Source organism: Rhodococcus sp. CH91, assembly GCF_022554085.1.
In the GTDB taxonomy this organism is placed as follows: Bacteria; Actinomycetota; Actinomycetes; order Mycobacteriales; family Mycobacteriaceae; genus Rhodococcus.
In genome coordinates, this window is sequence record NZ_JAKFYR010000018.1 from 1 (window position 1) to 42,301 (window position 42,301).

40 protein-coding genes, 2 pseudogenes and 1 riboswitch are annotated in these 42,301 nt (G+C 68.5%); of the genes and pseudogenes, 18 read left to right on the forward strand and 24 right to left on the reverse strand.

Annotated features, from left to right (window positions below; all coding sequences use genetic code 11):
• The 6 genes and pseudogenes from MOM01_RS22115 to htpG form a co-directional block, all read right to left on the reverse strand.
• Positions 1-373 (reverse strand): annotated as a pseudogene (locus tag MOM01_RS22115) (esterase family protein); the annotation flags it as partial.
• 696 nt (positions 374-1,069) lie between these two features.
• Entirely contained in the window at positions 1,070-2,125 is a 1,056-nt protein-coding gene (locus MOM01_RS22120; RefSeq protein WP_441347292.1) for an alpha/beta hydrolase, read from the reverse strand.
• 274 nt (positions 2,126-2,399) lie between these two features.
• Entirely contained in the window at positions 2,400-4,025 is a 1,626-nt protein-coding gene (gene groL, locus MOM01_RS22125; protein WP_241387598.1) for a chaperonin GroEL, read from the reverse strand.
• Between the two features lie 295 nt (positions 4,026-4,320).
• On the reverse strand, positions 4,321-4,845 hold the full coding sequence (locus MOM01_RS22130) for a DUF6764 family protein (RefSeq protein WP_241387599.1): 525 nt from the start codon (positions 4,843-4,845) through the stop codon (positions 4,321-4,323).
• A 162-nt stretch (positions 4,846-5,007) separates the two neighbouring features.
• Positions 5,008-5,784, reverse strand: a complete 777-nt coding sequence (locus tag MOM01_RS22135; protein WP_241387600.1) for an HAD-IIA family hydrolase — start codon at positions 5,782-5,784, stop codon at positions 5,008-5,010.
• Between the two features lie 44 nt (positions 5,785-5,828).
• On the reverse strand, positions 5,829-7,754 hold the full coding sequence (htpG, locus tag MOM01_RS22140; RefSeq protein WP_241387601.1) for a molecular chaperone HtpG: 1,926 nt from the start codon (positions 7,752-7,754) through the stop codon (positions 5,829-5,831).
• Between the two features lie 122 nt (positions 7,755-7,876).
• Between htpG and MOM01_RS22145 the strand changes: the two genes are divergently transcribed.
• Positions 7,877-9,127, forward strand: coding sequence for an NAD(P)/FAD-dependent oxidoreductase (locus tag MOM01_RS22145; protein WP_241387602.1), 1,251 nt, complete (start codon positions 7,877-7,879; stop codon positions 9,125-9,127).
• Positions 9,128-9,209: 82 nt separating this feature from the next.
• Here MOM01_RS22145 and MOM01_RS22150 read toward each other — a convergent pair.
• Positions 9,210-9,728 (reverse strand): annotated as a pseudogene (locus MOM01_RS22150) (PadR family transcriptional regulator); the annotation flags it as partial.
• A 107-nt stretch (positions 9,729-9,835) separates the two neighbouring features.
• On the opposite strand from MOM01_RS22150, the gene MOM01_RS22155 reads away from it, so the two are divergent.
• The gene (locus tag MOM01_RS22155; RefSeq protein ID WP_308197030.1) at positions 9,836-10,372 is read left to right on the forward strand and encodes a DUF1707 SHOCT-like domain-containing protein; all 537 of its coding nucleotides are present in this window, start codon (positions 9,836-9,838) and stop codon (positions 10,370-10,372) included.
• Here the strand turns inward: MOM01_RS22155 and MOM01_RS22160 are convergent.
• Positions 10,314-11,105, reverse strand: coding sequence for an SDR family oxidoreductase (locus MOM01_RS22160; protein WP_241387603.1), 792 nt, complete (start codon positions 11,103-11,105; stop codon positions 10,314-10,316). The two genes, MOM01_RS22155 and MOM01_RS22160, sit on opposite strands and share 59 nt — an antisense overlap.
• Before the next feature lie 46 nt (positions 11,106-11,151).
• Positions 11,152-11,655 carry a pyridoxamine 5'-phosphate oxidase family protein gene (locus MOM01_RS22165; protein WP_241387604.1) on the reverse strand — a complete coding sequence of 168 codons (504 nt, stop codon included), beginning with the start codon at positions 11,653-11,655 and terminating at the stop codon, positions 11,152-11,154.
• 286 nt (positions 11,656-11,941) lie between these two features.
• Here MOM01_RS22165 and MOM01_RS22170 point away from each other — a divergent pair, with 286 nt between their 5' ends.
• The 11 genes from MOM01_RS22170 to mnhG all read left to right on the forward strand — a co-directional run bounded on the left by MOM01_RS22170 (position 11,942) and on the right by mnhG (position 24,065).
• A complete protein-coding gene (locus tag MOM01_RS22170; protein WP_241387605.1) occupies positions 11,942-12,406 on the forward strand; it encodes an SRPBCC family protein in 465 nt (154 codons plus the stop codon).
• Positions 12,407-12,521: 115 nt separating this feature from the next.
• Positions 12,522-13,244 carry a phosphatidylserine decarboxylase gene (locus tag MOM01_RS22175; RefSeq protein WP_241387606.1) on the forward strand — a complete coding sequence of 241 codons (723 nt, stop codon included), beginning with the start codon at positions 12,522-12,524 and terminating at the stop codon, positions 13,242-13,244.
• Positions 13,241-14,158, forward strand: a complete 918-nt coding sequence (locus MOM01_RS22180; protein WP_241387607.1) for a CDP-alcohol phosphatidyltransferase family protein — start codon at positions 13,241-13,243, stop codon at positions 14,156-14,158. The genes MOM01_RS22175 and MOM01_RS22180 overlap by 4 nt, the downstream gene beginning before the upstream one ends.
• 87 nt (positions 14,159-14,245) lie before the next feature.
• Positions 14,246-16,450, forward strand: coding sequence for an AAA family ATPase (locus MOM01_RS22185; RefSeq protein WP_241387608.1), 2,205 nt, complete (start codon positions 14,246-14,248; stop codon positions 16,448-16,450).
• A 1-nt stretch (position 16,451) separates the two neighbouring features.
• Entirely contained in the window at positions 16,452-17,645 is a 1,194-nt protein-coding gene (locus tag MOM01_RS22190; RefSeq protein WP_241387609.1) for a hypothetical protein, read from the forward strand.
• A 200-nt stretch (positions 17,646-17,845) separates the two neighbouring features.
• Positions 17,846-20,683 (forward strand): Na+/H+ antiporter subunit A, encoded by a 2,838-nt coding sequence (locus MOM01_RS22195; RefSeq protein ID WP_241387610.1) that lies wholly within the window; start codon positions 17,846-17,848, stop codon positions 20,681-20,683.
• Positions 20,680-21,348, forward strand: a complete 669-nt coding sequence (locus tag MOM01_RS22200; RefSeq protein WP_241387611.1) for a Na(+)/H(+) antiporter subunit C — start codon at positions 20,680-20,682, stop codon at positions 21,346-21,348. The genes MOM01_RS22195 and MOM01_RS22200 overlap by 4 nt, the downstream gene beginning before the upstream one ends.
• The gene (locus MOM01_RS22205) at positions 21,345-22,934 is read left to right on the forward strand and encodes a Na+/H+ antiporter subunit D (RefSeq protein ID WP_241387612.1); all 1,590 of its coding nucleotides are present in this window, start codon (positions 21,345-21,347) and stop codon (positions 22,932-22,934) included. Before MOM01_RS22200 ends, MOM01_RS22205 begins: the two co-directional genes overlap by 4 nt.
• Positions 22,934-23,482 carry a Na+/H+ antiporter subunit E gene (locus tag MOM01_RS22210; protein WP_241387635.1) on the forward strand — a complete coding sequence of 183 codons (549 nt, stop codon included), beginning with the start codon at positions 22,934-22,936 and terminating at the stop codon, positions 23,480-23,482. Before MOM01_RS22205 ends, MOM01_RS22210 begins: the two co-directional genes overlap by 1 nt.
• Positions 23,479-23,739, forward strand: coding sequence for a monovalent cation/H+ antiporter complex subunit F (locus MOM01_RS22215; protein WP_241387613.1), 261 nt, complete (start codon positions 23,479-23,481; stop codon positions 23,737-23,739). The genes MOM01_RS22210 and MOM01_RS22215 overlap by 4 nt, the downstream gene beginning before the upstream one ends.
• Positions 23,736-24,065 (forward strand): monovalent cation/H(+) antiporter subunit G, encoded by a 330-nt coding sequence (gene mnhG, locus MOM01_RS22220; protein WP_241387614.1) that lies wholly within the window; start codon positions 23,736-23,738, stop codon positions 24,063-24,065. Before MOM01_RS22215 ends, mnhG begins: the two co-directional genes overlap by 4 nt.
• Before the next feature lie 31 nt (positions 24,066-24,096).
• Here mnhG and MOM01_RS22225 read toward each other — a convergent pair whose 3' ends face one another.
• The 4 genes from MOM01_RS22225 to MOM01_RS22240 form a co-directional block, all read right to left on the reverse strand.
• Positions 24,097-25,218 (reverse strand): glutamate--cysteine ligase, encoded by a 1,122-nt coding sequence (locus MOM01_RS22225; RefSeq protein ID WP_241387615.1) that lies wholly within the window; start codon positions 25,216-25,218, stop codon positions 24,097-24,099.
• A gap of 118 nt (positions 25,219-25,336) precedes the next feature.
• Positions 25,337-25,987 carry a superoxide dismutase family protein gene (locus MOM01_RS22230; protein WP_241387616.1) on the reverse strand — a complete coding sequence of 217 codons (651 nt, stop codon included), beginning with the start codon at positions 25,985-25,987 and terminating at the stop codon, positions 25,337-25,339.
• Between the two features lie 91 nt (positions 25,988-26,078).
• Positions 26,079-26,708 carry a LytR C-terminal domain-containing protein gene (locus MOM01_RS22235; protein ID WP_241387617.1) on the reverse strand — a complete coding sequence of 210 codons (630 nt, stop codon included), beginning with the start codon at positions 26,706-26,708 and terminating at the stop codon, positions 26,079-26,081.
• 78 nt (positions 26,709-26,786) lie between these two features.
• On the reverse strand, positions 26,787-27,137 hold the full coding sequence (locus MOM01_RS22240; protein WP_241387618.1) for a DUF3263 domain-containing protein: 351 nt from the start codon (positions 27,135-27,137) through the stop codon (positions 26,787-26,789).
• Positions 27,138-27,269: 132 nt separating this feature from the next.
• On the opposite strand from MOM01_RS22240, the gene MOM01_RS22245 reads away from it, so the two are divergent.
• Genes MOM01_RS22245 through MOM01_RS22255 form a run of 3 tightly spaced genes read left to right on the forward strand, consistent with a single transcriptional unit; the run spans position 27,270 to position 29,667 of the window.
• Positions 27,270-27,869 (forward strand): peptide deformylase, encoded by a 600-nt coding sequence (locus MOM01_RS22245; protein ID WP_241387619.1) that lies wholly within the window; start codon positions 27,270-27,272, stop codon positions 27,867-27,869.
• Between the two features lie 10 nt (positions 27,870-27,879).
• Complete coding sequence (locus MOM01_RS22250) at positions 27,880-28,845, forward strand: N-acetylglutamate synthase, CG3035 family (protein WP_241387620.1); 966 nt, start codon at positions 27,880-27,882, stop codon at positions 28,843-28,845.
• 18 nt (positions 28,846-28,863) lie between these two features.
• Positions 28,864-29,667, forward strand: coding sequence for an exodeoxyribonuclease III (locus MOM01_RS22255; protein WP_241387621.1), 804 nt, complete (start codon positions 28,864-28,866; stop codon positions 29,665-29,667).
• Between the two features lie 11 nt (positions 29,668-29,678).
• On the opposite strand, the gene MOM01_RS22260 is transcribed toward MOM01_RS22255, so the two are convergent.
• Complete coding sequence (locus tag MOM01_RS22260) at positions 29,679-30,092, reverse strand: GNAT family N-acetyltransferase (protein WP_241387622.1); 414 nt, start codon at positions 30,090-30,092, stop codon at positions 29,679-29,681.
• A 157-nt stretch (positions 30,093-30,249) separates the two neighbouring features.
• On the opposite strand from MOM01_RS22260, the gene thiD reads away from it, so the two are divergent.
• Positions 30,250-31,095 (forward strand): bifunctional hydroxymethylpyrimidine kinase/phosphomethylpyrimidine kinase, encoded by an 846-nt coding sequence (gene thiD, locus MOM01_RS22265; RefSeq protein WP_241387623.1) that lies wholly within the window; start codon positions 30,250-30,252, stop codon positions 31,093-31,095.
• A gap of 34 nt (positions 31,096-31,129) precedes the next feature.
• Here thiD and MOM01_RS22270 read toward each other — a convergent pair whose 3' ends face one another.
• The 7 genes from MOM01_RS22270 to thiO all read right to left on the reverse strand — a co-directional run bounded on the left by MOM01_RS22270 (position 31,130) and on the right by thiO (position 37,111).
• Positions 31,130-32,599, reverse strand: a complete 1,470-nt coding sequence (locus MOM01_RS22270; RefSeq protein ID WP_241387624.1) for a M20/M25/M40 family metallo-hydrolase — start codon at positions 32,597-32,599, stop codon at positions 31,130-31,132.
• Between the two features lie 69 nt (positions 32,600-32,668).
• Complete coding sequence (locus MOM01_RS22275) at positions 32,669-33,448, reverse strand: ABC transporter permease (protein ID WP_241387625.1); 780 nt, start codon at positions 33,446-33,448, stop codon at positions 32,669-32,671.
• The gene (locus tag MOM01_RS22280; RefSeq protein ID WP_241387626.1) at positions 33,448-34,374 is read right to left on the reverse strand and encodes an ABC transporter ATP-binding protein; all 927 of its coding nucleotides are present in this window, start codon (positions 34,372-34,374) and stop codon (positions 33,448-33,450) included. The genes MOM01_RS22275 and MOM01_RS22280 overlap by 1 nt, the downstream gene beginning before the upstream one ends.
• 66 nt (positions 34,375-34,440) lie before the next feature.
• A complete protein-coding gene (locus tag MOM01_RS22285; protein WP_241387627.1) occupies positions 34,441-34,974 on the reverse strand; it encodes a hypothetical protein in 534 nt (177 codons plus the stop codon).
• Positions 34,975-35,056: 82 nt separating this feature from the next.
• Positions 35,057-35,833, reverse strand: a complete 777-nt coding sequence (locus MOM01_RS22290) for a thiazole synthase (protein WP_241387636.1) — start codon at positions 35,831-35,833, stop codon at positions 35,057-35,059.
• Between the two features lies 1 nt (position 35,834).
• Positions 35,835-36,050, reverse strand: a complete 216-nt coding sequence (gene thiS, locus MOM01_RS22295; protein WP_241387628.1) for a sulfur carrier protein ThiS — start codon at positions 36,048-36,050, stop codon at positions 35,835-35,837.
• Positions 36,047-37,111, reverse strand: coding sequence for a glycine oxidase ThiO (thiO, locus tag MOM01_RS22300; RefSeq protein WP_241387629.1), 1,065 nt, complete (start codon positions 37,109-37,111; stop codon positions 36,047-36,049). Before thiO ends, thiS begins: the two co-directional genes overlap by 4 nt.
• A riboswitch (TPP riboswitch) is annotated at positions 37,108-37,220 on the reverse strand. Its footprint overlaps the gene before it by 4 nt.
• Before the next feature lie 26 nt (positions 37,221-37,246).
• Between thiO and thiE the strand changes: the two genes are divergently transcribed.
• The gene (thiE, locus tag MOM01_RS22305; protein ID WP_241387630.1) at positions 37,247-37,936 is read left to right on the forward strand and encodes a thiamine phosphate synthase; all 690 of its coding nucleotides are present in this window, start codon (positions 37,247-37,249) and stop codon (positions 37,934-37,936) included.
• A 4-nt stretch (positions 37,937-37,940) separates the two neighbouring features.
• On the opposite strand, the gene MOM01_RS22310 is transcribed toward thiE, so the two are convergent.
• The 3 genes from MOM01_RS22310 to pta form a co-directional block, all read right to left on the reverse strand.
• Positions 37,941-38,798 carry an NUDIX hydrolase gene (locus MOM01_RS22310; protein ID WP_241387631.1) on the reverse strand — a complete coding sequence of 286 codons (858 nt, stop codon included), beginning with the start codon at positions 38,796-38,798 and terminating at the stop codon, positions 37,941-37,943.
• Between the two features lie 107 nt (positions 38,799-38,905).
• Positions 38,906-40,111 (reverse strand): acetate kinase, encoded by a 1,206-nt coding sequence (locus MOM01_RS22315; protein ID WP_241387632.1) that lies wholly within the window; start codon positions 40,109-40,111, stop codon positions 38,906-38,908.
• Entirely contained in the window at positions 40,108-42,192 is a 2,085-nt protein-coding gene (gene pta / locus MOM01_RS22320; RefSeq protein WP_241387633.1) for a phosphate acetyltransferase, read from the reverse strand. The genes MOM01_RS22315 and pta overlap by 4 nt, the downstream gene beginning before the upstream one ends.
• Positions 42,193-42,301 lie beyond the last annotated feature (109 nt).

Below are 42,301 nucleotides of genomic sequence, written 5' to 3' on the forward strand. Positions count from 1 at the left end.
GGCCCAGTGCGGGATCGTCGCGCACCCAGTCGGTGTAGTAGCTGAACGACCCGTCGAGCGGAGTGACCACGTTGACGTTCTTGTCCGCGAAGAAACCGTCGACATCCGTCTGGACATCCCAGGTGGCCGTCCCCTTGCTGCCGCCGGCACCGTTGAGGAGGTACAGCGTGGGCCGAGGTTCGCTCGGATCGGCAGGGGTGCGCACACGCAGTCGCACCACACGATCCATCGCCGCCGAATAGACATGGGCGACGACCGTGCGGTCGCTCTCGACCTCGAGGTGGGATAGACGCGAGGCGGGCTGCGCAGGAGAGACGGGCTCCGCAGACGTTCCCGCCGGCGCACCGAGTGCGACTCCCGCGGTTACCGTCAAGGCGACGAGCGTCCGCCGAATCCCAGCCGAGACCATCCTGCCCCTACCTCCTCCACTCGTGCGACCGGAGATTCCGGTTCGCCGCATCCGAAAACCGGGAATCCGGACAACCGGGACCATGTATACAGCACGAGTGCGCGCGAGGGCTACGGACGGACGGATCCTGTCGCGCAACTCCGGGCGGCGGGAGCCCCGAGGCCCCAGCCGCCCGTCGCCCGGACGCCTACAGCGAGCCGGTCAGCAATTCCGGAAGGATCACCAGGACCAACTGGACGAGTTGACCGATTACTTCGAGACCGTTCGAGATACTGCCCATCGTTCCTCCAGGTTTCCGCCGGAGACGTCATGCCTCCGGATCTCGGGTACAGCGGGACGGGATAGCGCAGAACAGCGTCGCGAGAACAGCGGGGTCAGCTGAGGAACGACGCGCTCTGGGAGAGCAGCGAGAAGATGAACGCGACGAGTTCGGTGATCGTGGTGCTACCCATGAATCCTCCTTGTGTGTGCGACCTATGACACTGCAGCACAGTCACTTTCGTATCGAGTGTGCCGTAACTCACATTACGTTGGAGGCGGTCGGCCCGTCAATACCCTTCGGACGAAGGATTTCCACGTAATCGGTTGTCAGAGAATATTTTTCATGCCATATATGCGCGTTCCGCCGGGACGGAACACGCTCGCAACAGGTTTCGGCCCCTACGCCCCGATGGCCTCCGCCAGCATCGGCCACGAGTTGTGGAGGTCGTCCTCCCAATAGCCCCACGAATGGGTGCCTGCGGCACGGAACTCGACATGCGCCGGAATATCGAGCTCGTCGAGGCGGGAGGCCAGACGGCGGGTGCAATTGTCGACCGCGGCCTCGATGACACCCCCCACCACGACCTGGTTCAGCAGCAAGGCGGGATTGCCGCCGACCGACCGGGCTCCCAGATGGTCGTGTTCGCCCGGCAGCCCGGTGCCGGACGAGACGTACAGGGCGTGTCCGCGCAACTTCTCGGCGTTCACGTACGGGTCGTTCTCGACCCACGCCGGGGCTCCCGAAGGGCCCCACATGTTCTCGACGTCCGCCTTGCTGCGACTCTCGACCACCGTCCGTACGTAGAGCCGCCCGAGCTCCGTACTGGTCTCGGCGCACCCGCTGTACGCACCGATCGCCTTGTAGAGGGAAGGGCGTGCAATCGCCAGGCTCAGCACCGACGTTCCGGACATCGACAGTCCCGCGATCGCGTTGACACCCGTGGTGCCGAACTCCTCGTCGATGATCGGCGGCAGTTCTCGCGTGAGGAAGGTCGTCCACTTGTTCCGGCCCAGTGCGGGATCGTCGCGCACCCAGTCGGTGTAGTAGGTGAACGCCCCGTCGAGCGGAGTCACCACGTTGACGTCCTTGTCGGCGAAGAAGCCGTCGACATCCGTCTGCGCATCCCAATTGGCGGTCCCGTTGCCGCCGCCGGCTCCGTTGAGGAGGTACAGCGTGGGCCGAGGTTCGCTCGGATCGGCAGGGGTGCGCACACGCAGTCGCACCACACGATCCATCGCCGCCGAATAGACATGGGCGACGACCGTGCGGTCGCTCTCGACCTCGAGGTGGGACAGACGCGCGGCGGGCTGCGCAGACGCTCCGCTCGGCGCACCGAGTGAGACTGCCACGGTCACCGTCAGCGCGACGAGCANCAGACGCGCGGCGGGCTGCGCAGACGCTCCGCTCGGCGCACCGAGTGAGACTGCCACGGTCACCGTCAGCGCGACGAGCATGTGCCGAACCCCAGCCGAGACCATCCCGCCCTACCTCCTGCGTTCACGCGACCGGAGATTCCGGTTCATCGGATCCGAAAACAGGGAAATCGGACAACGGACCCATATATACCGCACGAGGGTGCGCAAAGGCTACGAACGGATCGATCCGTCGCAGTAGGGCGCCCATCGCCGCCGGACCGATGGCCGGTCCTCCGCAGAGGCGACAGTGACGACAGACGACGAGGCCCGACCCCACCTGGTGGGATCGGGCCTCGTGTGGCTCAGGGGCGGATCAGAAGTCCATGCCGCCCATGCCGCCGGTCGGGTCGCCCACGGGAGCGGCGGCCTTCTCCGGCTTGTCGGCGACGACAGCCTCGGTCGTGAGGAACAGAGCCGCGATCGACGCAGCGTTCTGCAGCGCCGAGCGGGTGACCTTGACCGGGTCGTTGATGCCCGCAGCGAGCAGGTCCTCGTAGTCGCCGGTCGCAGCGTTGAGGCCGTGTCCGGCCTCGAGGTTGCGGACCTTCTCGGCGACGACGCCGGGCTCGAGGCCGGCATTGAAGGCGATCTGCTTCAGCGGAGCCTCGAGGGCGACCTTGACGATGTTGGCGCCCGTGGCCTCGTCACCCTCGAGCTTCAGGTCGTCGAGGACCGGAGCGGCCTGCAGCAGAGCCACGCCACCACCGGCGACGATGCCCTCCTCGACGGCAGCCTTCGCGTTGCGGACGGCGTCCTCGATGCGGTGCTTGCGCTCCTTGAGCTCGACCTCGGTCGCGGCACCGGCCTTGATGACGGCGACGCCGCCGGCCAGCTTCGCGAGGCGCTCCTGCAGCTTCTCACGGTCGTAGTCCGAATCCGACGCCTCGATCTCGGCGCGGATCTGGTTGACACGACCGGCGATGGCGTCGGGATCGCCCGCACCCTCGACGATGGTGGTCTCGTCCTTGGTGACGACGACCTTGCGTGCCTGGCCGAGCAGCTCGACGCCGGCGGTCTCGAGGGACAGGCCGACCTCTTCGCTGACGACCTCGCCGCCGGTGAGGATGGCGATGTCGGCGAGCTGGGCCTTGCGGCGGTCGCCGAAGCCCGGAGCCTTGACGGCGACCGACTTGAAGGTGCCGCGGATCTTGTTGAGGACCAGGGTGGACAGAGCCTCACCCTCGACGTCCTCGGCGATGATCAGCAGCGGCTTGCCCGACTGGATGACCTTCTCGAGCAGCGGCAGCAGGTCCTTGACCGTGGAGATCTTGGAGCTGACGAGCAGGATGTAGGGATCCTCGAGCACGGCCTCCTGACGCTCTGCGTCGGTGGCGAAGTAGAGGGAGATGTAGCCCTTGTCGAAGCGCATACCCTCGGTCAGCTCGAGCTGGAGGCCGAAGGTGTTCGACTCCTCGACGGTGATGACACCTTCCTTACCCACCTTGTCGATGGCCTCGGCGATGAGCTCACCGATCGCGGGATCGCCGGCGGAGATGCCCGCGGTGGCAGCGATCTGCTCCTTGGTCTCGACCTCCTTGGCGGTGTCGAGCAGCTTGGCGGTGACGGCCTCGACGGCCTTCTCGATGCCGCGCTTCAGGCCGAGGGGGTTGGCGCCGGCGGCAACGTTGCGCAGGCCTTCGCGGACGAGCGCCTGGGCGAGCACGGTAGCGGTGGTGGTGCCGTCACCCGCGACGTCGTCGGTCTTCTTGGCAACTTCCTTGACCAGCTCGGCGCCGATCTTCTCGTACGGATCCTCGAGCTCGATCTCCTTGGCGATGGACACACCATCGTTGGTGATCGTGGGGGCGCCCCACTTCTTCTCGAGAACGACGTTGCGACCCTTGGGGCCCAACGTCACCTTGACTGCGTCGGCGAGGCTGTTGAGGCCACGCTCGAGGCCGCGACGGGCCTCTTCGTCGAACGCGATGATCTTGGCCATTGCGAAGTGATCCTCCGGGTATGGGGGTGACACCAAGGGCGACCGCTCGTCGGGTCGACCTCATGTACGGGGAGCGACCGCTCGTCGGGTCGCTCCATGTACGCCTTCGGCCGGAATCAGTGCCCGCGACGGACGACCAGGGGTGTCGACGAACCCGGTCTCACCGTCCCGACCTGGCACTCACGTGTTGCGAGTGCTAAGTGCATTCTTAGCACTCGGGGGTGGCGAGTGCAAGATTACCGGCACCTGCCACCCCCGTCACGAAATCCGCGAATCGTGAGCTACGAGCTCGCGGTCAGCGCGGCGTCGAACCGACGCCCACCGCGCACCACTGCCCCGTCGCCGTGTTGACCGCGAACGACTGCGCACCGACACACGTGACGCCCGTGGTGTCCGCGGTCGCTCCCGAACCCCAGCCCGCGACCGAGAGCGTCGTCGCCGGACCCTGTGCCCACGAATGGCTCAGTCCTCCGCCGAGCGCGTACGCGAACGAACGGCCGCCGTCGCGTGCCGCACTGAGCGCGGTGCCGAAGCCCGTCGCATGCGATTCGGCGGCGCCGCCCGTCTGGGCGACCGACACGGCGGTGCCGCTGTCGGCCGCATGGGCGCGGGCGAAGGCACCCTCGGCCGTCGCACCACAGCTCGCGGTCTCCGACACGAGGATCTCGTTGGCAGAGGGAGGGGACACGCACGTCACCGGCGCGGCCGCGGCGGTGCCGGTACCGAGCACCGCGGCCGAGGCCACGCCGACGGCGACCAGCACACCGGCACGGAGCGAACGACGCGCGGTGAGAACGGAACGGAACGAACGAATGGACAAGAACGGCTCCTCTGCACTGGAGTGCCTCTCCGCGGAAGGCGGCGTCTGCGCGGACAGGGACGAGAGCCCCGTGTGGACAAGGGGCGAGTGCCCCGTGCGAACAGGGGGCGAGCGCCCCGGCGGTAGGGTACCGATCACTCGCGCCTCACGCGAGATCACGTGTCACAGGGTGTCGAGGAGCCCGGGAAGATCCGCGACGGAATCGACGACGTGATCGGGACGATCGACGGCCAGATCGAGTACCGACTGCCGGAACTTTCCGGTACGCACCAGAACTCCCGTCATCCCGAGCCGCTGACCGGGCACCACCTCACCCGCGAGGTCGTCTCCGACGACCACCATTCGGTCGGGTTCGATCCCCATCCGCTCCGAGGCGACGAGGAAACCGCGCAGGGAGGGCTTGCCCACCGTCACCACCGACCGGCCGCTCAGTTCCTCGAGCCCGGCGAGATAGACCCCCGTGTCGATGCGGAGCCCGTCCGCGGCCTGCCAGGACAGCGCCCGGTGCATCGCGATCACCGGCACGCCCTCGAGCATGAGTTCGGCGACGCGGCTCATCGCACGATGGGTGAAGGCGTCTCCCGCCCCTCCGAGGATCACGACCTCGGGATCGTCCTCGTCGAGGTCGATGCCCTCGAGATCCGCGGCGATGTCACCTTCGTCGAGGACCCAGCAGCGACGGCCCGGATAGGTCTGCCGGACGTGCTCGACGGTGAGGGACACCGCGGTGACGATCTCGTCCGGATCCACATCCATCCCGAGATCGTCCAGATTGCGGGCGATCTCCGCACAGGTCCGGGAGGTGGTGTTGGTGAGGAATGCGCGGCGGACGCCGTCGGCACGCAACCGTGCCAGCACGTCCGCCGCGCCCGGGACGGGGTGCCGGTCGGTGACGAGCACACCCTCGATATCGAACAACACCCCGTCCACATGGCTCATGGCTCGAGCCTATCCGCGCGGTCACTCGCCGCGAAACGCTCGGCCTACACGCTTCCCGCGAGACGCTCCGCGAGCAGACGGGTGAAGCGTGCCGGGTCCTCCACCTCGCCGCCCTCGGCGATCAACGCCATGCCGTAGAGCAGTTCGGCGACATCGGCGAGCGAGGCGTCGTCCGGCCGTTCGGTCCGGGCCGTGCGCAGACCGGAGACGAGAGGGTGGCCGGGGTTGAGCTCGAGAATCCTCTTGACCCGCGGCACCGGCTGACCCGACGCCTTGTACATGCGTTCGAGCGCGGGCGACATGCTGAAGGTGTCGCCCACGATGCAGGCCGGCGAAGCCGTCAGGCGCGACGACAGGCGCACGTCCTTGACGTGGTCGTCGAGCGTCTCCTTCATCCACGACAGCAGGTCGCCGAACTCCTTCTCCTTCTCCTCGCGCTCGGCTTCGGCGGCCTTCTTCTCGTCCTCTGTCCCGAGATCGACGTCGCCCTTGGCGATGGACTGGAAACGCTTGCCCTCGAACTCCGGAACCGAGGTCACCCACATCTCGTCCACCGGGTCGGTCAGGAGCAGGACCTCGATGCCCTTGTCCCGGAACGCCTCCATGTGCGGGGAGCTCTCGAGCAGCTGCCGCGACTCACCGGTCAGGTAGTAGATCGCCTCCTGGCCGTCCTTCATGCGCTCGACGTATTCGGCGAGAGTGGTCTGCTCCTCCTCGCTCGCGGTCGAATCGAAGGACGAGATCGTCAGCAGGGTCTCGCGGTTGTCGGTGTCGGAGATCAGACCTTCCTTGACGACCCGGCCGAACTCGCGCCAGAACGTCCGGTACTTGTCCCGGTCGTTCGCAGCCATGTCCTTGACCGTGGCGAGCACCTTCTTCGTCAGTCGCCGGCGGATCGCCCGGATCTGCCGGTCCTGCTGCAGGATCTCACGGGAGACGTTGAGCGACAGGTCTTGTGCGTCGACCACACCCTTGACGAAGCGCAGGTATTCGGGAACGAGATCCTCGCAGTCGTCCATGATGAACACGCGCTTGACGTACAACTGCACGCCGGTTCGGCGTTCGCGAGCGAACAGGTCGAAGGGGGCGTGTTCCGGAATGAACAGCAGCGCCTGGTACTCGAAGGTGCCCTCGGCCTTCATCGGGATGATCTCGAGCGGCTCGTCCCAGGCATGGGCGATGTGCTTGTAGAAGTCCGTGTACTCCTCGTCGGAGACCTCGTCCCGCGAGCGCGCCCACAGCGCCTTCTGCGAGTTGAGGGTCTTGGTCTCGAAGGTCACCTCGTCGGTGCCGTCCTCCGACTTCGTGGTGCGTGAGACCTCCATGCGGATCGGCCACGCGATGAAGTCCGAGTACTTCTTGACGATCTCCTCGAGCTTCCACTGCGAGGTGTAGTCGAACAGGTGGTCCTCGGCGTCCTCGGGCTTGAGATGCAGCGTCACCGAGGTGCCCTGCGGAGCATCGTCGTCCTCGGCGATGGTGTAGGTGGATTCGCCGCTCGACTCCCAGCGGGTGCCCGTGCTCTCCCCCGCCTTGCGGGTGACCAGGGTGACCTTGTCGGCGACCATGAACGACGAGTAGAAACCGATGCCGAACTGGCCGATCAGCTCTTCGGAGGCCGCGGCGTCCTTGGCCTCCCGCAGCTTCTGCCGGAGCTCCCCGGTGCCGGACTTCGCGAGAGTGCCGATGAGATCGACGACCTCGTCCCGGTTCATACCGATACCGTTGTCGCGGACGGTCAGCGTCCGAGCGTCCTTGTCCACCTCGAGTTCGATGTGCAGATCCGAGGTGTCGACGTCGAGATCCTTGTTTCGGAACGACTCCAGACGGAGCTTGTCGAGAGCATCCGAGGCGTTGGAGATCAACTCGCGCAGGAAGGTGTCCTTGTTCGAGTAGATCGAATGGATCATCAGATCCAGCAACTGTCGCGTCTCGGCCTGGAATTCACGCTGTTCGACGTTCGTACTCATTCCGGGTTCCCTTTCCACAAGCAGAACTTCCCCGGAAATAGTAAGCCGTTCCCGAGCACGGCCCGGTAGTCGCTTCCGGGTCCATGATGGAGACGCGGGCTTCGCTGACGGAGGAGGTTGCGATGACGGTTCGCCGGACCCTGGTCGTGGGCGCTGGGATCGTGGGGCTGTCCACCGCATGGTTCCTGCAGGAGCGCGGCGTCGAGGTCACCGTGTTCGATCGGATCGGTGTGGCTGCGGACGCATCGTGGGGCAATGCGGGCTGGATCGCTCCGGCCCTGACGCTGCCGCTGCCCGAACCGGCGGTGCTGCGGTACGGGCTGCGCTCGGTGTTCCGCCCCTCGTCGCCGGTCTACGTACCACCCACGACGGACGTCCGTATGCTGCGTTTCCTCGCGGACTTCGCGCGGCACTGCACGACCCGGCGCTGGACGTCGGCGATGGAGGTGTTCGCGCGCGCGAACCGTCTCGCCGTCGCCGCGTACGACGACCTCGCCGTGGGGGACTCCGGCGGAGCCGTCACCGAGCAGCCCCGGCTCGCCGATCCGTTCCTGGCCGTGTTCACCGCGGGCTCCGATCGCCGACTGCTGACCGACGAGTTCGAACGCGCCCGTCGCGCCGGCGGCGAGATCGACTACGACCTGCTCGACGCGGACACCGTGCACTCACTCGAACCGATGCTCGGTGACGCGGTGCGGTTCGGCGTGCGCATCCGGGGACAGCGATTCGTCGATCCGCCACGATTCGTCGAGGCCCTGGCGGACGCGGTGCGGGCGCGTGGCGGGGAGATCGTCACCGGCGCCGAGGTGAGGGGGGTACGCGACACCGGTCGCGGAGTGGACGTCGCGATCGACGGCGGGGATGCGTATTCGGCGGATGCCGTGGTGCTCGCGACCGGGGCGCGACTCGGAGCACTCGCGCGCGGGTTCGGTGTGCGCACGCGCGTCCAGGCCGGCCGTGGGTACAGCTTCACTGTGCGGCCGCAGAGCGTGCCGAAGAACCCGATCTACTTCCCCGCGCAGCGGGTGGCGTGCACACCCTTGCACGACAGGTTCCGGGTGGCGGGGATGATGGAGTTCCGCCGGCCCGACGCTCCGCTCGACCCCCGGCGCGTGCAGGCGATCGTCGACGCGACACGTTCGCTGCTGCGGGATGTCGACTGGGAATCGCGGCGCGAGGAGTGGGTGGGTTCGCGTCCCTGTACCGCCGACGGGCTCCCGCTGGTCGGTCGCACACGCTCGGAGCGGGTCTTCGTCGCGGGAGGACACGGGATGTGGGGTGTGGCTCTGGGTCCGCTCACCGGCCGGTTGCTGGCCGAGGCGATGACCGGCACGCCGGATCCGTTGCTCCGATCGTTCGATCCGCTGCGCTGATCGCAGCGGCCCCACCGTGCGCTGCGGCCCGGTCGTCCGCATCGTCCCGGTCGTACACATCGTCCCGGTCGTACACATCGTCTCCGGATCCGAGGAGATCGCGCACGCGGTCGAACCAGTCGAGGACCGCCCGCTCGTAGAGGATGCCGAAGTCGAGGGTCGCCGCGGCATGTGGCGGAAGCAGCCCGGAAGCCGACTGCCGCTCGTAGTCGGCGAGCTGCTCCTCGTGCCTCCTGCGGTGATCCGCGAGTATCACCGAGAGCCGTTCGGGCGGTAGGTGATCACCGAAGGTGACGGTCAGCAGCAAGGGGTGGCGGATGTTCTCGTCGCCCGGATCCCGGTCGATCCATTCTGCGAACGCCCGTCGCCCGGCTTCGGTGAGCGCGTACGGCTTGCGGTCGCGTGGGCCCTTCTCCCCGGCCTCGATCAGCCCGTTCCGTTCCATGGTCGCCAGTTCGCGGTAGACCTGACTGGTGGTCAGCGACCAGAATTTGCCGATGCGCTGCTGGGCCGTCGACACCAGGTCCCACCCCGTCTTCGGGCTCTCGTGCAGGAACCCGAGCAGGGACGCGGCGGTCGCATTGAGCGGGCGTCCGGTCATCACCGATCCTCTCTCGATCCGGATGGCGAAAGGTCTTGACATTCCACTGTGGCATATCCACCCTGAAAGACGGCGACATTCCACTGTGGAACCTCCTGGAGGACACCATGGAGCACACATCCCGCCCTACCGCCTCGCACGGATCCGGCGCCGCGCCCTCTCCGACACCGACCGCACTGCGCGTCTCGGACGCCGAACGAGAAATGATCGTCGACGAACTCGGACGCCACCTCACCGCGGGCAGACTGACGATCTCCGAGTTCGACGAGCGCGTGGCGCAGGTCTACCGCGCCACGACGCAGAAGGAGGCCACCGCGGTCCTCGACGATCTGCCACCCGCGCCTTCACCCGCCGGGCATACCGAGCGCACCCCTCGACGTGGGCGCCTTCCTCTCCACCAGCGTGTCGAGTGGAGCGCATGGCTGGCCGTGGGATCGATCAACCTCGTGGTGTGGGCTCTGGTCTCACTGGGCACAGGTTCGATGATCTACTTCTGGCCCGTCTGGGTGATCGTGCCGTGGGGCCTCGTGCTGGCCGTGCGTAGCGCGCTGGGGATCGAAGGCGGTCCGGGCCGGCACCCGGCGATCATGCCCCGGCATGCAGTGCATCCGCACTGTGGGCGATCGAGTCGAACCTGGCACTGACGTTCCCGAGATAGTGCGGGTGCGTGAGGATATAGGGAGTGTCGAGCGCGATTCCGCGCACGACGATCTCACCGGCGGTCTCGGGTGCCATGCCCGCGTCGCCGCCCTTGATGTGGTCCACCCGCCGGACCTCACCACCGAGCCGCGCGGTGCTGTCGTCGAGCCCGGAGCGCACCAGGCCGGGGCACAGGACCGATACGCCCACGCCGGCCGGGGCGAGTTCGGCACGCAGCGCCTCGGACATCGAGACCACCGCGGCCTTCGCTGCGCTGTACACACCGCGCCCCGGCACTCCTGCGGTCAGCCCCATGACGGACGCCGTGTTGACGATGTGCCCGCGTCCACGCGTGCGCAGATCGCCGGCGAAGGCCGAGATACCGTTGAACACACCGGTGACGTCGATGTCCATGACGGTGGCGAACACCCGCGGATCGAGATCTGCGAAATCGACTCCGTTGAACCCTATTCCGGCATTGTTGACGAGGATGTCGACCGGGCCGAAGACATCCTCCGCGTCCCGTTTGACGCTGCGCCAGCCCTCGGGATCGCGGACGTCGAGGACGGCACCGCGGAAGGCACCCGGCCGATCGGCGAGCGTCGCATCGATCGCGGCGCTGTCGATGTCGGCGATCGTGACGGCCACTCCGTGTCGAGCGAGCGCGTCCGCGATGCCGCGGCCGATACCGCTCGCGCCGCCGGTGACGAGGGCGTGCTGTGCGGAGGAGATGTCCATGCCGGGGACTCCGTTCGTCGGGGTGTTTCCGGGTGGTCGTCGATGTTCAGCGGGACCGGCGGAGCTTGCCGAAATCCCAGCTCCGCATGCTGTGCGGCGTGACCCGCAGCCACGCATGGTGGCCGTCGACCACGAATTCGTCACGACCGGCGTACTTGCGCGCGAAGGACAGTTCGACGCCGCGCAGCAGGTCGTCCTCGCCGGTGCGCGGCACGGCGTCCGGCCGGGACCCGCGCGGGACGTCGCCGACACTCACCGCGCTACCACGCACCTCGACGCCCCGCAGATCCGTGAACTGCTCGCCACCGTCGACCACGACGGCGACGCGCGAATCCTTGTGCAGGTCCGTCCATCGGCGGCTGCGCACGAGCGAGTTCAGCCAGAGGAACGCACCGTCCCAGACGAACCAGAGCGGGGCCACATGCGGGCTTCCGTCGCCGCCGAGAGTGGCGACGTGGCAGGTTCGCTCGGTCGAGAGGAAGAGATCGATCTCCTCTTTCGTCATCGAGATTCCACCGCCGCGCGTGCGCACCGTCCCGCTACCCGTCATCAGGCCTCCACGTGCACGAGTCGTGTAGAGAACAACATTCTCTCAATCGAGAGAGATGTTCTCATCCGGAGGGGCCGAAAACAAGCATCGGGAGGCCCGGGCCGTCTGCGACGGTCGGGCGCGTCCCGCGCACCGCCTGCCCCACCACCCGGCGGATGCATCCAGCCTCGCGGTCCGACGAGCTCGGCACGTGACCGCACTCACATCGTCCGTTAGGATCGACGGCGATTCTGTTACTTCCGGTAGCAGATATACGGGACCTGATCCCTCGAGAACAGGAGTACACGTGTCGAAGACCCTCGAGGCCACGATCGAGATCGCCGCCTCCCCCGACCAGGTGTGGCGAGTGGTGTCCGATCTGAAGCGGATGGGCGAATGGAGCCCGCAGTGCCGCCGGATGATCGTGCGCGGCGGGCCGGTATCGGAAGGCACCACCACGATCAACATCAACAGGAAGGGCCTGCTGGTGTGGCCCACGACCTCCAAGGTCGTCACCTTCGAACCCGGACGGCGCCTGAGCTTCCGGATCAACGAGAACCGCACGATCTGGTCGTTCACCCTCGAGCCCACCCCGGCCGGCACGCGAGTCACCCAGCGGCGCGAAGCCCCCACCGGGACCAGCAAGGTTTCGCAGACCCTCGTCAAGTATGTTCTCGGCGGCACCGACGCGTTCGACGACGAACTGACGACGGGGATGAACGCGACCCTCGCCCGGCTCAAGAACGAGATCGAGGCGGGCGCGCGGGTCTGACCCTCGACCATCGGTTCACGTACGCTGGAGTGCCTGTGGACGACGAGGACCCGCCCGTGACGGGCGGGTCCGGCGCGGTTCACAGCTCACCGATCGCCAGCGATAAGAGGAGCCCGTGGCACGTAAGCCGACGCCCGCCGGAACACCCCCCACCAGTGGCGTAGCCCATGTGGTCGACCTGGTCAGGCATGTCGTCCCACCGATGCATCCGGGTGGGATCCCCTTCGTCGCGGCCCCGCTCGCCGTGGCGGCACTGGGGCGCCGTAAGACCTGGCTGCGTCGCGCCGGCCTCGCCTCGGCCCTCGCCTGCGCCACCTTCTTCCGGCATCCGCATCGCGTGCCACCCAACCGGATCGGCGTGGTCGTCGCTCCGGCCGACGGTGAGATCGCCCTCGTCGACAGCGCGGTGCCCCCGGCCGAACTCGGTCTCGGCACCGAGGAACGTCCGCGGGTGAGCATCTTCCTGTCCGTACTCGACGTCCACGTGCAGCGCAGCCCCGTCGGCGGCACCGTCCGGTCGGTGGTCCACACCCCCGGCAAGTTCCTCTCCGCCGACCTCGCCGACGCCAGCGAGGTCAACGAGCGCACGAGCATGCTGATCGAGACCCGCGACGGCACCGAGGTCGCCGTCGTCCAGATCGCCGGGTTGCTCGCGCGCCGCATCGTCAACGACGCGCAGGTCGGCGACACCCTGCCGATCGGCGACACCTACGGTCTGATCCGCTTCGGATCCCGGGTGGACACCTATCTGCCGGTGGGCAGCACCCTGCTGGTCGAACGGGGTCAGCGCACCATCGGTGCGGAGACCGTCCTCGCCCAGTTGCCCACGGTGTCGTGAACCCCCACGCCCAGGGGGCGCGGGCGGCAGCGACCGGGCCGGGCCGCAACCGGCCCAATGTCGTCCGCCTGTTGCCCAGCGTCATCACCATCCTGGCGTTCTCCGCCGGCCTGTCGGCCGTGAAGTTCGCCCTCGACGGAGAATTCGGCACCGCCCTCGGCATGATCGGTGCCGCGGCGATCCTCGACTCGCTGGACGGGCGCATCGCGCGCATGCTCGACGCGACCAGCAAGATCGGCGCCGAACTCGACTCGCTGTCCGACGCGGTCGCGTTCGGTGTCGCACCCGCGCTGGTCCTGTACGTGACGATGCTCGACGGCAGCCCCTTCGGCTGGATCGTCGCCCTGCTCTATGCGGTCAGCCTGATCCTGCGACTGGCACGGTTCAACACACTGCTCGACGACGACAGCGTCCCCGCCTACGCCCGCGAGTACTTCGTCGGCGTACCGGCACCGGCGGCCGCCCTCGTCGCACTCGCTCCGGTCGCGGCCTACATCCAGTGGGGTGACGGCTGGTGGACCACCTACGCACTGGTCGCGGTGTGGATCCTCGGAACCGCATGCCTGGCGGTCAGCCGGATTCCGACCTTCGCGATGAAGTCCGCCTCCGTGCCCGCCCGGCTCGCCGTCCTGCTGCTCGTGCTGGTGGCGGTGGCCGCGGCCGCGCTCGTCACGTATCCCTTCATCCTGATGCTCGTGCTCGTCGGTATCTACCTCGCGCACATCCCGTTCGCGGTCCGCTCGCGCCGCTGGGTCGCCGCGAGGCCCGAGACCTGGGACATCAAGCCTTCGGAGCGGCGAGCGTTGCGGGCCCGTACCCGTGCGGAGCGTCCCCGTCGTGTCGCGGCGCGTCGCGTGGCGACCACGGCGCGATCCCAGGCGCGACTCGGGCTGCGTCGTCCGCGCGGACACTGACCCGCACTGACACCGACACGCGCGACCCGCACGGACACCGACACGCGCGACCCGCACGGGCGGTCGGTAGGTTCTAGGCTCGGCGGGGTGACGAACCCACAACTCTCGCTCACCGTCCGACTCAACACGTCCGCCGCCGATGCCCGGCGCGGTGTCGTGCGACTGCACCCCGAGGCGCTGGCCGCACTGGGCCTGCGGGAGTGGGACGCCATCGCGCTGGTGGGTGCCCGTCGCACCGCTGCGGTCGCCGGCCTCGCGCCGGCCGGGATCCCGACCGGCACGATCCTGCTCGACGACGTCGTGCTGTCCAACACCGGCCTGCGGGAGGACTCCGCCGTCGTCGTGGAACCCGTCACCGTCTACGGCGCACGCACGGTGACGGTGACCGGCTCCGCGCTCGCCCGGCAGTCGATCCCGGAGACCACGCTGCGGCAGGCACTGCTCGGCAAGGTTCTCACCGTCGGCGACGCCGTCTCCCTGCTGCCGCGGGATCTCGGGCCGGGCACGAGCAATGCCGAGACCACCCGGGCACTCTCCCGCACGTTCGCGATCGCGTGGACCACCGAACTGCTCACCGTGTCCGCGGTCGACCCGGCCGGGCCGGTCAGCGTGCAACCGAACACCGCCGTCGTGTGGGGCGGGAGCCCGAACTCGGCCGTCGCCGTGCCCGGGCGGGCGGCCTCCGCCCCCTCCGCGGGACTGCCGGGCCGGCACGACACGGCGCCGGCAGCCACCACGCCACCACCGCCGCCGGTCGAGGATCTCGTGGGGGTGCAGGCACAGGCCGCGAAACTCACCGAGTGGCTCACCCTCTCGCTCGACGAACCCGAACTGCTGCGTACCCTCGGCGCCTCACCGCATCTCGGCGTGCTCGTGACGGGCCCCGCCGGTGTCGGCAAGGCGACCTTCGTGCGCTCGGTCGTCGCGGGCAGGCATCTGGTGGAGGTCGACGGACCGGGTGTGGGCGCGCTCGCCGCCGAGGACAGGCTGCGGCGCATCTCCGCCGCGGCCGACTCGATGCGCGGCGGCGGTGTCCTGCTGCTCACCGATGTCGATGCCGTCCTGCCCTCCGACACCGAACCCGTCGCGACGTTGATCCTCGACGAATTGCGCCGGGTGGTCGACACCGAAGGAGCGGTGCTGATCGCGACCACCGCGCATCCCGACGCCGTCGACGCCCGGTTACGAGCCCCCGAGATCTGCGACCGGGAACTGTCCCTGCCGTTGCCCGACGGCACGACCCGCCGCGCGTTGCTCGACGTGCTGTTGCGCTCGGTGCCCTCGTCCGATCTCGACCTCGCCGCCGTCGCGGGCCGCACACCCGGATTCGTGGTCGCCGACCTCGCAGCGCTGTGCCGTGAGGCCGCGCTCCGGGCGGCCTCACGAGCGAACCGTGACGACGGCGAACCGTCACTCGTCCAGGACGACCTGCTCGGCGCACTCGAGGTGATCCGGCCCCTGTCACGCTCGGGCACGGAGGAACTCGCGATCGGCAGTGTGAGCCTCGACGACGTCGGTGACATGGCCGAGACGAAGCAGGCCCTGACCGAAGCGGTTCTGTGGCCGCTGCAGCATCCCGACTCGTTCGAGCGCCTCGGCGTCGACCCGCCGCGCGGTGTGCTGTTGTACGGGCCTCCCGGTTGCGGCAAGACCTATCTCGTCCGCGCGCTCGCCGGCACCGGACGCCTGAGCGTCCACGCGGTCAAGGGCGCCGAGTTGATGGACAAGTGGGTGGGCGCCTCCGAGAAAGCGGTCCGCGAACTGTTCGAACGTGCCCGCAATTCCGCCCCTGCCCTGGTCTTCCTCGACGAGATCGACGCCCTCGCGCCGCGTCGCGGCCAGAGTTCGGATTCGGGTGTCTCCGACCGCGTCGTCGCGGCCTTGCTCACCGAGCTCGACGGTGTCGAGCCGCTGCGCGATGTCGTGGTGGTCGGCGCGACCAACCGGCCCGACCTGATCGATCCGGCTCTGCTGCGTCCGGGACGACTCGAGCGTCTGGTGTTCGTACCGCCGCCCGATGCCGAAGCACGCGCGGCCATCCTGAAGACCGCCGGACGGTCGGTGCCGCTCGACGACGATGTCGATCTCGACGTCCTCGCCGAGGGACTCGAGGGATATTCGGCCGCGGACTGCTCGGCACTGCTGCGAGAAGCCGCGCTCGCGGCGATGCGCCGCAACGTCGATGCCGCCGTCGTGACCGCGGAGGACGTGGCCGTGGCCCGGAAGAATGTGCGGCCGTCGCTCGACCCGGTGCAGGTCGCGCATCTGCAGGCCTACGCGGAGAGTCGTTGAGATGCCCGTCTCCACCGCGGTTCGGGTCGCCGGCCCCGCAGCCGTCCTCGCGGCCTTCCTCGCAGCGGCAGTCGCCGTCCTCGTACCGGCCGCAGGTGAGTCCCTGCTGCCCGGCGGCACCCGCAGCGACGCTGCCCCCGTGATCACCGCCGGGCTCGCCGTACTCGCGGCGGCGGGCCTTCAGCGGACCGGCTCCCGGCGGACGGCGTGGTTGCTGGCGACGGGATCGGTCGTGGTACTCGGGTCGGTGCGTTACATCGTTCCCGCCGACGCCTCGGCCGACAGCCTGGCCGTCGTCGGATGGGTGGTCGCCGCGACGACCGGCGTGTTGCTCGGCGCGGCGACCACGGGATCGTGGGGATCGGCGACAGGTCAGTGGGCGCTGATCGCGGGTGGCTGGGCGGCCTTCCTCACCGCTGCGGCCGTCGGCTCCGAGGTTCCCGTGGACGTGATGCACTGGACGGTCCCGCAGTGGACGCTCGCCCTCGCACTCGTCGCGACGGTGGCCGCGTCACTGACGGTGCCCGCCGGAATGCGCGTGCAGCGGGCCGATCCACGACTGCTCGCGATCGTGGTGACCGCCGCCCTCGTGCTCTCCGCGGGGTACCGCCTCCTCGGTGAGTTCGCCGGTTCCCGTGCGGCCGGCACGGGTGTGCTGCCGTGGCTGATCGCCGGCGGAGCACTCGCGGTCGCGGTGATCGGCGCCGAACTCGTCGCGCGCGTGGTACCTCCGGGTGACGACCGGTTCGTTCTCGCGGTCACGGGTTCCGTGGCCGCGGCGTATCCCGTCCTCGTCGAACTGTGGGCGGGCATGCAGTCGTCGACCGCGCCCTGGTGGGTACTGCTGGTCGCGGTGGCAGCGGTGGTCGCCGGGGTCTACCTGTCTCCGTACATGCCGTACGCGCTTCCCGGTCTGCTGCTCGCGGCCGCGGTCTCGGCGGCGGCGGTGTGGTGGCCCCAGGAAATCGGCGAGGGCATCCCCTTCCCGGTGCGGGTCGCGCTCGTCGCGCTGGGCACCGGTCTCGCGCTCGGTGCGTCGCTGCCGGGTTCGGCTTCGGTCGCCGCCCTCGGGTTGGCGCTGCCCGTACCCGCGACGGTCGTCGTCGGGGCGGTGTGGATGCTGCCGGCAGAACCGCAGTGGCCCGCACTCGCACTGTTCGCCACCGCCGCGATCTGTGCCTGGCAGGTGCGTTAGCGCGCTCACCGCCCCGGTTCGCAAGCCTGCGAAGACAACCGTTAGGATAGGAACAATCCGTTTTGCCCGATGACGGCGAGCGGCGTGCATGTCGGGCGATCCCCGTTTCGGCGGTGTGCCGTGCGCTGTGACGACCGCGAGTCCGACAGCCCGCAGTCGGTTTCACCCCGCCGACAGGCCCGACCCCGACGGAGTGCCTTTTGATCGCCATACTCGTTGCCCACGCGGTTGCTGCACTATTGGCACCGCTCCTGGTCAGAGTCATGGGGAGAAACGCATTCCTACCGCTCGCGCTGGTACCCCTCGCGAGTCTCGGCTGGGTCGTCGCCAACTGGGGAACCGAACAACGCCTGCAAATCACCTGGGCATCGACGCTGTCGATGAATCTCGATCTGCGTTTCGACACCCTCTCCGCGATCATGTGCGTGCTCGTCCTGGGCATCGGCGCCTTGATCCTGCTCTACTGCTCGCGCTACTTCGAGGACGACGAACCCCGTCTCGGGATCTTCGCAGCCGAGATGGTCGCCTTCGCCGGAGTGATGTTCGGCCTGGTCGTCAGCGACAACATGTTGTTGCTGTACACCTTCTGGGAACTGACGACCGTGCTGTCGTTCCTGCTCGTGGGGCATTACGCCGAGCGCGCTTCCAGCCGCCGCGCGGCCACCCAGGCTCTGCTCGTGACCACGGCCGGTGGTCTGGCCATGCTGGTCGGCATCATCATGCTCGGCGAACTGGTGGGCAGTTACAACCTCTCCGACGTCGTCGCCGCGGCACCCCACGGCTGGTTCGCCGGGGTCGCGGTGGTGCTCGTGCTCATCGGCGCGCTGTCGAAGTCCGCGGTGGTGCCTCTCCATTTCTGGCTGCCCGGCGCGATGGCCGCCCCCACCCCGGTGTCCGGCTATCTTCACGCCGCCGCCATGGTCAAGGCCGGCATCTACCTCGTGGCCCGGCTCGCGCCCGGTTTCGCCGACAGCGCCGCCTGGCGTCCGATCGTCATCGGTCTCGGTCTCGCCTCGATGATCCTCGCCGGCTGGCGGGCGTTCCGCGCCTTCGACCTCAAGCTCATCCTGGCCTTCGGCACCGTCAGCCAGCTCGGTTTCCTCGTCGCCCTGGTGGGAACGGGCAGCCGGGAAGCGGCACTGGCGGGTGTGGCGATGATGATCGCGCACGCACTGTTCAAAGCCTGTCTGTTCATGGTGGTCGGCATCATCGACCACTCGACCGGCACTCGCGACATTCGCAAACTCGCGCATCTCGGCAGCACCGCTCCCTACCTGATGACGATCGCGATACTCGCGGCGGCGAGCATGGCGGGGCTACCCCCCTTCATCGGTTTCGTCGCGAAGGAAGCTGCACTGGAGTCGGCCCTGGTCGCCGACGTACTCCCCGAGTGGGCGCGAATCGCCACGACCGCCGGAATCGTGCTGGGTTCGATCCTCACCCTCGCCTACAGCATCCGGTTCGTCTGGGGTGCCTTCAGCCGCAAGCAGCTCAAACGGCCCAGTCCGGCGGTGCAGCACTTCCACGCCCCCGGGCCACTCCTCCTCGCCGCCCCCACGACCCTCGCCCTCGCCGGTCTGGCCGCAGGCTTCGCATCGTCGTGGATCGACCACCTGATCACCCCCTACGCGGACGCACTGCCCACCGCCCTCGCCAAGCCCTACCACCTGGCGCTGTGGCACGGATTCACACTCCCGTTGGGACTGACCGCCGTGGTGATCGCCGGCGGCACGGCTCTGTTCCTCGCCCACCGCACCATCGCGCGACTGCGCTTCGAACACCCCCCGCTCGGCAACGCCGACCGGATGTACGACGCGACCCTGCGCGGCATGGACATCCTGTCCCTCCGCCTGACCGCCTTCCTCCAGCGCGGTTCGCTGCCGCTGACCCAGGCGACGATCCTCATCACGCTCGTCCTGCTGCCGACCGTCCTGATGTTCTACTTCGGGATGAGCGCCGTCCCCACCACTCGCGCCTGGGATTCGATCTGGCAGCTCGCGGTGGGCCTGATCATGATCGCCGCCGCCGTCACCGCGACGGTGCTGCGCAACCGGCTCGCCGCTGTGCTGGTGGTCGGTGTGACCGGATACGGGCTCGGTGTGCTGTTCGCACTGCAGGGCGCCCCCGACCTCGCACTCACCCAGTTCCTCGTCGAAACCGTCACCCTGGTGATGTTCGTTCTGGTGCTGCGCAAGCTGCCCGCCGAGACCGATCCCGGCGCGGTCGTCGGCAGCAAGTTCGCCCGCGCTCTGCTCGGTGTCGCGGTGGGCGTCGTGGTGGCAGGCATCGGCGCGTACGCGGTGGCGGCACGCTCCGCGGAGCCGATCTCGCTGCTCCTGCCCGATGCCGCCTATTACGGAGGCGACGGCAAGAACATCGTCAACGTCCTGCTCGTCGACATCCGCGCGTGGGACACGCTCGGCGAGATCTCCGTCCTGCTCGTCGCTGCGACCGGCGTGGCGAGCCTGGTCTTCCGCACCCGCCGCTTCGGCAGCGCCCCCCGCGTCGCCGACGCGCCCGCCGCGCAACTGGACGCGGTGTCCGCCAGCAACGAGACCACCTGGTTGCTCGGCGGCGACCTCATCGATCCGCGTCACCGTTCGCTGATTCTCGAGGTCACCACACGGCTGGTCTTCCCCACCATGATGATCCTGTCGGTGTACTTCTTCTTCTCCGGGCACAACGCCCCCGGAGGCGGGTTCGCGGGCGGTCTCGTCGCCGGTCTCGCCCTCGTCCTGAGGTATCTCGCGGGAGGACGTTACGAGCTCGGAGAGGCGGTTCCCATCGACGCCGGAAAGATTCTCGGCCTCGGCCTGACCTTCGCTGCGGGAACCGCCCTGGTGTCGATGTTCCTCGGCGCCCCGGCGCTGTCGTCGGCGACCGTCGAGATGACGCTGCCGCTGCTCGGTGATATCAAACTCGTCACCGCGCTGTTCTTCGACCTCGGTGTGTATCTCATCGTGGTCGGGCTGGTCCTGGACGTGCTGCGCAGCCTCGGCGCGCGCCTCGACGCCGAGACGGTGGGTGAGAGCCGATGACCGCGAACATCACTCTTCTCGTCCTCGTGGCGGTGCTCGTCGCGGCCGGGGTGTACCTGCTGCTCGAGCGCAGCATCATCAAGATGCTGCTGGGACTGCTGCTCGCCGGAAACGGCATCAACCTGCTGGTGCTCACGCTGGGCGGTCCGGCGGGCCACGCTCCGATCGTCGGTACCGAGAGCGAACTGAACGAGGACATGGCCGACCCGCTCGCCCAGGCGATGATCCTCACCGCGATCGTGATCACGATGGGCGTGGCCGCCTTCGTACTCGCGTTGACCTACCGTTCGTACACCTACCGGGCGCGCGACGAGATCGAGAACGACCCCGAGGACACCCTGGTCTCGCAGCGGCGCAGTCTCGCAGATCTGCCCTCCCGCGACCGGTCGGACGATCCGCTCACCGGTATCCCGAGCAAGGGCGGCGACGCCTTCGACGCGGCGGGCAATCCCATCCCGCTCGACAAGCTCACCAATATCGAAGACCTCGAGGTCTACGAGGACCTGCACGACGGCGACTTCGACGATCCGACCGATTCGGCCTACACCGGGACCCACCCGAGCCCGCCGAGCCCCGACGGAAGCAACGGCGACGAACCCGCCCCGGACGAACACGAGCGTAAGAACAGGGACGACGGCACGACCGGGAAGGAGGATCGCCGATGAATCTCAGCGCCGCGAACCTCGTCCCCCTCCCGGTCCTCATCCCGCTGCTCGCCGCAGCCATGACGTTGATCGTCGGCCGGCGTCCTCGCGTCCAGCGGTGGATCACCGTCATCGCGCTGGTTGCCTCGCTCGTCGTGTGCGTGGCATTGCTCTACTACGCCGACTCCGACGGCATCGCCGTACTGCAGGTCGGCGGGTGGGAGGCACCGATCGGCATCTCCCTCGTCGTCGATCGCCTGTCCGCGCTGATGCTGGTCGTCTCGGCGATCGTGCTGCTGTCGGTGATGTTGTTCGCGGTCGGTCAGGGTATCCACGACGGCAACGAGCAACAGCCCGTCTCGATCTTCCTGCCGACCTATCTCGCACTGACCGCCGGCGTCAACATCGCCTTCCTGGCCGGCGACCTGTTCAACCTCTTCGTCGGCTTCGAGGTCCTCCTCGCGGCGTCGTTCGTCCTGCTGACACTCGGTGCGAGTGCCGACCGTGTCCGTGCCGGTGTCTCGTACGTCATGGTCTCGATGGTGTCCTCGCTGGTCTTCCTCGTGGGCATCGCCTTCGCGTACGCCGCCACGGGCACGCTGAATCTCGCCCAGATGGCCGTACGCATGGACGACGTCGCCTCGGGCACCCGGGCGGCGATCTTCGGTGTACTGCTCGTGGCCTTCGGCATCAAGGCTGCAGTGTTCCCGCTGTCGTCGTGGCTGCCCGACTCCTATCCCACCGCACCCGCACCGGTCACGGCCGTCTTCGCCGGTCTGCTGACAAAGGTGGGTGTGTACGCGATCATCCGGGCGCACAGCCTGTTGTTCCCGGGCGGTGAGCTCGACGACGTCCTACTCGTGGCCGGTCTGCTCACGATGATCGTCGGCATCCTCGGTGCGATCGCACAGAACGACATCAAGCGCCTGCTGTCCTTCACGCTCGTCAGCCACATCGGCTACATGATCTTCGGCGTCGCATTGTCGTCGCAGCTCGGGCTCGCCGGGGCCGTCTACTACGTCGGTCACCACATCCTCGTGCAGACCACGCTGTTCCTCGTGGTGGGTCTGATCGAGCGGCAGGCGGGCTCGGCGTCGCTGCGCAGGCTCGGCAGCTTGGCGCTCATGAGTCCGCTCCTCGCCGTGCTCTTCCTGATCCCGGCGCTCAATCTCGGCGGCATCCCGCCCTTCTCCGGGTTCATCGGGAAGGTCGCCCTGTTGCAGGCGGGCGCGGAGGACGGATCCGTGCTGGCGTGGACACTCGTGGCCGGTGGTGTCGTGACCAGCCTCCTCACGCTCTATGTCGTCGCGCGGATCTGGACGAAGGCCTTCTGGCGGGCCCGGGCCGACGCTCCGGAAGGCGACCTCGCCGATATCGGTCCCTCGGCACTGATCGACGAATCCACCACCGACATCTCGTTCGAGGAACGCCCGGACGTCGGCCGCATGCCCGCAGCAATGCTCGTGCCGACGATCTGGCTCGTGGCGATCGGCGTGTCGTTGACAGTCTTCGCCGGTCCGCTGCTCGACATCAGCAACCGTGCCGCGGAGAATCTGCGCGACCGCACGGTGTACATCGAGGCCGTGCTGGGGGGTGAGCAGGGATGATGAAACGCGCCAACGTCCTGCGGATGGCCGTCCTGGGATGGACGACCCTGGTGTGGGTGCTGCTGTGGGGCACGTTCAGCATCGCCAATATCCTCGGCGGCCTGCTCGTCTCGATCATCATCATGGTGGTACTGCCGTTGCCCCGCGTTCCGGTCGAGGGCCGAGTGCACCTGTGGTCGGCGATGCGGCTCGGTGGCGTGATCTTCGTCGAGACGATCCGGTCGACGATCAACGTGGCCTGGCTCGCGATCCGGCCCGCTCCGCCGCCGGTCACCGGCGTGCTGCGCTGCAGGCTCACCATCAAGTCCGACCTCGTGCTCACCCTGTGGACAGACATCATGAACAACATCCCGGGCACCATGGTGCTCGAGATCGATCAGGTGCGGCGGATCATGTACGTGCACGTCCTCGACGTGAGCACCGACAAGGCCGTGGCCGATTTCTACCGTTCCGCCCGGCTGATCGAACGGCTGCTCATCCGGACCTTCGAACGGGACTCGGAATGGCAGGCCAGCCCCTGGCGTAGTGGAACGGAGGAACTGACGTGACCGTGATACTCGCGATCGCGGGAGCACTGCTGTTCGTCTCCGCGGTCCTGATCACCTACCGCGTGATCGCGGGCCCCAACTCCCTCGACCGGCTGGTCGGCGTCGATGCGCTGCTCGCCCTCGGGATCTGCGGAATCGCGATCTGGGCGGTGTACACGCGCGACACGACGGTGCTCCCCGCCACCGTGGCGCTGTCGCTGGTCGGCTTCATCGGTTCGGTGTCCGTCGCTCGATTCCGGGTGCGTGACGAACAATGACGACGATTCTCGACGGGTTCGCCCACGTACTCATCCTCATCGGTGCGCTCATCTCGCTGACCGCCGCGATCGGCGTGGTTCGTTTCCGCGACACCCTCTCGCGCATGCACCCCGCCACGAAACCCCAGGTGGTGGGTCTGCTCTTCGTGCTCGGCGGGGCGATGATCGTCCTGCGCAGCTCGATCGACATCTGGATGCTGGTCCTGTCGGGCATGTTCATGGTGCTCACCGCGCCCGTGATCGCGCATCGGGTGGGCCGCGTCGCCTACCGGGAGCAACTCGGCCGCGACGGTCTGCTCGACGAGGACGCACCGGGCGGCGCCTGAACCGAGGCGTCGGGAGGACCGCGCCCGCGGGTTACGCCTCGAGTTCCTCGACGAGCGAGTCGACCACGGCGACGAGATCTCCCCCGGTCGCCTCGGCGATCCGGCGCTGGCGCTGGTAGGACGCGCCTCGCACCGGGATGTCCGCGACCCGCGCGAGTTCGTCGGTACATCCGAGCCGCACCGCGGTGGGCGTGATCTGTTCGAGGAGATCGTTCAGGTCGTCGGTGACGAGTCGTTCGGTACACACCGGATCGAGGATGACCTCGGCGTCGAGCCCGTACCGGGCCGCGCGCCACTTGTTCTCCTTGACGTGCCAAGGTTGCAGGACGGGAAGGTCCTCTCCCCGTTCGAGGCATTCGTCGAAATAGACGACGAGCGAATGCACGAACGCAACGAGCGCCGCGAGTTCCCGCCGATTGGTGATGCCGTCGAAGACCCGGATCTCGAGGGTGCCCCATTTCGGCGCCGGCCGGATGTCCCAGTGCATCCCTCCCGGATGGCTGATGACCCCCGACTTGAGCTGGTCGGCGATGAATTCCGCGTATTGCGCCCAGTCGGCGAAGTGATAGGGCAGCCCGGCGGTCGGCAGTTGCTGGAACATCAGTGCGCGGTTGCTCGCGTAGCCCGTGTCGTAACCCGCCCATATCGGCGAGGAAGCCGACAGGGCGAGCATGTGGGGATATTTCACGAGCATCGCGTTGAGGATGGGGATGACCTTCTCCGCGGAGGAGACGCCGACGTGCACGTGCACACCCCAGATGAGCATCTGCCGTCCCCACCACCGGGTGCGGTCGATCATCTCGTCGTAGTGGGGAGACGGAGTGACGGTCTGGTCGGTCCACTGCGCGAACGGGTGGGTACCCGCGCACATCAGGTCCACCCCGTGGGGATCCGCGGCGCGGCGCAACAAGGAGAGCGATTCGGACAGGTCGTCGACCGCCTCGGCGACGGTGTCGTGCACGTCGGTGACGAGTTCGACGGTGTTCCGCAGGAATTCCTTGGTCAACCTCGGGGTCTGTCCCGCGATCTCGTTGACCTCGTCGAAGACGACCGCCGCGCTGTTCGAGAGATCGCGGGTGGTCTTGTCCACCAGAGCGATCTCCCACTCCACGCCGAGGGTGGGGCGGGGTGAACCCGGAAACGCGACTGCCACGACCCCGATCCAACCACAGGGCCCCGCGGACGGAGATCCGTCTGCGGGGCCCTGTGTCGGGAATTACGGACGTGCTCGCCCGCTCGTGAGCCGACGAGGACTCACCGGATGGGCTGGGTCACTCGACCACGCCGCAGGCGAGTCGCGCACCGAGGTTGTCCTCGTGCACGATCACCGAGGTGCCGTCCTCGCCCTGCAGATCCTCGAGCGTGAACTGCGAGGTGGTGACCGTCGCGGTGGCAGTGCCGTCCTCGTGGACTACGAGCGAGACCAGGTCGCCGCTCTCGGGGACCGAGGTGCTGCCGGCGACCTGCAGGTGTGCGCCCGCGGAGAGGAATGCGCCGGGCTCGCCGCCGGCGGGCGCGGTGGACTGTGCCTCGCACCGGCCGAATTCGTGGACGTGGACACCGTGGTATCCGGGCTCGAGTCCCTCGACCTCGACGGTCACGTCGACCTCGCCGTCGTTCTCCGCGAACGAGACCGTGCCGGCGGGCCGGCCGTCGGCCGTGGTCAGCTCGGCGGTGAGCGCAGCGGCGGAAGCGGCGGGGGAAGCACCACCGGTCGTCGCCGCGGTTCCGGTCTCGGTGCTGTGGTCGTCGCCGTGATCCTCGGAGGCCGGCGCGGGCGATCCCGTCCACACCGGCGGAGTGGTGCCCGGCACGTCGGTCGGCTCCTCGCCGTTCGAGCACGCAGTCAGGCCCACCGCGGCGATCGCGACGATCGGGGCCAGAGCACGCCAGGACATGCGACGGGTGGAACTGGAGACCATCAAACCGCTCCTTCGAAGTGCCGAAAAGTCACCCGATCATAACCGGGTCATTCGGCCGGCTCCCCGGTGGCGGACCGAAGACCGTCCCGCGTCAGCCGGAGGTGACGATGACGATCACACCGGGAGGCGCGTCGCGGATGCCCTCGAAGCGAGGCTGGGCGGAGACACCGAGAGCTTCGGCGACGGCCGTCGCGGTCTGCTGTTCGCCCGGCGACGTCCCGTAGAACACCGAGGTCCGGGTGAGCAGACCTTCGCTGTAGTTCCCGGTCTCGCTGACCGTGAAGCCCTCGTCCTCGAGGAAACTCGCGGTCTGCGCTGCGAGACCGGAGACCTCGGAGTTGTTGAACACCCGGACGGGTGCCGAGGCGACGGCGGAGGTGCCGGCGGACGCGGCGAGCGATGTTCCGGTCTCCGTAGGGAGTGCAGGAGCCGGCGTCGCCGGTCCGGAGGTGGTGGTAGCCGCCGCGGCCGGCGGTGAGGCGGTAGCCCCACCGGCCCGGGGCGCGGGCGATGCGACGGACGGCACGGACGTCGCCGTGGTGGTCGTCGCGGGCGCGGCCGCGGGAGCCGAGTCGTCGGAGCCACCGAGCGAGGCGAAACCCAGTCCGGCGAACAGGATGCCCAGAGAGATCAGGACCATTGCGAACGCACGCAGAGGCGGTCCCGAGGATGCAGGTGCGCGATTGGGGCTCTCGGGGGTTCTGCTCACGACCTCGACCATAGTTGCCCGGATGCACGCGGCGCTGCCGACCGGCCTCGCGTGTCGACTTCGCGGCCGGCCGGGCCCCCACGCGCCGGATCAGCGCGTGTCGAAACCGAGCCGGCGGGCGGCGCGCGCCTTCTGACGGCTCGCGCGCAACCGGCGAAGCCGCTTGACCAGCATCGGATCGGCTGCGAGCGCCTCGGGTCGATCCACCAGGGCGTTGAGCACCTGGTAGTAGCGGGTGGCGGAGAGACCGAAGAGTTCCTTGATGGCGTCCTCCTTGGCCCCGGCGTATTTCCACCATTGCCGTTCGAACGCCAGGATGTCGAGATCGCGACGGCTCAGGCCGTTCGCCTCGTCTCCGGCGGGCGCCTGAGCAAGTGCGCCGTCGCCCTGCGGGGACGCGAGATCGGACCGGTCGTTGCCGTGCGCTGATGCGCCGTCCATTTCCCTCCTCGACTGACTGGTTCACACCGGCGACGAAAGAGTCTCCGTCTCGGCGGAAGTCATTCAACCACGGGGTACGGACACATACCGGTTCGAGAACTCCGTGAGTCGGTCCCATTATCCTGTGTCACCATGGCCATTCTTCCGATCGTCATCGTCGGCGACCCCGTCCTGCACAACCCGACCCGGCCGGTGACGGAGTCACCCGCCGAACTCGCCCAGCTGATCGGCGACATGTTCGAGACGATGGAGGCGGCCAACGGCGTGGGTCTCGCAGCCAACCAGGTCGGTGTCGACAAGAGACTGTTCGTCTACGACTGCCCCGACCGGGACGCGTCCGGAGCCGTGGTCCGGCGACGCGGCGTCGTCGTCAATCCCGTGCTCGAGACCTCGCAGATCCCCGAGACGATGCCCGATCCCGAGGACGATCTCGAGGGCTGCCTCTCCGTTCCCGGTGAGAACTTCCCGACCGGACGTGCCGACTGGGCGAAGGTCACCGGCACCGACGAGAACGGCGAGCCCGTCGAGATCGAGGGCCACGGATTCTTCGCCCGCATGCTGCAGCACGAGGTCGGGCATCTCGACGGCTACCTCTACGTCGACGTACTGATCGGACGCAACGCCCGTGCCGCCAAGAAGACGATCAAGCGGGCCGGCTGGGGCGTGCCCGGACTGACCTGGCTGCCCGGTTCGGTCGAGGACCCCTTCGGTCACGACGAGGACGACGACTGACGAGCCCGCGATGACGACCGATCGACCGGTTCCGTCGGCGCCCCTCGGCACCCGGGTGGTGTTGCGCTACCGACTGCCCGCAGGCTACAGCCATCCGATGACCGACGTCATCGGTGAACTCGTCTCCGTCGAACCGGTCGTCGCGGTGCGCACCGCAGACGGGCGGGTCGTGCAGGTCGCACCCTCATCGGTCGTCGCGCTCAAGGAGATCGCGGCACGGCCGATCCGTGTGTCCGAGATCCGCGCGCTCGAACATGCGGCCGCGGCGGGATGGCCCGGGCTGGAACTGGACTGGGTGGACGGATGGCTCGTGCGGGCCGGGCACGGCTTCTCCGGACGTGCGAATTCGGCGACGCCGCTGGGCGAGCGTGGGACGGTGGCCGATCCCGCCGACCCGGCCGTCCGGGCACGGTTGCGCGAGTGGTTCGCGGCGCGTGGCCTGCCCGTGCGACTGCTCGTGCCCGACCGGCTCGCCCGGATACCGGAGAGCTGGCCGACCTCGGATCCGGTGCTCGTCATGGGCGCAGACCTCGCGAACGTGCCGGTGCCGCCGGAGCCGGTGCCGGTCACCGTCACCGCTCAGCCGGATGCCGAGTGGATGTCGCTGTACCGGGGAGGGGACACCCCTCCGGTCGCACGGGATGTCCTCGGCGCAGTGGCCGCGGGCATCCTCGCTTTCGGACGCATCGGGGCCTCCGGGCAGCCACCGCTCGCGATCGGCCGGGCCGCGGTGACCGACGCCCCCGACGGACGCCGATGGGTGGGATTGTCGGCCGTGGAGGTCGCCCCCGAGCACCGTCGCCGCGGACTCGGCACACTCCTGTGCGGCGCACTGCTGAAGTGGGCCCGCGATCAGGCTGCGAGCCATGCCTACCTGCAGGTCACCGAGGACAACCTGGCGGCCCGGGCGATGTACCGCGAACTGGGCTTCGTCGACCACCATCGCTACCGGTACGCCTCCGAGCCGGTCGGCTAGGTCGCCTACAGTGGGCGTGTGCGTCTTGCTACCTGGAATGTGAACTCCGTCCGTGCCCGTACCGACCGCATCCTCGCCTGGCTGGAGCGAACCGGGACCGATGTGCTCGCGATGCAGGAAACCAAGTGCAAGGACGAGCAGTTCCCGTACGCGCGTTTCGAGGAACTCGGATACGAGGTCGCTCACGTCGGGCTGAGCCAGTGGAACGGTGTGGCCATCGCCTCCCGCGTGGGCGTCGACGACGTGCAGATCGGATTCGAGGACCAGCCCGGATTCTCCAAGGATCCGGATGCCGACCCGGCCCTCGAGGCGCGGGCGATCGGGGCGACCTGCGCAGGCGTGCGCGTGTGGAGTCTGTACGTACCCAACGGCCGCGATCTGAACGATCCGCACTACACATACAAGCTCGACTGGCTCGCCAAGCTGCGTGCCGATGCGCACGCCTGGGCAACCGCGGCGCCCGAGCAGCCCATCGCGCTGGTGGGCGACTGGAACGTCGCACCCACCGACGACGACGTGTGGGATCCGTCCTTCTTCGAGGGCAAGACGCACACCTCGCAGCCCGAGCGCGATGCCTTCCATGCTTTCGCCGAGGCCGGCTTCACCGACGTGGTGCGCCCACACGCCCCGGGTCCCGGGGTCTACACCTACTGGGACTACACCCAGCTCCGGTTCCCCAAGAAGCAGGGCATGCGTATCGACTTCGTCCTCGGCTCCCCCGCTTTCGCGGCGCGTGTGCGTCACGCGGAGATCGACCGCGACGAGCGCAAGGGCAAGGGCGCGAGCGACCATGCTCCCGTGATCGTCGATCTCGAGGTCTGAGCGGGCGGGTTTCAGGCCTTGCGGGCCGGTATCCTGCGCGCCGGCGTGGTGCGAGTCGGCGCGGTACGTGCCGGAGCGGTGCGCACCGGTTCCGTGCGCGTCGACTCGAGGGGAACGACGACGTCGCGGTAGTTCTCGTGCGCTGCCAGGAACCGCTGCACGTAGGTACACACCGGGCGCACCTGCCAGCCACGCTTGCGGGCGAGGTCGAGCGAACCACCCACGAGGACGGCCGCGAGACCGCGGTGACCGAAATCCTCGACGATCACGGTGTGCATGAAGTCGACGACCGGGCGGTTCGGTGCGACGGCACGCTCGAAGTCGTAGTAGCCGAGAATGCCGACGAGATCTCCGTTGAGGCGCAGTTCGAACCGGTTCTGGTCGGAGTTGTCCGACACGTTCAGGTCCGGCGAACTCGTGTTCATGAGCGCCTCCAGGGGGTAGAGCCGTGATCGAACTGTGACATAAGCCACTATAGGACACACGGGTGCCCACCGCCGGGAACGCTGTCGTATTTCGCAACGAAATCTCGCGTCAGCGCCGCCCGGCCGTGATCGGACACACCCTCGGTAGGGTGTGCGCGTGGACCTTCTGCCCTTGTCGCCTCGAGGCGAGACCCCGGTTCGAGCACTCACCATCGCCGGCACCGACTCCGGCGGTGGCGCCGGCATCCAAGCCGACTCGCGCACGATGGCGATGTGCGGCGTGCACGCGTGCGTGGCCGTGGCAGCCGTGACGATCCAGAACTCCGTCGGGGTCCGCGGGTTCCACGAGATCCCTCCCGAGACCGTCGCCGATCAGGTGCGCTGCGTGGTGGAGGACATCGGCGTGTCGGCCGCGAAGACGGGCATGCTCGCCTCGACCCCGATCATCGAGGCCGTCGCCGAGGTGTGCACCGAAGTGGGCATCGGCCGCGACCAGCAGGTGCCGCTCGTCGTCGACCCGGTGTGCGCGTCGATGCACGGCGATCCGCTGCTGCACGCCGACGCTCTCGACGCGATCCGCGGTGTGCTGATCCCCCGGGCCACCGTGGTCACGCCCAACCTCGACGAGGTACGGCTGATCACGAGCATCGAGGTGATCGACGACGTCTCGGCCCGTCACGCCGCCGAAGCCCTCCACGCGCTCGGCGCACAGTGGGTGATCGTGAAGGGCGGGCATCTGCGCAGTTCGGGTATGAGTACCGACCTGTTGTTCGACGGCGACCGTTTCCTCGAATTCAGCACACCGCGGATCGAGACCGGCAACGACCACGGTGGCGGCGACACACTCGCGGCGGCGATCGCCTCGGCCCTCGCGCACGGCAGGTCTGTGCCCGAGGCGGTCGAGTTCGCGAAGGAGTGGATCACCAAGTGCCTCGAGTGGGCCTACGACCTCGGGCACGGTCACGGTCCCGTGAACCCGCTGTGGCGCCTGCACCAGGACTGACGCAGGGGGTTCGTGAAGAGCACGACGGGTGTGCTCACTCGGTGAACTCGGCGCGCACCCGCGCACGCTGTTCGCCGGTCGGCACCCCGTCCGGACCCTCGACCGACATCGCGTAGGCACCCGTGCCGTACGCCACGGCGGACGCCGCCGCGGCGAGCGCGGCGCGGTCGATGTCGGCGAGGACGTCGTCGGGAGTGTGATAGTTCGGGTCGAAGGGTTCGTCGGCGACGCCGCCCCATCGCACGGCCTCCTCCGCGGTCTTGACCTCGTCGGCGCCGGTGAACACCCCTCCCGACGGGATACCGAGGGCCACGAAGGGTCCGTAATCGGAGCGTCCGTCGAAGTCCGTTCCCACGACGGCGATCCCCCGCTCGTCGAAGTACCGCGCGAAGGTCCGCTCGATGCCCGCCGAACCCTCCGGCCCGGGACCTTCACCGACGGCATCGGAGTCGTCTCCGTCGAACACCAGATATCCGGAATTCGGGGACCCGAGCATGTCGAAGTTCAGGTACAGGGCGATGTCCTGCCGCTCGTCCTCGGACAGGGATTCGACGTAACTGCTCGATCCGACCAGACCGACCTCCTCGGCTCCCCAGAATGCGAACCGGACGGCGTTCTCCACGCCGGGCTCACTGCCCAGTTGCAGAGCGGTTTCGAGGACGGCGGCGACACCGGTGCCGTTGTCGTTGATCCCCGGACCTTCCGGGACGCTGTCGAGGTGGGCGCCCACAACGACGACATCGTCGGTCGAACCCGTGCGGGTCTGGGTGACGACATTGCGCGAGCGCTGCTTCTCGGTGCGCGTCGCCAGCGTCAACGTCACCGTGGACGCTGCCGCGAGGCGATCCACATCGGGTCCTGCCACCCCGCCCACCGGGATGCGGGGCTGCGCATCCGCACCGAGACCCGCTCCGACGAGTGGCCCGTCCTCGTTGTTGGCGACGAGCAGCGCCGCCGCTCCCTGTTCCGCCGCGATCTGCTCCTTGAGCGCGAAGGTGCACACCCCGCGATCGACGATCACGACAGCACCGGCCGCGTCGGCGGAATCGTAGTCGGACTCTTCGCAGCCGGGTGTGTCGTCGGGGGCGATCCGCACCACGCGTGCGGTGAGTCCGTCCCTTCCCGTGGACGGCGACAGCCCCAGCGCACGTACCTCCATCGGGCTCCCGTCGACGGCGAGCTCCTCGTGGTCGACCTCGAACGAGGTGGTGTCGAACTCCGGTGTCCGGACATCGAATCCGGCGTCGCCCAGAAGGTCGACGACGTAGTCGACGCTCGCGTCGTAACCGGCGGTGCCGAGTGCCCGGTTGCCGCCGTTGTCGGCGGCGATCCGTTCGAGTGCGGCCAGATGGGAGGTCACGGCGTCGAGTTGCACGGCGTCGGCGAGTGCCTTCGGGTCCACCGGCGCGGATTGCTGCTCCCCGCCGGAGCATCCCGCGGCCAGCACGACACCCGCGGCGAGCAGAGCCACTCCCCGACTGCGCACCGCCCCGGCTCGTCCCACCGTTCGAGGGTACAGAAACGACACTGTGCCGCACGGGAAATCCGTGCGGCACAGTGCAGATGCAGCTTCTCAGGCGTCGCGGCGGTCGACCACCACGAGCGCCACAGCGAACACGAGGAACGAGAAGGCGGCGAAATACAGCAGTGACCCCCACGGGCCCCAATGGAAGTCGATGCCCTGACCCGTTCCCAGGAAGTGGTTGGCGTTCGCGAAGGGCAGGAACGGCTGGATCTCACGCCCCACGGAACCGAACAGCGAGAACAACGATTCGAGGAGCAACGGCCACAGCATGAGCAAGGCGATCGTCCCGGCCGACTGCCGCAACAGTGTGCCCAGACCGACCGCCAGGAAGACACACAGCAACGCGTAGATCGAGGTGCCGTAGATCGCGCGCCAGGCGGCGTCGCCGTCGAGCACGAGTTCCCGGCCGGCGTCCGGCCCGGCCAGCGCCTTCGCGAGATAGAACGCCCCGAGCGAGACGACGAACGTCAGGACGGCTCCGAGCACACCGATGAGCACGGCCTTCATCGTCAACAACAGGACGCGGTTCGGCGTGGCCTGGAAGGTCGTGCGGATGACTCCGAAGCGGTATTCGCTCGTGACCGACAGGGCGGCGAGGATCATGAGCACGAGCACACCGAAGCCGCTCACGCCGCTGACCGCGGCATCCACGGTGGGGAAGAAGTTGCCCATCTCGTCGTCCATGCCCACGGAGGCACGGGAGACCGAACCGAGGATCGCGGCCAGGCCCAGTCCCAGCGCGACGATGGCGACCGTGCACCACAGCGGTGACTGCACCGATGTGAGCTTGATCCGTTCGGCCCGCAGTGTGTCGAGCGCCGTACTCATCACAGTCCACCCTTCATGACGTCGACTCCGGATCCGTGGTACTCGACCTCGCCACCGGTGAGTTTCATGAACGCCTCCTCCAGGGAAGCGTTGCGGCTCACCAGTTCGTGCAACACGATCGACCGCGCTGCGGCGAGTTCCCCGATCTCCGCCGCCGTCGCCCCCGTGACGTGGAGGGCACCGTCGTCGTCGCGCACGGCATGCCCGCCTTCGGTGAGCACCGTGCGCAGCTCGTCGAGCTGTGGACTGCGCACGACGACGAACGACGTGGAGGCCCGGTCGACGAAGTCCTTCACCGAGGTGTCGGCGATGAGCCGGCCGCGGCCGATGACGATCAGGTGCTCGGCGGTCTGCGCCATCTCCGAGAGCAGGTGGCTGGACACCAGCACTGTGCGTCCTTCGGCCGCGAGTGCCTGCATGAACCGGCGGATCCACACGATACCCTCGGGGTCGAGACCGTTGACCGGTTCGTCGAACAGCAGCACCCGCGGGTCGCCGAGCAGCGCGGCGGCGAGACCGAGCCGCTGCGACATACCGAGCGAGAATCCGCCCGCACGCTTCCCGGCGACCTCCGTCAGACCCACCTGCCGCAGTACCTCGTCCACCCGCGACGAGGGCAGGCCGTTCGAGGCGGCGAGCCACGCCAGGTGCGAGCGCGCGGAGCGGTTGGGATGAACCCATTTCGCGTCGAGCAGCGCCCCGACGACCGAGAGGGGCCGCGCCAGTTCCCGATAGGGCTTCCCTTCGATCAGCGCGGTCCCCGAGGTCGGACGGTCCAGCCCCAGAATCATGCGCATCGTCGTCGACTTCCCCGCCCCGTTGGGGCCGAGGAAGCCGGTGACGATGCCGGGACGGACCGTGAACGTCAGGTCGTCGACCGCAGTCGTGGACCCGAAGGTCTTGGTCAAACCGGTCACTTCGATCATGCGCACCACCCTGCCGGAAAACGGCACGGGATGCAGCATCGGCCCGGTGGGAGCGGCCGCGAACCGTCAGGGCACGAACACCTCGGTCGTGACCGGGATGCTCGGATGGTCGGTGCGCACGGTGAGCTGCACCCGGCCCGGGCCGGTGCCGACCACCACCGTCATCGGCCGGCTGCTCGTATGGCTCGCGGGGACGAAGCGGCTCATCGAGCCCCGCTGCCCGGTGTCGAGGTTGTGCCATTCGATGATCGCCGTGAGGTCGCAGGCGAGAAGGGTCGGTGCCCAGGGGCCGAGGGGCGAGAACCCCTGCGTGAGCCGCAGTTCGATGGAGTGCATCGCCCCCGGAGCGGTTGAGTACTCCCAGAGCGGCCCGTCGAACGCGTTCCCCGAGGCGTTCAGGATCCCGGCGCAGATGCCGTTTCCGAGCGTCGGGACCGGAGACACCCGGACGTCGGTCATCGCGCATGTCCGGGGCCCGACGTTCGACCACCCGAGCATGCAGGGATCGGCGGCATGGGCCACGCCCGGAGCCGCGACGAACGCCGCGGCGCCCAGGATTCCGGCACATGCTGCCGAAGCGAATCTGTGTGCAATTGTCATGCCCGGGGAGCGTAATTCATACCGATCGGTCCGACTCGGTTTTCCGCCGACTTACCCACCCGGACGTCGATTCCGTCCGCCGTCACGGCTCCACGGGTGAGGATGCCTGCGCCCAGAAGCGTTTCGGAATCCGCCCGGCATGCCGCGCACGGAAACCCGCGTCGACCGCGTGCCGCATCGCCGACGCCATCAGCGCCGGATCCTTGGCGCGGGTGACGGCGGTGGCGAGCAGGACTGCATCGCAGCCGAGTTCCATCGCGAGGGCGGCATCGGAGGCGGTGCCGATGCCCGCATCGAGAATCACCGGCACTCCTGCCGCTTCGACGATCATCTCGATGTGATGCGGGTTCGAGATGCCGAGCCCGGTGCCGATCGGGGAACCGAGCGGCATCACCGCGGCGCAGCCGACGTCCTCGAGTCGCCGGGCGAGCACCGGATCGTCCGTCGTGTAGGGCAGGACGACGAACCCATCGTCGACGAGTTGCTCTGCGGCCGAAACGAGTTCGATGGCGTCGGGCAGCAGGGTGCGTTCGTCGGCGATGACCTCGAGCTTGACCCAGTCGGTTTCGAGAGCCTCCCGGCCGAGCTGCGCGGTCAGCACCGCCTCCTTCGCCCCACGGCAACCGGCCGTGTTCGGCAACGGCTCGATTCCGAGGCGGCGCAGCAGATCGAGCACACCGGTACCGGACGCCGCGTCGACGCGACGCATCGCGACGGTGGTCAGCTCCGTGCCCGACGCGACGAGCGCCTCCTCGAGCACGGCGAGATTGGCCGCACCGCCCGTCCCGGTGATCAGGCGCGACCCGAAGGTGCGCCCGGCGATGGTCAGCTGCGGCAGATCGGCGCCGGGATCGTGCATCTCAGCCACCCTGGACCGCCGTGAGGATCTCGATCCGCGCACCGCGGGCGACCGGCTCGGACCACCGGCCGCGCGGGAACACGACGCCGTCCACCGCGACCGCGATCCCCTTCTCGGGCAGGCCGAGCTCGCTCAGCAGCTGCGAGACCGTCGGCGCCGCCTCGTAGATCTTGTCCTCACCGTTGACGGTGATACCCACGGACACATCGTTCGTCATCCCATACTCGCTTCCGTAATTCGTCGGGGACAGGCATGTCGCACTTCGGGAATCGCATCTCCGCCGAGTTCGGCGAGCACCGCGTCGACGGTGAGCGGGGTGAACAGCACACCGTTGCGACCGTGCCCGGTCGCGGCGATCACACGATCGGACACCCGGCCGATCAGCGGGAGATTGTCGGGAGTCATCGGCCGCAGGCCCGCGCTCGCCTCGAGCAGTTCGTACTCGCCGAGCGCGGGCAGGATCGCCTCTGCGTCCGCGATCAGATCCCGCACTCCGGCCACGGTGACCTGTTTGTCGGAGGCCTCGTACTGGGTCGCGCCCACCACCAGACCGTCGCGGCGCGGGACCAGATATGCAGGTCGTCCGTGCACACTGCCGCGGATGGTGCGGTGCGGCGGCGGGGTCGCTCCCGGACGCACACGCAGCCGCAGGATCTCTCCCTTGACCGGTCGCACCGGCAGGCCCGGCCACAGCCGTGCGGAGGCCGCACCGGCAGCGAGTACCACCTGATCGTCGGGCAGGTCGGCGAGATCGTGCACGGCGGCAGGGCTGAATTCCACCCCCGCCTCGGCGGCCGCGCGGCGCAGCGCGTCGACGAGGGCGCGATTGTCCACCGACAGTTCGGTGGGGGCGAGCAGTCCGAGACGGACCCGCGGCCCGAGCGACGGTTCGAGTTCGCGGATCTCCGCTCGGGTCGTCAGGCGCATCTCGTATCCCTGCGCCTGCACCCACTCGGCGACGGTACGGAGGTCGGCAGCGTCGGCCGCGTCGAGAGCGACGGTGAGGGAGGCCTCGGCAGTGAACACTTCGGCCCCGGTCTCGGCCCGGAGCATCGAGGCGAAATCCGGCCAGCGGTCGAGCGATGCCGCACCCATCGACAGGACGTGATCTTCACCGGGCCAGCCCTCCGACAAGGGCGCCAGCATGCCTCCGGCCACCCAGGACGCTCCGGTACCGGGGTCCGGGTCGTGCACGGTCACCACGTGCCCCGCGCGAGCCGCCCGCCATGCGATCGACAGCCCGATCACTCCGCCACCCACGACGGCCACCGTTGTCACAGATCCACCTCACTCCCTGCGCCGGCATGATCCGGGTCAGGTCATAACGGTCGGGGCCGGCAGGCCCCCTCTCAGCCCCGCGGTCCCCGGGACTCCCGTGTCGTCATGTTCTCCCTAGAGGCTACCGTCTTGTGCGTGACCACCTATCGCGGCAACCATCCCGACCCGCGCGGCCGCCTCGCGACCGCACGGCTGTATCTGTGCACCGACGCTCGCCGCGACACCGGCGACCTCGCACGGTTCGTCGAGGAGGCCCTGGCCGGCGGCGTCGACATCGTCCAGTTACGAGACAAGGACTCCGCGGGCGAGAAGAAGTACGGCAGGCTCGAGGCCCGCGAGGAACTCGCCGCGCTCGAGATCATCGGCGCAGCCTGTGCCCGCCACGGCGCGCTCCTGGCCGTGAACGACCGCGCCGACATCGCGCTCGCCGCCGGGGCCGACATCCTGCATCTCGGCCAGGGCGATCTGCCGGTCCGGCACGCGCGCCGGATCCTCGGCGACGACATCGTCGTCGGCCGCTCCACGTCGAGCCGGGCGCAGGCTGCGCTCGCCGACGTCGAGGACGGCGTCGACTACTTCGCGTCCGGCCCGGTGTGGGACACCCCCACCAAACCGGGACGTACCGCCGCCGGCCTCGAGGTGACCCGCGAGGTGGCGCAGTCGCAGCCGACCCGCCCGTGGTTCGCGATCGGCGGTATCGACCTCGAGCGTCTCCCCGAGGTGCTCACCGCCGGCGCCACGCGGGTAGCGGTGGTACGGGCGATCACGAAGGCACCCGATCCGCGGGCTGCAGCAGCAGCGCTGAGGGCGGCTCTGCCGGACTGAGAGATCAGCGGAGCCAGGACAGCACGGTGGACGGCGACAGCGCGATCGTGCTGTCGGGCAACCGCGCGCGCAGTCCGCGATCAGCGGTGACCACGACGGTCACTCCCGGGTCGACCGCGGTCGCGGTGGCCGCGGCGAGCCGCGCGAGCTCGTCGTCGCCACTGCCGTCGGTGGTGTGCACCGGGATCCGGGCGTCGTCTATCACCGCGTCGCGAGCGCGTCCTTCGAGGACCGCTTCGACCTCGGAGACCCACCCGAACGCCCCGTCGGGGAGTTCGACCGTGCGGGGCAGCACGGCCGCGAGGTCGGCGAGCAGGGCGCTGGTCGCGCCGGGGCGATCGCGCCACCATCCGGTCGGGCCGCTCGCTCCGAGCACGTTCGCGGTGTCGAGCAGCATCCGCACCGGCCACGTGCGCAGCGCCGGCCATGCCTCGGCGAAGCCGCTGTGCAGCGGCATCTCCCCGACCTCCGGTTCCGGTACCCAGCGCAGCTCGGTGCTCTCCTGGTTCAGGCTGGTGCCGAGCGTTTCCGCGGCGTCGGCGACGACGGTGGTGTAGGTCCACCCGCCGGGGAGACCGGAGGTGACGCGTTCGGCGCGGACCGTCACGGCCGCCACGTCGATCCCGGCTTCTTCGTGTGCCTCGCGTACCGCCGCGTCGACGGTGCTCTCGTGCGAGTCGCGTGCACCGCCCGGCAGTGCCCACGTTCCTCCCTGATGGCTCCACGCCGCCCGGTGCTGCAGCAGCACCGCGGGCCGGCCGTCGGGCAGCGGGGCGCGCAGCAGCAGTCCGGCAGCGCCGTGCCGCCCCCAGCGTTTCTCCCCGTCCGGACCCACCGCCCAGCCGTCACCGTCTCCACGCATCGCGTCCGCCTCTCCGGTCCGGTCCCACGTCGACCTGCGTTCGGGCACCGGATCCGCCGTCCGTGGACGGAACGATACCTGGGGACACAGGCCGCCACCCTGGCCGCCTAGACGAATGCGAGTGCCGCGCGGGCGATGGCGAGCTCCTCGTCGGTGGGGATCACGAGCACCTCCACCTGCGACGAATCGGCCGAGATCCGGCGTTCTCCACGCTCGTCGGCGGTGTTACGGGCATCGTCGACGACGATGCCGAGACGGCCGAGTCCCGCCAGGCTGTCGCGCCGGACGTCGATGTTGTTCTCCCCCACTCCGCCGGTGAAGACGACCGCGTCGACACCTCCGAGCTCGAAGGTGTAGGCGCCCACGTACTTCCGTATCCGGTGCACGTAGACGTCGTATGCCAGCCGCGCGTCCTCGTCTCCCTCCTCGACGAGCTTCAACAGGGCGCGGAAGTCGTTGACCCCCGACATTCCCTTCAGGCCCGAACGGCGGTTGAGCAGATCGTCGATCGTGTCGACGTCCATACCCACCCGGCGCAGATGCATCACGATCCCCGGATCGATATCGCCGCTGCGCGTGCCCATGACGAGACCTTCGAGCGGCGTCAAGCCCATCGAGGTGTCCACCGGACGTCCCCCGGCGATCGCCGACGCCGACGCGCCGTTACCGAGATGGAGCACGACGAGGTTCAGTTCGGCGATGTCGCGTCCGAGGAAGTCCGCGGCGCGGTGCGAGACGTACTCGTGGGAGGTGCCGTGGAATCCGTAGCGGCGGATGTCGTACTTGCGTGCGACGTCCCGGTCGATCGCGTAGGTCGCAGCCTTCGCCGGCAGTCCGTGGAAGAACGCGGTGTCGAAGACCCCGACATGCGGGATGTCGGGTAGTTCCTCCCGCGCGACTTCCATCCCCACCACGTTCGCCGGATTGTGCAGCGGGGCGAGTTCCGACAGTTCGTCGACCGCGCGCACGACGTCGTCGTCGATGAGGGTGGGCTCGTGAAATACATTGCCGCCGTGGACGAGCCGGTGACCGACTGCGACAATGCCCGCGTCGTGCAGGGGCCGGCCGAGCCCTTCGAGGATCTCGAGCACGGCGCGCAGCCCGGCCCGGTGATCGAGGATCTCCCCGAAGCGTTCGTCCTTGCCCGTGGTGTGGTGGAAGGTGATCCGGCCCTCGGGCTCACCGATACGCTCGATGAGTCCCTGCGCCAGGGTGTTTCCGCTCGCCGGTTCGACGAGCTTGAACTTGATGGACGACGATCCGGAGTTGAGTACCAGCACGGCACCGGCGGTGCCCGGGTTCGGGTTGCTCACGCCTGCTCCTCCTGCGCCTGGATCGCGGTGATGGCGATGGTGTTGACGATGTCCTGGATGAGGGCACCTCGGGACAGGTCGTTGACCGGCTTGTTCAGCCCTTGCAGGACCGGCCCGACGGCGACTGCACCGGCGCTGCGCTGCACCGCCTTGTAGGTGTTGTTTCCGGTGTTCAGGTCGGGGAAGACGAAGACGGTCGCGCGGCCGGCGACCTCGGAATCGGGCAGTTTCGCGCTCGCGACCGTCGGTTCGATCGCGGCGTCGTACTGGATGGGGCCCTCCACCGGCAGATCGGGGCGTCGTTCCCGCACGAGGGCCGTCGCGGTACGTACCTTGTCGACATCGACGCCCGAACCGGATTCCCCGGTCGAATACGACAGCATCGCGACCTTGGGGTCTATACCGAACCTACCGGCCGTCGCGGCGGACGAGATGGCGATGTCCGCGAGCTGATCGGCCGTGGGATCGGGGACGACGGCGCAGTCGCCGTAGGCGAGCACACGATCGGCGAGACACATCAGGAAGATGCTCGACACCGTCGACACACCCGGCTCGGTCTTGATGATCTCGAGAGCCGGGCGAATCGTGTGGGCCGTGGTGTGCGCCGCTCCCGAGACCATTCCGTCCGCGAGTCCGAGATGGACCATCATCGTGCCGAAATACGAGATGTCCCTCATGATCTCGCGCGCACGATCGACCGTCATACCCTTGTGGGCGCGGAGGCGCGCGTACTCCTCCGCGAACCGGTCGGCATGCTCGGACGTGCGGGGGTCGAGGATCTGGGCATCCGCCAGGTCCACACCGAGCTCCGACGAACGTTGCCGTACGGCTGCTTCGTCACCGAGGATGGTCAGCTCCGCGATGCCGCGCTGCAACACACGCCCGGCCGCCCGGAGGATCCGGTCGTCCTCCCCTTCGGGGAGCACGATGTGCCGTTGTTGTGTGCGCGCCCGGTCGATGAGCTGGTACTCGAACATCTGCGGTGTGGTCACGGACGGTCGCGGCAGTCGTAGCCGGTCGAGCAGCGCCTGGGAATCGACGTGCCGTTCCATCAGCGCGAGGGCGGTGTCGATCTTGCGCTGGGCACCGAGCGCCATGCGTCCGCGGGTGCGATCCGCGGCCGAGGCGGTGTCGAACGTGCCGAGATCCGTGGTCAGGATCGGCAGCGACGGTTTGAGCGCGGCGACGAGTTGCGCGATCATCGGATGCGGTCGCAGGCCGCCGTTCATGATGATGCCCGTGAGGGTCGGAAATCCCTCGGCCGCATTGGCGTTGACGAGCGCGAGGATCACGTCGGAGCGGTCGGCGGGAGCGATCACGACCACGCCGTCGGTGAGCCGCTCGAGTATGCGTTCGGCGGTCATGCCGCCGACCATGATGCGCAGCGCTTCACGCTGCAGGAGGTCGGGGTCACCGCTGTAGAGCTCTCCGCCGATCGCGCTCTGCAGCTCGGCCATCGTCGGAGCGACCAGAGCCGGTACCTCCGGGAGCGTCCACACCGGCTCTCTGCGGTCGACGAGCGCCTTCGCGACGCCGCCGAGCGCATCGGGATCGCAGCGATTCACCACGATCGCGCCGAGATGGGCGTGATGGGCCGCGAGCTCACTCGCGCACACTGCGGTGAGCTGTGCGATCTCGGTGGGAGTGCGGCGGGAACCTCGCAGGACGAGAAGGACCGGCGCGTCGAGATTGGCGGCGACACGCGCGTTGTAGGACAGCTCGCTGGGATTCGCGATCTCGGTGAAGTCGCTGCCCACGATCACGACGGCGTCGCAGCGGTCGGCCACCGCGTGGTACTTGCGGACGATCTCGCTGAGCGCCGCGTCGGGATCGTCGTGCACGTCGTCGTAGGTGACGCCGACGCACTCGTCGTAGGTGAGATCGACGGTGGTGTGTTCGAGCAACAGTTCGAGGATGTAGTCGATGTCGCTGTCGGAACGCGCGATGGGCCGGAAGACTCCGACGCGGGCGGTGGACGCGCAGAGCGTCTGCAGCACCCCCAACGCGACGGTCGATTTCCCGGTATCCCCCTCGGGAGCCGCGATGTAGATGCTCGAAACAGGCACTGACTCGACGCTCATGACTGCCACCCTAATGCGGGGCGCCGCACTCGGCGGGCGCCCCGCGGCAGATCACGACAGGAGATCAGGCCAGGGCACGGAGGCGGGGCGCGAGATCACGCTCGAACAA

What these genes read in the sequence shown, in the direction of transcription:
- groL (WP_241387598.1), bottom strand. Translation starts at nt 4,025, where the DNA reads ATGGCCAAGATCATCGCGTTCGACGAAGAGGCCCGTCGCGGCCTCGAG.
- MOM01_RS22135 (WP_241387600.1), bottom strand. Translation starts at nt 5,784, where the DNA reads ATGAGCCATGTGGACGGGGTGTTGTTCGATATCGAGGGTGTGCTCGTC.
- htpG (WP_241387601.1), bottom strand. Translation starts at nt 7,754, where the DNA reads ATGAGTACGAACGTCGAACAGCGTGAATTCCAGGCCGAGACGCGACAG.
- MOM01_RS22145 (WP_241387602.1), top strand. Translation starts at nt 7,877, where the DNA reads ATGACGGTTCGCCGGACCCTGGTCGTGGGCGCTGGGATCGTGGGGCTG.
- MOM01_RS22155 (WP_308197030.1), top strand. Translation starts at nt 9,836, where the DNA reads ATGGAGCACACATCCCGCCCTACCGCCTCGCACGGATCCGGCGCCGCG.
- MOM01_RS22160 (WP_241387603.1), bottom strand. Translation starts at nt 11,105, where the DNA reads ATGGACATCTCCTCCGCACAGCACGCCCTCGTCACCGGCGGCGCGAGC.
- MOM01_RS22165 (WP_241387604.1), bottom strand. Translation starts at nt 11,655, where the DNA reads ATGACGGGTAGCGGGACGGTGCGCACGCGCGGCGGTGGAATCTCGATG.
- MOM01_RS22190 (WP_241387609.1), top strand. Translation starts at nt 16,452, where the DNA reads ATGCCCGTCTCCACCGCGGTTCGGGTCGCCGGCCCCGCAGCCGTCCTC.
- MOM01_RS22200 (WP_241387611.1), top strand. Translation starts at nt 20,680, where the DNA reads ATGACCGCGAACATCACTCTTCTCGTCCTCGTGGCGGTGCTCGTCGCG.
- MOM01_RS22205 (WP_241387612.1), top strand. Translation starts at nt 21,345, where the DNA reads ATGAATCTCAGCGCCGCGAACCTCGTCCCCCTCCCGGTCCTCATCCCG.
- MOM01_RS22210 (WP_241387635.1), top strand. Translation starts at nt 22,934, where the DNA reads ATGAAACGCGCCAACGTCCTGCGGATGGCCGTCCTGGGATGGACGACC.
- mnhG (WP_241387614.1), top strand. Translation starts at nt 23,736, where the DNA reads ATGACGACGATTCTCGACGGGTTCGCCCACGTACTCATCCTCATCGGT.
- MOM01_RS22230 (WP_241387616.1), bottom strand. Translation starts at nt 25,987, where the DNA reads ATGGTCTCCAGTTCCACCCGTCGCATGTCCTGGCGTGCTCTGGCCCCG.
- MOM01_RS22235 (WP_241387617.1), bottom strand. Translation starts at nt 26,708, where the DNA reads ATGGTCGAGGTCGTGAGCAGAACCCCCGAGAGCCCCAATCGCGCACCT.
- MOM01_RS22240 (WP_241387618.1), bottom strand. Translation starts at nt 27,137, where the DNA reads ATGGACGGCGCATCAGCGCACGGCAACGACCGGTCCGATCTCGCGTCC.
- MOM01_RS22245 (WP_241387619.1), top strand. Translation starts at nt 27,270, where the DNA reads ATGGCCATTCTTCCGATCGTCATCGTCGGCGACCCCGTCCTGCACAAC.
- MOM01_RS22250 (WP_241387620.1), top strand. Translation starts at nt 27,880, where the DNA reads ATGACGACCGATCGACCGGTTCCGTCGGCGCCCCTCGGCACCCGGGTG.
- MOM01_RS22260 (WP_241387622.1), bottom strand. Translation starts at nt 30,092, where the DNA reads ATGAACACGAGTTCGCCGGACCTGAACGTGTCGGACAACTCCGACCAG.
- MOM01_RS22275 (WP_241387625.1), bottom strand. Translation starts at nt 33,448, where the DNA reads ATGAGTACGGCGCTCGACACACTGCGGGCCGAACGGATCAAGCTCACA.
- MOM01_RS22280 (WP_241387626.1), bottom strand. Translation starts at nt 34,374, where the DNA reads ATGATCGAAGTGACCGGTTTGACCAAGACCTTCGGGTCCACGACTGCG.
- MOM01_RS22285 (WP_241387627.1), bottom strand. Translation starts at nt 34,974, where the DNA reads ATGACAATTGCACACAGATTCGCTTCGGCAGCATGTGCCGGAATCCTG.
- MOM01_RS22290 (WP_241387636.1), bottom strand. Translation starts at nt 35,833, where the DNA reads ATGCACGATCCCGGCGCCGATCTGCCGCAGCTGACCATCGCCGGGCGC.
- thiS (WP_241387628.1), bottom strand. Translation starts at nt 36,050, where the DNA reads ATGACGAACGATGTGTCCGTGGGTATCACCGTCAACGGTGAGGACAAG.
- MOM01_RS22310 (WP_241387631.1), bottom strand. Translation starts at nt 38,798, where the DNA reads ATGCGTGGAGACGGTGACGGCTGGGCGGTGGGTCCGGACGGGGAGAAA.
- pta (WP_241387633.1), bottom strand. Translation starts at nt 42,192, where the DNA reads ATGAGCGTCGAGTCAGTGCCTGTTTCGAGCATCTACATCGCGGCTCCC.